Annotated in this window: 46 protein-coding genes (2 of these 46 running past the window's edge); 17 read left to right on the forward strand and 29 right to left on the reverse strand. The window is 71.6% G+C overall.

Annotated features, from left to right (window positions below):
• Positions 1-505, forward strand: partial view of a cation diffusion facilitator family transporter gene (locus ACIRVK_RS22220; protein ID WP_404249665.1) — the 3' portion only. 488 nt of this gene lie to the left of the window's left edge; only the last 505 of its 993 coding nucleotides appear in the window; its start codon lies beyond the left edge, outside the window; it ends in the stop codon at positions 503-505.
• A 90-nt stretch (positions 506-595) separates the two neighbouring features.
• Here ACIRVK_RS22220 and ACIRVK_RS22225 read toward each other — a convergent pair whose 3' ends face one another.
• Positions 596-1,048, reverse strand: coding sequence for a nitroreductase family deazaflavin-dependent oxidoreductase (locus tag ACIRVK_RS22225; RefSeq protein WP_404249560.1), 453 nt, complete (start codon positions 1,046-1,048; stop codon positions 596-598).
• Positions 1,049-1,223: 175 nt separating this feature from the next.
• A complete protein-coding gene (locus ACIRVK_RS22230; protein WP_404249562.1) occupies positions 1,224-1,856 on the reverse strand; it encodes a LysE family transporter in 633 nt (210 codons plus the stop codon).
• Positions 1,857-2,135: 279 nt separating this feature from the next.
• On the opposite strand from ACIRVK_RS22230, the gene ACIRVK_RS22235 reads away from it, so the two are divergent.
• Both ACIRVK_RS22235 and ACIRVK_RS22240 read left to right on the forward strand, forming a co-directional pair.
• Positions 2,136-3,335 carry a cytochrome P450 gene (locus tag ACIRVK_RS22235; protein WP_404249564.1) on the forward strand — a complete coding sequence of 400 codons (1,200 nt, stop codon included), beginning with the start codon at positions 2,136-2,138 and terminating at the stop codon, positions 3,333-3,335.
• Between the two features lie 13 nt (positions 3,336-3,348).
• Positions 3,349-3,555 (forward strand): ferredoxin, encoded by a 207-nt coding sequence (locus tag ACIRVK_RS22240; protein ID WP_404249566.1) that lies wholly within the window; start codon positions 3,349-3,351, stop codon positions 3,553-3,555.
• Positions 3,556-3,611: 56 nt separating this feature from the next.
• Here ACIRVK_RS22240 and ACIRVK_RS22245 read toward each other — a convergent pair whose 3' ends face one another.
• The 10 genes from ACIRVK_RS22245 to ACIRVK_RS22290 form a co-directional block, all read right to left on the reverse strand.
• A complete protein-coding gene (locus tag ACIRVK_RS22245) occupies positions 3,612-6,710 on the reverse strand; it encodes an alpha-N-acetylglucosaminidase TIM-barrel domain-containing protein (RefSeq protein WP_404249568.1) in 3,099 nt (1,032 codons plus the stop codon).
• A gap of 31 nt (positions 6,711-6,741) precedes the next feature.
• Positions 6,742-7,638, reverse strand: a complete 897-nt coding sequence (locus tag ACIRVK_RS22250; protein WP_404249570.1) for a beta-glucosidase — start codon at positions 7,636-7,638, stop codon at positions 6,742-6,744.
• Positions 7,635-8,573, reverse strand: a complete 939-nt coding sequence (locus ACIRVK_RS22255) for a hypothetical protein (RefSeq protein WP_404249572.1) — start codon at positions 8,571-8,573, stop codon at positions 7,635-7,637. Before ACIRVK_RS22255 ends, ACIRVK_RS22250 begins: the two co-directional genes overlap by 4 nt.
• A complete protein-coding gene (locus ACIRVK_RS22260) occupies positions 8,570-10,000 on the reverse strand; it encodes an alpha-L-fucosidase (protein ID WP_404249574.1) in 1,431 nt (476 codons plus the stop codon). Before ACIRVK_RS22260 ends, ACIRVK_RS22255 begins: the two co-directional genes overlap by 4 nt.
• Before the next feature lie 10 nt (positions 10,001-10,010).
• Complete coding sequence (locus ACIRVK_RS22265; RefSeq protein ID WP_404249576.1) at positions 10,011-12,155, reverse strand: GDSL-type esterase/lipase family protein; 2,145 nt, start codon at positions 12,153-12,155, stop codon at positions 10,011-10,013.
• 12 nt (positions 12,156-12,167) lie between these two features.
• Positions 12,168-15,878, reverse strand: a complete 3,711-nt coding sequence (locus ACIRVK_RS22270; protein WP_404249578.1) for a beta-galactosidase — start codon at positions 15,876-15,878, stop codon at positions 12,168-12,170.
• A complete protein-coding gene (locus ACIRVK_RS22275; RefSeq protein ID WP_404249580.1) occupies positions 15,875-19,504 on the reverse strand; it encodes a beta-galactosidase in 3,630 nt (1,209 codons plus the stop codon). Before ACIRVK_RS22275 ends, ACIRVK_RS22270 begins: the two co-directional genes overlap by 4 nt.
• Positions 19,501-21,366 carry a glycoside hydrolase domain-containing protein gene (locus ACIRVK_RS22280; protein WP_404249582.1) on the reverse strand — a complete coding sequence of 622 codons (1,866 nt, stop codon included), beginning with the start codon at positions 21,364-21,366 and terminating at the stop codon, positions 19,501-19,503. Before ACIRVK_RS22280 ends, ACIRVK_RS22275 begins: the two co-directional genes overlap by 4 nt.
• Before the next feature lie 70 nt (positions 21,367-21,436).
• Positions 21,437-24,466, reverse strand: coding sequence for a TIM-barrel domain-containing protein (locus tag ACIRVK_RS22285; RefSeq protein WP_404249584.1), 3,030 nt, complete (start codon positions 24,464-24,466; stop codon positions 21,437-21,439).
• Between the two features lie 358 nt (positions 24,467-24,824).
• On the reverse strand, positions 24,825-25,724 hold the full coding sequence (locus ACIRVK_RS22290; RefSeq protein ID WP_404249586.1) for an SIS domain-containing protein: 900 nt from the start codon (positions 25,722-25,724) through the stop codon (positions 24,825-24,827).
• 175 nt (positions 25,725-25,899) lie between these two features.
• Between ACIRVK_RS22290 and ACIRVK_RS22295 the strand changes: the two genes are divergently transcribed.
• The 3 genes from ACIRVK_RS22295 to ACIRVK_RS22305 are packed head-to-tail and all read left to right on the forward strand — an operon-like array spanning position 25,900 to position 29,032.
• On the forward strand, positions 25,900-27,180 hold the full coding sequence (locus ACIRVK_RS22295) for an extracellular solute-binding protein (RefSeq protein WP_404249588.1): 1,281 nt from the start codon (positions 25,900-25,902) through the stop codon (positions 27,178-27,180).
• Positions 27,181-27,185: 5 nt separating this feature from the next.
• Entirely contained in the window at positions 27,186-28,148 is a 963-nt protein-coding gene (locus ACIRVK_RS22300; protein ID WP_404249590.1) for a carbohydrate ABC transporter permease, read from the forward strand.
• 56 nt (positions 28,149-28,204) lie between these two features.
• Positions 28,205-29,032, forward strand: coding sequence for a carbohydrate ABC transporter permease (locus ACIRVK_RS22305; protein ID WP_404249592.1), 828 nt, complete (start codon positions 28,205-28,207; stop codon positions 29,030-29,032).
• 32 nt (positions 29,033-29,064) lie between these two features.
• Here the strand turns inward: ACIRVK_RS22305 and ACIRVK_RS22310 are convergent, their stop codons facing one another.
• Positions 29,065-29,853: a DeoR/GlpR family DNA-binding transcription regulator gene (locus ACIRVK_RS22310; RefSeq protein ID WP_404249594.1), complete on the reverse strand. Its 789-nt coding sequence runs from the start codon at positions 29,851-29,853 to the stop codon at positions 29,065-29,067.
• Between the two features lie 136 nt (positions 29,854-29,989).
• On the reverse strand, positions 29,990-30,562 hold the full coding sequence (locus ACIRVK_RS22315; RefSeq protein ID WP_404249667.1) for a TetR/AcrR family transcriptional regulator: 573 nt from the start codon (positions 30,560-30,562) through the stop codon (positions 29,990-29,992).
• Between the two features lie 149 nt (positions 30,563-30,711).
• On the opposite strand from ACIRVK_RS22315, the gene ACIRVK_RS22320 reads away from it, so the two are divergent.
• The 3 genes from ACIRVK_RS22320 (at position 30,712) to ACIRVK_RS22330 (ending at position 32,798) form a co-directional block, all read left to right on the forward strand.
• Complete coding sequence (locus ACIRVK_RS22320) at positions 30,712-31,173, forward strand: nuclear transport factor 2 family protein (protein ID WP_404249596.1); 462 nt, start codon at positions 30,712-30,714, stop codon at positions 31,171-31,173.
• Positions 31,174-31,182: 9 nt separating this feature from the next.
• The gene (locus ACIRVK_RS22325; RefSeq protein WP_404249598.1) at positions 31,183-31,716 is read left to right on the forward strand and encodes a flavoprotein; all 534 of its coding nucleotides are present in this window, start codon (positions 31,183-31,185) and stop codon (positions 31,714-31,716) included.
• A gap of 110 nt (positions 31,717-31,826) precedes the next feature.
• The gene (locus ACIRVK_RS22330) at positions 31,827-32,798 is read left to right on the forward strand and encodes an aldo/keto reductase (RefSeq protein ID WP_404249600.1); all 972 of its coding nucleotides are present in this window, start codon (positions 31,827-31,829) and stop codon (positions 32,796-32,798) included.
• A 30-nt stretch (positions 32,799-32,828) separates the two neighbouring features.
• On the opposite strand, the gene ACIRVK_RS22335 is transcribed toward ACIRVK_RS22330, so the two are convergent.
• Complete coding sequence (locus ACIRVK_RS22335) at positions 32,829-33,647, reverse strand: phytanoyl-CoA dioxygenase family protein (protein WP_404249602.1); 819 nt, start codon at positions 33,645-33,647, stop codon at positions 32,829-32,831.
• 69 nt (positions 33,648-33,716) lie between these two features.
• On the opposite strand from ACIRVK_RS22335, the gene ACIRVK_RS22340 reads away from it, so the two are divergent.
• Positions 33,717-34,616 (forward strand): helix-turn-helix domain-containing protein, encoded by a 900-nt coding sequence (locus tag ACIRVK_RS22340; RefSeq protein ID WP_404249604.1) that lies wholly within the window; start codon positions 33,717-33,719, stop codon positions 34,614-34,616.
• A 388-nt stretch (positions 34,617-35,004) separates the two neighbouring features.
• Positions 35,005-36,942, forward strand: a complete 1,938-nt coding sequence (locus ACIRVK_RS22345; protein WP_404249606.1) for a ricin-type beta-trefoil lectin domain protein — start codon at positions 35,005-35,007, stop codon at positions 36,940-36,942.
• Positions 36,943-36,960: 18 nt separating this feature from the next.
• Here ACIRVK_RS22345 and ACIRVK_RS22350 read toward each other — a convergent pair whose 3' ends face one another.
• Both ACIRVK_RS22350 and ACIRVK_RS22355 read right to left on the reverse strand, forming a co-directional pair.
• Positions 36,961-38,217: an arsenic transporter gene (locus ACIRVK_RS22350; RefSeq protein ID WP_404249669.1), complete on the reverse strand. Its 1,257-nt coding sequence runs from the start codon at positions 38,215-38,217 to the stop codon at positions 36,961-36,963.
• An 83-nt stretch (positions 38,218-38,300) separates the two neighbouring features.
• Positions 38,301-38,963: a DUF4232 domain-containing protein gene (locus ACIRVK_RS22355; RefSeq protein ID WP_404249608.1), complete on the reverse strand. Its 663-nt coding sequence runs from the start codon at positions 38,961-38,963 to the stop codon at positions 38,301-38,303.
• Between the two features lie 80 nt (positions 38,964-39,043).
• On the opposite strand from ACIRVK_RS22355, the gene ACIRVK_RS22360 reads away from it, so the two are divergent.
• A complete protein-coding gene (locus ACIRVK_RS22360; protein ID WP_404249610.1) occupies positions 39,044-39,313 on the forward strand; it encodes a hypothetical protein in 270 nt (89 codons plus the stop codon).
• 4 nt (positions 39,314-39,317) lie between these two features.
• On the opposite strand, the gene ACIRVK_RS22365 is transcribed toward ACIRVK_RS22360, so the two are convergent.
• A complete protein-coding gene (locus tag ACIRVK_RS22365) occupies positions 39,318-41,702 on the reverse strand; it encodes a SpoIIE family protein phosphatase (protein WP_404249612.1) in 2,385 nt (794 codons plus the stop codon).
• Between the two features lie 257 nt (positions 41,703-41,959).
• Here ACIRVK_RS22365 and ACIRVK_RS22370 point away from each other — a divergent pair, with 257 nt between their 5' ends.
• Positions 41,960-45,058, forward strand: coding sequence for a glycoside hydrolase family 2 TIM barrel-domain containing protein (locus ACIRVK_RS22370; RefSeq protein WP_404249614.1), 3,099 nt, complete (start codon positions 41,960-41,962; stop codon positions 45,056-45,058).
• Positions 45,059-45,104: 46 nt separating this feature from the next.
• On the opposite strand, the gene sigJ is transcribed toward ACIRVK_RS22370, so the two are convergent.
• Positions 45,105-46,013, reverse strand: a complete 909-nt coding sequence (gene sigJ, locus ACIRVK_RS22375) for an RNA polymerase sigma factor SigJ (protein ID WP_404249616.1) — start codon at positions 46,011-46,013, stop codon at positions 45,105-45,107.
• Positions 46,014-46,141: 128 nt separating this feature from the next.
• Positions 46,142-46,864 (reverse strand): 2OG-Fe(II) oxygenase, encoded by a 723-nt coding sequence (locus ACIRVK_RS22380; RefSeq protein ID WP_404249617.1) that lies wholly within the window; start codon positions 46,862-46,864, stop codon positions 46,142-46,144.
• Between the two features lie 147 nt (positions 46,865-47,011).
• On the opposite strand from ACIRVK_RS22380, the gene ACIRVK_RS22385 reads away from it, so the two are divergent.
• From ACIRVK_RS22385 to ACIRVK_RS22395, 3 genes are all read left to right on the forward strand, one after another.
• The gene (locus tag ACIRVK_RS22385) at positions 47,012-47,257 is read left to right on the forward strand and encodes a hypothetical protein (RefSeq protein WP_404249619.1); all 246 of its coding nucleotides are present in this window, start codon (positions 47,012-47,014) and stop codon (positions 47,255-47,257) included.
• 3 nt (positions 47,258-47,260) lie between these two features.
• The gene (locus ACIRVK_RS22390; RefSeq protein WP_404249621.1) at positions 47,261-47,635 is read left to right on the forward strand and encodes a toxin Doc; all 375 of its coding nucleotides are present in this window, start codon (positions 47,261-47,263) and stop codon (positions 47,633-47,635) included.
• A gap of 502 nt (positions 47,636-48,137) precedes the next feature.
• Positions 48,138-49,739, forward strand: coding sequence for an RICIN domain-containing protein (locus tag ACIRVK_RS22395; protein ID WP_404249623.1), 1,602 nt, complete (start codon positions 48,138-48,140; stop codon positions 49,737-49,739).
• Between the two features lie 21 nt (positions 49,740-49,760).
• Here the strand turns inward: ACIRVK_RS22395 and ACIRVK_RS22400 are convergent, their stop codons facing one another.
• Both ACIRVK_RS22400 and ACIRVK_RS22405 read right to left on the reverse strand, forming a co-directional pair.
• On the reverse strand, positions 49,761-50,930 hold the full coding sequence (locus ACIRVK_RS22400; protein WP_404249625.1) for a lactate 2-monooxygenase: 1,170 nt from the start codon (positions 50,928-50,930) through the stop codon (positions 49,761-49,763).
• A 96-nt stretch (positions 50,931-51,026) separates the two neighbouring features.
• Complete coding sequence (locus tag ACIRVK_RS22405) at positions 51,027-51,596, reverse strand: hypothetical protein (protein ID WP_404249627.1); 570 nt, start codon at positions 51,594-51,596, stop codon at positions 51,027-51,029.
• A 324-nt stretch (positions 51,597-51,920) separates the two neighbouring features.
• On the opposite strand from ACIRVK_RS22405, the gene ACIRVK_RS22410 reads away from it, so the two are divergent.
• Positions 51,921-52,352 carry a protease inhibitor gene (locus ACIRVK_RS22410; RefSeq protein WP_404249629.1) on the forward strand — a complete coding sequence of 144 codons (432 nt, stop codon included), beginning with the start codon at positions 51,921-51,923 and terminating at the stop codon, positions 52,350-52,352.
• 139 nt (positions 52,353-52,491) lie between these two features.
• Here ACIRVK_RS22410 and ACIRVK_RS22415 read toward each other — a convergent pair whose 3' ends face one another.
• The 7 genes from ACIRVK_RS22415 to ACIRVK_RS22445 form a co-directional block, all read right to left on the reverse strand.
• Complete coding sequence (locus tag ACIRVK_RS22415) at positions 52,492-52,869, reverse strand: STAS domain-containing protein (RefSeq protein ID WP_404249631.1); 378 nt, start codon at positions 52,867-52,869, stop codon at positions 52,492-52,494.
• 149 nt (positions 52,870-53,018) lie between these two features.
• Positions 53,019-53,216, reverse strand: a complete 198-nt coding sequence (locus ACIRVK_RS22420) for a CDGSH iron-sulfur domain-containing protein (protein WP_404249633.1) — start codon at positions 53,214-53,216, stop codon at positions 53,019-53,021.
• Positions 53,197-53,850, reverse strand: a complete 654-nt coding sequence (locus tag ACIRVK_RS22425; RefSeq protein WP_404249635.1) for a HemK2/MTQ2 family protein methyltransferase — start codon at positions 53,848-53,850, stop codon at positions 53,197-53,199. Before ACIRVK_RS22425 ends, ACIRVK_RS22420 begins: the two co-directional genes overlap by 20 nt.
• A gap of 21 nt (positions 53,851-53,871) precedes the next feature.
• The gene (locus ACIRVK_RS22430) at positions 53,872-54,885 is read right to left on the reverse strand and encodes an iron-containing redox enzyme family protein (RefSeq protein WP_404249637.1); all 1,014 of its coding nucleotides are present in this window, start codon (positions 54,883-54,885) and stop codon (positions 53,872-53,874) included.
• Between the two features lie 49 nt (positions 54,886-54,934).
• Positions 54,935-55,939, reverse strand: coding sequence for a Ppx/GppA family phosphatase (locus ACIRVK_RS22435; protein ID WP_404249639.1), 1,005 nt, complete (start codon positions 55,937-55,939; stop codon positions 54,935-54,937).
• Between the two features lie 36 nt (positions 55,940-55,975).
• On the reverse strand, positions 55,976-56,473 hold the full coding sequence (locus ACIRVK_RS22440; protein WP_404249640.1) for a methyltransferase family protein: 498 nt from the start codon (positions 56,471-56,473) through the stop codon (positions 55,976-55,978).
• Between the two features lie 55 nt (positions 56,474-56,528).
• A protein-coding gene (locus ACIRVK_RS22445; RefSeq protein WP_404249642.1) for an NHLP bacteriocin export ABC transporter permease/ATPase subunit crosses the window boundary here: on the reverse strand, positions 56,529-57,374 show its 3' portion. Its footprint extends 1,977 nt past the window's final position; only the last 846 of its 2,823 coding nucleotides appear in the window; the start codon falls outside the window, past its right edge; its stop codon occupies positions 56,529-56,531.

The raw sequence follows: 57,374 nt of genomic DNA on the forward strand, positions 1-57,374 counted from the left end.
CCTGCGCGACCCGGCGCTGCGCACGGTGGTCGCCGAGGACGGCACCGCGGTGCTCGGTGTGACGGTGGCCGCCGTCGGCATGGCGCTGCACATGGCCACCGGGCAGGTGGCCTGGGAGGCGTCGGCCTCGATGGTGATCGGCGTGCTGCTCGTGCTGGTCGCCTACCACCTCGGCCGCGAGGCACGCGACCAGCTGATCGGGGAGGCCGCCGACCCGGAGACGGCGGGCCGGATCCGGGAGGTGCTGGAGGCGCAGCCCGAGATCGACAGCGTGGAGGCGCTGTTCACGATGAAGACCGGCCTGGACAAGGCCCTGGTCGCCGCCCGCGTCGACCTGGTGCCCGGCCTGGACAGCGAACGGGTGGAGGAGGTCGCCGTCCGCATCAAGCGCTCGGTCGCCCACAGCGTGCCCGAGGCCGACCAGATCTTCCTCGACATCACCGACCGGCCGGCCGAGGAGGCACGAGAAAGCCCCGCCGCGACGGGGGAACGCGGCGGGGCCTGACCCACGCGTGCCCGGCACTCACCGGACCATGCGTGCTTTCTCGAAGATTTTTTCCCGGCCCGGTACTTCAGTCACCGGGCCGGGCCCATTTCACCCGTTCGACTCGTGCGGTTCGAGCACGAACACCGGGATCTCCCGGTCGGTGTTCTTCTGGTAGTCGGCGTACGGCGGATACGCCGCGACCGCGCGCTCCCACCACTCGGCCTTCTCCGCGCCGGTCACCTCGCGGGCCGTGTAGTCCTTGCGCACCGGTCCGTCCTGGAGCTCCACATGGGGGTCGCCCTTGATGTTGTGGTACCAGACGGGGTGTTCGGGCGCGCCGCCCTTGGAGGCGACCACGGCGTACCGCCCGTCGTGCTCGACACGCATCAGCGGCGTCTTGCGGATCTTGCCGCTCTTCGCGCCGCGGGTGGTCAGCACGATGACGGGCATCCCGGTGTCCATCAGGGTCGTCCCCTTCGTGCCACCGGAGCTCTCGTACAGCTCCACCTGATCGCGCACCCACTGCTCCGGACTCGGTACGTACTCGCCCTCGAGAGGCATGGCATCCGTCCCATCGTCGTGTCGTACGGCTGGCCGGCACCGGTGTTCGACACCGGTGCCCCCAGCATCCATCCATACCGTACGGCTGCACCGATCCCTACGATCACCCCGCGGATGGCCGGACACCGCCGGATCCGGCTGACCGTCAGGGGCATCCGGCGCTCGTATCACGCCATCAGGAGGGAGCCACCAGCATCCGCACGGCCAGCGTCATGATCACGGCACTCGACAGCAGCGCCGTCACCAGCCGCCCCCGCAGACCGGTGAGGGCACGGCCCAGCAGGGCACCGCCACCGGCGAGCAGTAACTGCCAGCTCGCCGACGCGGCGAAGGCGGCCAGGACGAACGCCCCCTGCTCGGGCCCCGACGCCGTGCCGGACGCCCGGGAACCGAGGACCAGCGCCACGAAGTAGACCACCGTGGCGGGGTTGAGCAGGGTGATCCCGAGCAGGCCCAGATACGCGCGGGCCGGGGTCGGCGCCTGCGGCGCTGGGCGGGTGGCGAGGCGGCGGCCGCGGTAGTGCCGTACGGCCGTCACCGCGCCCCGGACGGCGAGGGCGGCCAGCACCAGGGCCGAAGCCCGGCGCAGCGGTACCAGGGCCGGGCGCAGGGCGGACGCGAGGGCGGTACCGCCGAGGGTGGCCAGCAGGGCGTACAGGCCGTCTGCGGTGGCGATGCCGAGCGCGGCCGAGGCACCGGTGCGCAGGGACGTATGGGCGGTGAGGGAGACGAGGTAGGTCGCGACCGCGCCGACGGGCACGGCGATGCCGTAGCCCGCGAGCAGCCCCGCGACGAGCGCCCCGGTCATGACACGGAGAGCGTCGGCCTCCACAGCCGGCCGGGCTGCTGCTGATGGGACCGCACCGGAGCGGCGGTGGCGGGCAGCGGCAGGAAGGCGGTGGTGGTCGACATGGCCGGATTGTGGAACCCGCCGTTCACCGCTCACAACCGGTTTTCGAATCGTGAGCGATCATCCCCGGCCAGAATCGCCCCGCCACCGATCTGGCCGAACTTGCCGTCGTCTCATAGATGCCTGGGGCATCTAATGAAGATCTGCACGACGCACCCTTCGTCTGCGAGGTCTGCCATGACGGAAACGGAACCTGTGGCCTTTCCCCAGGACCGGACCTGTCCCTACCACCCGCCCACCGGCTACGACCCCCTGCGCACCGCCCGCCCGCTGACCCGGATCACCCTCTACGACGGCCGTCGGGCCTGGCTGGTGACCGGTCATGCGCTGGCCCGGGAGCTGCTCGCCGACCAGCGCCTGTCGGCCGACCGCAACCATCCCGGCTTTCCGGCCACCACCGAACGCCTCACGGCGGTCAGGAACCGGAGGGTCGCCCTGCTCGGCGTCGACGATCCCGAGCACCGCACCCAGCGCCGGATGATGGTGCCCAGCTTCACCCTCCGCCGCGCCGTCGAACTGCGGCCGCGGATCCAGCGGATCGTGGACGGACTGCTGGACGCGATGATCGAGAAGGGGCCGCCCGCCGAGCTGGTGAGCGCCTTCGCGCTGCCGGTGCCCTCGACGGTGATCTGCGAACTGCTCGGCGTCCCGTACGAGGACCACGACTTCTTCGAGGGACAGTCCCGTCGGCTGCTGCGTGGCCCGACCGTCGCCGACGTACAGGACGCCCGCGACCAACTGGACGCCTACTTCGGGGAGTTGATCGACCACAAGCTGAAACAGGCCGAGCCCGGCGACGGGGTGCTGGACGAACTCGTCCACGAGCGGCTGCGCGAGGGCGAGCTGGACCGCGAGGAGGTCATCGCGTTCGCGACCATCCTGCTGGTCGCCGGCCACGAGACGACCGCCAACATGATCTCCCTGGGCACCTTCACCCTGCTCCAGCACCCGGAGCGGCTGGCCGAGTTGCGCGCGGACCCGCAGCTGCTGCCGTCCGCGGTAGAGGAGCTGATGCGCATGCTGTCCATCGCGGACGGCCTGCTGCGCAGGGCCACCGAGGACATCGAAGCCGGCGGGACGGTCATCCGGGCCGGGGACGGAGTGGTCTTCTCGACCTCGGTCATCAACCGCGACGAGGACGTCTACCCCGCCCCCGACACCCTCGACTTCCACCGTCCCGCCCGCCACCACGTCGCGTTCGGCTTCGGCATCCACCAGTGCCTCGGCCAGAACCTGGCACGGGCCGAACTGGAGATCGCCCTGCGCTCCCTCTTCGACCGGCTGCCCGGCCTGCGCCTGGCCGCCCCGGCGGACGAGATCCCCTTCAAACCCGGCGACACCATCCAGGGGATGCTGGAACTCCCCGTGACCTGGTAAGAGGCTCGAGGTCATGCACACCGACACACGCATCGAGATCGACAAGGACGTCTGCATCGGCGCCGGCCAGTGCGCCCTGGCCGCCCCGAACGTCTTCACCCAGGACGACGACGGCTTCAGCGCGCTGCTGCCGGGCCGCGAGGACGGCGGCGGCGACCCGATGGTCCGGGAGGCGGCGCGCGCCTGCCCGGTGAGCGCCATCACCGTGTCCCTGAGCTGAGCGGGCCGCACCGGAGGACCGCACCGAGGGCGGTGCGGTCCTGCCGGGCCCCTCCGTCAGGTCACCGTGAACCCGTGGAACGTGGCCATGCCCCGTGCGCCGTTCCAGCCGTTGGCCGCCGTCATGAAGACCCCGACGTCCTGTGCGGCGGTCGCACCTGAGGGCGTGGCGGTGCCCACCGTCGTCCAGGTGACGCCGTCGGTGCTGGCCTCCCCGAGGTACGAGGTACCGGATCTGGTCAGCCGCAGCCGCACCGGCGCGCTGAAGGAGCCGGACAGCTGGATCGAGTCCAAACGGCCGTCGCCGTCGGCGTCCCAGCTCAGTGCGCAGCCATTGGACGGCGTGACCGCCAGGTTCACGTAGCCCGCGCTTCCCTGAGCCGCCAGCTCGTCGCGGACGACGAGGCCCGCCCGTGCCCAGCCCCCGGTCGCGTCCTGCGCGGTGACCGTGACCTCGGCTACGGTCCTGTCCCGGTAGGCGCCCGCCCGGTACACGGCCCCGAACTCGTTGGTGGCGCCCCACAGGTCCGCCCCGGCGCCCTCGATGGCGATCTCCTCGCCCGACTGGCCGAACACCGCGTCGTTGAAGGAGACCGTGCGGTACGGGTCCTTGACCCCGGTCGCGGCCAGCAGCCGCAGCGGCGCCACCGCCTTCCCGCCGCCCGCGTACGCCGCCCCGGCGACGACCTGGCCGATCAGCGCCGTCGGCGCACCCGCCAGGGTGACCTCGAAGCGGGCGGCGAACGTGGCGCCGGACGCCACCGAGGCCGTGCGCACCGGATCGAGCGGCTTCGCCGCCATGCCCCGGGGGACGGAGACGGAGAGGGCCACGTCGCGTGCCGCCGTGAACCCGTTCCGGTTGGTGAAGGTGACCGTCACCGTCGCGGGCGTGCCCTCGGCCACCGCCGCCCGGTCGGCCGCCGCGGTGAGGGCCGCCTGATGGGGAGTGGCCGCGAGCAGGTCGCGCACACGGCGGGCCAGCGCGTACGGGGAACCGTGGGGTTCGGTCGGATGCGTCTCGTGCGCGTGCGCCCAGCGGTCCTCCAGGGCGAACCAGTCGATCGTCGCCGGGTCCTTTCCTGCGGCGAGCGTGTCGAAGTACGTCTTCCAGCGGGTGCGGTACAGGCCGCCGACTAGCCCGGACCACTCCCGGTTCGCGTAGTCGTGCAGGCCCTGGTCGCTGCTGGCGCGTCCGCCCCAGGTGGTGAGGAGGGAGCGGACGTCGTACTCCAGACGGTCCTTCTCGGCCCGGTCGGCGCCCCAGGAGCGTGCGTCGGCGAGCCACCGCCCCAGCAGGTGCGGGCCGGAGGCCGCCAGCAGGTCGTCGAGGAGGTCCATCCAGCCCAGCCAGGTCCGGGTCAACCTGCCGAAGAGGGCTTTGTCCCCCACCTCGTGCGCGGCCTTGATCTGCGGCAGCAACACCCGGCTGCGGTTGGACAGGACCTGCCGGGCCACGTCGACGACGTCGTACCGATAGGCCGAGTTGTCTCTCAACTCAGGGCGCACGGCGAGGAGTTCGGTGAGCGCGGAGTCGAAGGCCGTGGTGTCGTAGCGATCCTTCTCCGGGCCCCAGGCGGCGGCCTTGTTCGCCGTCAGGCTCGGACGGGCGCCGAACAGGCCGTCGGGCGCCTCGCTCCAGGAGTCCGCGCGGGACATGCCGTACGCCGTGTCGCGGATCGTCCGCCAGGCCGCGGCCGCGTGCCGGTCAGGGCCGCCGTAGCGGGAGAGGGCGTACGCGCCGAACCAGCCGTCCAGGTCGATGCTGCCGGGCGTCCAGGCGAGGTCCGTCAACAGGGCCAGGGCGGGGGCGTTGTTGTCCGCCGCCTCCGGCATCGCCGCGACACCGGCGAGCGAACTGCCGTTCTTGTCACGCCACTTGGGGTACTGCGCCACCCAGTCCGGGGCGTTGGCGCCGATCGGGGTGTGCCCGCCGAAGTTCCAGATGCTGCCGAAGGCGTACGGGGTGCCGCCCCAGTCGCTCTCCCGGTCGGTGACGGTGGTGTAGCGGTCCGACAGCCCGTCCACGATCAGCATCCGGCTCTTGTCGACACCGTCGAGCAGCGCCTTGGAAGGGTTCGTCTGCCAGCCGAGGATCGCCCAGACCGCTCCGGGGTGTGCCTTCTGCAGCGCGGCCTCGACGGCCTTCGCGGCCTCGCCCACGGGCACCTCTCCGGGGTTTCCGCCTTCGTGCAGCAGGTCCATCTTGTACATGGTGCTGTCACCGAACCGCTCCGTCTGGGCGCCGTAGAAGGCGGCGGCCACCTCACGGAAGGCCGCGGTGCGCGGGTCGAGCCAGTCGGGGCGTTTGAAGGCGCCCCAGGTGCCCTGGGCCACCACCGCCGCGTCCCCGCCGTGCCGGGCGGGGAAGCCGTCCGGCACGGTGCCGTAGTAGCCCGGCAGGACAGGTGTCATGCCCAGCTCGCGGATTCGGCCGACGATCTTCCGGGCGAGCGCGGCGCGCCGCTCGACGAGCTGCCGGGAGACCGGCCCGCCGAAGCCCGACATGTTCTGCAGCAACCACCAGGGCTGGTGGGCGGGAGCGGGGATCCAGGAGCGCAGTTCAGGGTCGGAGTAGCCGAAACGGCGGAAGGTGTCGTAGTACACCGCGTCGGCACCGATGTAGATCAGGACCCGGTTGACTCCGTGCAGGGCCAGCACGTCCAGCTCGTGCTGCCAGGCGTCCCAGGTGCGGTAGGCGCCGGTGTAGCCCTCGTTGGTGTCGTTGAAGGCGAACCGGTGCGGCACGTTCGCCGTTCCCGTGATCTCCTCGGCGGGCGCGGGCAGGGTGCGCGGCAGGTTGAGCTGCTCGCCGGTCCAGGAGACGGAGCCGTGCGCGGTCCGCCGCAGGTAGGTGTGCAGGCCGGCGAGCAGCACCCCGGTACTCGTGCCCTCCACTGCGATGTGCCCGGCCCGGCCGGTGACCCGGAAGTGGTCGGGATCGCCGGCGAGGGCCCGCAGGGTGATCTGCCGGTGGTGGTCGGGAAGCAGCCGCTTCAGCGCCGCCGCGGCGGGAGCTGTGTCGAACAGGGCGCCGCCGGCCGCGTACGCGCCCTGCGGGCGGGCCAGCAGCGCGGCGCCTCCCACCGCCACCGCACCCGTGAGGACCCGTCTGCGGGTGACACCGGTGATGCGGAGATCGCCTCGGTTGTCGTGCATGAACATCCTTCCGGCAGAGCTCAGTTGACGCTCAGTTGACTCTCATGGCGAAGATGTGCAGGGCGGGGACGCCCGACTGCAGGCCGTCGCTGACCTTGGGCAGGACCAGGGAGCGCAGCTCCTTGCCGGCCGCCAGGTCGACACCGAAGGTGAACAGGCTGACGGGGCTGTCGTCCCGGCCGGCGGCGATGTGGCGGTAGGGCACCACCACCGCGGCGGCCGAGTTCGCCCCGTACCAGTCCTGGACGGCGACCGAGAAGGGCTGTTCGGTGCCGTCGGCGTAGACGACCTTGCCGTCGCCCTTGCCCACGCCCCAGGTACTGGTGCCCAGGAAGGACAGGCGGGAGCCGGAGCCGGACAGCAGCACGGTCTGGCCGGCGCTGACGACGTTGTCGAGGTTGCCGGGCGCGGTGTCCGGCCACGTGAAGCTCACACCGCCGTACGTGACTTCGGCGCCCGGCACGAGCCCCACCGACGCCAGCGCCTCGGCGGACAGGCTGGAGTGCGAGCCGTCGATGTCGGCGACGGTGAGGGCGTCGTCGGAGGCGATCGCCGCGTTGTCGAAGGCTCCGGACAGCGAGCGGTAGGGCAGCACGACGGAGGACGTCGCCCGCGTGCAGTCGGAGCCGTGGCGGTGCACGTCGAACAGGGCGTGCGCGGTGAAGGAGATCCGGCCCTCGGCGTCGTCGGCCAGCCGGGTCCGCCGGGTGCGGGTCACCGACCGCCCGGGCGCCAGGCTGCCCAGGCCGTCCCCCTCCCCGGTGTCGTTCACGGCGAGATAGAGCACGGTGCCGCGCAGCGTGATCCGGGTGGTGTTGGTGAGGGTGGCGGTCAGGGTCACCGCCTTGCCGGGCTCGGGGGAGGCCGGGGTGACGGTGAGCGAGACGGGCGGCGGGAGGAAGTCCTCCTCGGGGCGGTAGGCGGTCATGACTGCTCCACGGTGAAGTGGTCGAACACGGCCCGGACCGTCGTGCCGGGATGACTGAGGTTCACCGCGCTGGCCACCACGCCGGCGTCCAGGGCGCCGTTCGCGGACGGCACGGTCACGCTCGCGATCTCGTTCCAGGCGAGGCCGTTGGTGGTGGAGTACGCGGTGTAGGTGGTGCCGGAGCGGATCAGGCGCAGCCAGGCGGGGTGCGTGGACGCGCCGCCGCCGGCCCAGGTGTCGAGGCGTCCGTCGCCGTCGCTGTCGGTCATGAACTCCACGCCGTAGGACTGCGACATGGTGAGGACCGCGTAACCGCCCTTCTCCGGCGCGGTCAGGTCGTTGGCGACGGCGATGCCGTACTTGGCGCTGGGGTTGTCGCTCCCGGTGAGGCTGACTGTCTTGACCTGCACCACACTCGACGCGGAGGCGGCACCCGGCAGGCGGATGCCGCCCTTCTCGTCCCGGCCGCCGGACAGGTCGGCGCCGCCCGCCCAGATCACCAACTGGCTGCCGTACTGCCCGAACCGGGCGTCGTCGGTGGTGGCGAACGTCTTGTACGGGTCCCGCACGCTGTTCGGTACATAGGGCACGCTGACGGTCTTCGCGGACCGCGCGCAGTCGGAGCTGCGTCCGTCGACGTCGAAGAGGACGTGCGCGGTGAACGCGACGTCCCCGGCGACGTCGGTCGGCATCGAGGTGGGCCAGCTGCGGCTGATGCGCGCGCCGCGCCGCAGGTCACCGAGCGGGATGGTGTGCGCGGCGGTGGTCGCGCCCGGATCCACCAGGTACAGCACGGCACCGCGCAGCGGGAACGGGCAGTCGTTGACGAGGACCGCGGTCGCGGTGACGGCGTCACCGACGGCCGGCTCGGCCGGTTCGGTGGTGACGGTCAGGGTCGGACCGAGGGTGTCCGTACGGGTGCTCTCGCCGTTCATCGCCGCTCCCAGTCGACGGTGAAGGTGTTGGCGATCTCGCTGGGCAGCGTCTGCGGGACTGCGATGTGGACCTTGCCGTCGGAACGAGTCCATTTCAGCGGCCCGTTGTGGCCGAGCAGCCGGATCCGCGAGGTCGCGGAGTGAGGGATGTCCGCGGGCAGGGAGAGCGTGCCGCGGGGAGCGCCGAGGACGATGATGTTGAACTTGCCCGGGCTGACCGTGTACCGGATGCCGAGCGGGCTGCCCTCCTCCTCGGCCCGCAGCCAGGGCGTCGAGCCGTACACCGCGGGCCCGTTGACCTTCAGCCAGGCGCCGATGTCGCGCAGCCGCCGCTGCATCACGTCGGGAATGGTGCCGTCCGGCTTGGGGCCGATGTTGAGCAGCAGGTTGCCGTTCTTGCTGGTGACGTCGGCGAGCAGGTGGACGAGGAACTCGGAGGTCTTGTAGTCCTCCTCGATCTCGAACTTGTTGTACCCCCAGGAGTAGCCCATCGTGATGCAGCACTCCCACTTCTGGGCGTCCATCGTGGGGTTGGTGCGCTGCTCGTAGGTGGCGTAGTCGAAGTGCGTGTCGAAGCGGTCGTTGACCACCACCCCCTTGGGGCGGCCGCGGTTCTTCGCCCTGTTGTAGTAGTGGGCGAGGGGCTCCTCACTGCGCCACGGCGGGTTCCCGGCCGGCCGGAACCACTGGCCGTCCGCCCACAGCAGGTCCGGGTCGTAACGGTCGATGATCTCGTACAGCTGCTTGAGTTCGTAGTCGCCGATGTAGTCGTCGACGGGCTTGTAGCCGGTCATCGGGACCGTCGCACCGGTGTAGGCGTTCTTCATCGGCCGTCCGAGCGCCGGGTTGAAGAACTCGCCGAGCGAGTAGTAGAGGCCGGGGCGCACCGTGCCGCGTCTGCGGGCGGCCGCCACCAGCTCGCCGGCCAGGTCCCGCTTCGGCCCGTACTTCCCCGCGTGACGGTCCGTCACCTTGCTCGGCCACAGGGCGAAACCGTCGTGGTGCTTGCTGGTCAGCGCGAAGTACTCGGCACCCGCCTGCTCGAACAGCCGCACCCAGGCGTCCGGGTCGTAGTGCTCGGCCCGGAACTGCGGGATGAAGTCGTCGTAGAGGAAGTCCTGGCCGTAGGTGTCGCGGTGGTACTTCCAGGTGGGGTCGGTGTCGAAGCTCTGGTACCACAGGTACCACTCGGCGGCCATCTGCCGGGCGGAGCCGGCCGGGACCGAGTAGACACCCCAGTGGACGAAGATGCCGAACTTGGCGTCCTTGTACCAGCGCGGTACGGGGTGGGTGTCGAGGGACGCCTTCGTGGGCCGGTAGTCGGGGATGCCGGCGCCGATCGCGCGGGCGGCGCCGGGCGGGGCGAGGAGGACTGCTGAGCCGAGGGCGGTGGCCGTGGTGAGGAAGCGTCTGCGGCTGACGTTCACAGGGGACCTCTCAGTGGGTGGTCGAGAAGGAGTCGAAGACGGCGGTGGTGGTCTGGCCGGGGTGGTCGAGATTGACGGCGCTCGCGACCATCCCGGCGTCGAGGCCGCCGGCGGCCGCGGACGGCACGGTCGCGGTCCCGATCCGCTGCCAGGTGGTGCCGTCGGCACTGGCGTACGCGGTGTAGGCGGTGCCGTCGCGGGTGAGCCTGAGCCAGGCGGGGTGGTACGAGGAGCCGCCGCCCGCCCAGGTGTCGAGCTTCCCGTCGCCGTCGCTGTCGGTCATGAACTCCACGCCGTAGCTCCTGGACATGGTCAGCACCGCGTAGCCGCCCTTGTCCGGCGCGGTCAGGTCGTTGGCGACGGCGATCCCGGCCTTGGCGGACGGTCCGCTGCCGGTCTGCTCGACGAGGCGGGCGGTGACGCTGCCCGACCCGGGCACGGCGTCCGGCACATGGATGGCGGCCTTCTCGTCCTTCCAGCCCGCCAGGTCCTGACCGCCCGCCCAGATCGCGAACCGGCCGCCGTTCTGGGCGTACTGGGCGGCGTCGGCGGTGGCGAACGTCCGGTACGGAGGCTTGACCGCGGACGGCACGGGGACGACGTCGGCGGTCACCGTGTCGGTGTCGCGCCGCGTCCGGCCCTCCTGCCGGAAGGAGGTGGCCACCCCGATGGTGTACGGCCCCCATCGCGTGTCGGCGCACGGGGTGACGCGCCAGGTGACGGTCGAACTCCCGCCGGGAACAAGGGAACGGGCCCTCGTCGGCCCCTCCGCCGCGGCGGTCCAGCCGTGCGGCAGACGCAGCCCGGTGGTGACCCGGGTGACCGCCTTGGGGCCGGAGTTGGTGACGGTCGCGGTGATCTCCGTGGCGTGGCCGGCCGGCAGACTCGGACGGTACGGGCCGAACCGGACGCGGGCCGAGGGACAGTCGTGGGCCACCCGGAGGCCGGTGAGGTCGACCGCGTCGGCGAAGGCCTTCATCCCGCTGTCGTTGGGGTGCAGATGGTCACCGGAGTCGAACGCGGCGGCGTACCGGGTCGGGTCGCCCGGATCGCGTACCGCCTTGTCGAAGTCGGCGTAGCCGTCGAACACACCGCCGTCGCGGACGAACGCGTTGACCTTCTGCCGGTCGGCCTCCTTGGCCTCGGTCCAGTGGTCGCCCCAGCCCCGGTACGGAACGACGGTCGCGCCGATGACCAGCAGCCCGCGGGTGTGCGCCCGTCGGGCGATCTCCTTCATCCCGTCGATCACCTGGTCGCCGGTGGCGCCGCCCCAGCTGAGGTCGTTGACGCCCTCGAAGAGGATCACCGTCCGGGCGCCCGGCTGCGACAGCACATCGCGCTCCAGCCGGTCCAGTGCCGATGGATTGCCGTCGGTGCCCGCCGTGATGCGGTTGCCGCTGATGCCCTCGTTCAGCACCCCGGCCGTGGAGGTGCAGGCCGACAGCCGAGCCGCCAGGTAGTCCGGCCAGCGCCGGTTCGCGTCCGAGGTGGAGGCGGCTCCGTCGGTGATGGAGTCACCGAGCGCGACCACGGAGCCCCGCGCCGTGCCGCCCCGCACGTCGACGCCGGTGAGGAACGGGAAGGTGGAATCGGTCCTGGTGAACGCGGTCCCGGCGGCGTCCCCTGCGTGGTCGCCGCCGCCGTCGGGCGTCCAGTAGACGGTCTGGAGCCCCATCCAGTGCTGGCTGACGTGGGTGAGCCTGCCGGGGAAGTAAAGGCTGACCACCAGGTCGCTGCGGGCGGCGACGGGTATCCGCACTCCGTCGCTCGCCGCCTGCCCGTGGGCCGGGATCGTCACGAACTCCTTCCCGCCGAACGTCAGGTCGCGCGGACCGGACACCGACGAGCCGTTCGCCCGCCGCCCCACGGTCGCGTGCCCGATCGTCACCGGCTGGTCGGTGAACTCGTTGGTCAACCGGATCCGCACGCTCGTCCCGCCCGCGCTGACGTGCACCGGGATCCGCACGGTCACCTCCGAGGCGCCCGGGTCGTACGAGGCGTGCTGCGCGGTCGCCCACGTCCCCGTCCAGGCCGGCGGCCGGGGCGCCGCCGCTGCGGAAGGCGCCGGTAACAGGGCCGCCAGCGTGGCACCCGCGGCCGCGGCAAGCGCAGCGAATCTTCGGTGCCCGAGCGGGTGTTCAAGCGGTCCGAGCATGGGTCCTCCCCTTCATCCGGCGGTGCCGGCGCAGGTCACCTTGGCGTCGGCCCAGTCCGCGTGGTCGAGGGCGTTGCCGTCCCCGGCGTCCGAGACGACGAGTTCGAGCCGCCGGGCCCCGCTGACGTCCACGTCGATCGACTTGGTGGGCGTGGATCGGTCGACGGTTCCGCTCTCGTAGACGGTCACTCCGTCGGCGACGACGCTGTAGGCGACCGTGGCCGGACCGTCCGACCGGCCGTACGTCTCCTGGTCCAGGCCCAGCGCGGCGGTGAACCTCGTGCAGGTGCCGCCGAGCCACACCTGGACCGAGCCGGCCGCGTGCATGCCCAGTCCCTTGGCGTAGGTGACGTCGTGCAGCCGGAGCGGCAGCCCGTCGCCCTGTGCGTTCTCGCCGTTGGACTCGTCCCGTTCGACCGGTCCCCAGCCGTTGCTCGACGACTGGAAGGGCAGATCGCTGATGTAGTGCTCGCCTGCGGTGAGCGGTGGCGGCTGGGCCGCGAGCGTCTTTTCTCCGGTGACCGAGCCGGTCGCCTGGCCGCGGGTGAAGCGTGCCGTGGCGCGCAGGACGGTGACGGTGCCGGTCTTCTGGCCGTCGGGCACGGTGACCGTCCAGGTCGCGGCTGCGGACCGGCCGGGCTTCACGGTGCCCAGTCCGACCGGGGAGGACGGACTCGCTCTCCAGCCGTCGGGGAGGCCGAGCGACAACGACGCGCCGCGCAGCGTACGGCCGTCGCGCGGTACGGAGACCGCGGCCGTGACCCGGTAGCGGCCGCCGGGTTCGACGGCGTCCGGGGCGTCGGCCCTTACCCGGGCCGGGACTGTCGGATCGGCGTACCGGCCCCTGTCGTACGCGGGCGACGCCACTTCGGCGACCCGCAGGGAAGAGGCGACGTTGCCCAGGGTCGTCAGACTCACCTTGCCGAGGCCCCCGCTCTGCGCGTCCTCGCTCCAGGAGGCGATGGCGATGGTGTTCCTGCCGTCGGTGCGCAGGATGCCGTTGGGGATGGGGAAGGTGTGCTGCGGTCCGGTGTCGTTGACGTACTGGCCCATCAGCCAGCCGTTGACGTAGATCAGCGCGCGGTAGTTCCGCCGCGGATCGTCGGTGATGGTGACGCCGACGGAGACGTCCTGGCCCTTGGGCAGGCGGGGGTCGAAGGTGGTGCGGTACCAGGCGAGCCCGGGGGCGGTGTCGGTGGCCGGCAGCGTGGTGCGGCTCCAGGAGCGGTCCGGGAAGCCGGGCAAGGTCCAGCCCGAACGCTCCCCGTACAGGCCGCCGTTGTTCATCTGCCCGCGTACGGTGTCGACGGGCCGCTCACCGCCCCTGGCACCCTGGATGCGCCAGGTGATCTGCGCGTCGGAGCCGGAGAGGTACGCCTCGGTCAGTCCGCGCGGCTGCTTGTGGTCGTCGCTGTTCCAGGTGAAGTCCTCGTTGTGGCCCATCGTGCCGACGAGGACGGAGACCACGTTGTCCGCTCCCTTCTTCAACAGGCCGTCGGGGAGGGCGAAGGTGTGGCGGCCGGTCTGGCTGGTCCCGGCGAACCGTCCGTTGATCCACACCGAGTAGGCGCCGACCGCCTTCGAGGAGCTGTCCGGGTTGGTGGCGAGAGCGGTGAGGGAGAGGGACTTCTCGGTGCCGGTGGCCGTGAAGTGGCCGCGGTACCAGACGTAGCCGTAGTGGTAGCCGTACTCGTCCTGGTAGAGGACGGGCAGCGTGCCCGGTGCGGTCGGGTTGTCGGTTCTCGGTTTGTCGGCGTAGGTCCACGCGGAGTCGTCGAAGCCCGGGGCGGACTCGGGGTTCTCGGTGGTCGTCCTCCACCCGGTCAGTTCGGGCAGGGTGACCGTCCGGGGGCCGGGGATCCTGCCGAGCAGACTGCCGGAGGGGGTACGTGCGGTGGTCACGGCGGTGCCGTTCCAGGTGACCGTGCGGACGCCGGGGGCCGTGAACACCTCCAGCGGGCCGGCCTTCGCCGCGTCGCCCGTGAGGGCGAGGGTGGAGCCATGGACGGCGGACGTGCGGACCAGTTCCGCTCCCCGTACCAGAGTCGTGCCGTCGGGGCGCCAGAAACCGGCCGCCTCCGCGTCGGTGCCGATGAGCAGGAGCAGGTCGGGGCGGCCACCTCCGTGGACGAGGACCCGGGTCAGGCCCTGGTGGCCGTAGTCCAGCCGGAGGTCGCCGCGCCGGGCGTCCCAGGTGCTCCGGGCGGCGCCGTCGAGCACGGTGACGTCCGGCTTCGAGGCGTATCGGAGAACTGTCTGTCCGGGATCGCCCTCGCCGCCGTACAGGACGGCCACGTCCCTGCCGCCGGCCTTCGTGCTGGTCATCAGCTCGCTGGTGGAGTACACGAGCCGTTGGCGGCCGAGGTCGTAGCCGGCGACGAGGATCTTGCCGGTCTGCCCGTTCAGCCGCACGCTCACCGGATAGGTGCCGTCCGGGGTCTTCCAGTCGAAGGTCGTGCTCGCGTCGGAGCCGGCCATGGGATCGGCGTGGCGGACGTACAGGAACTGCGTCCTGGTGCCGGGGTTGGCGCGCGCCTCGACATGGACGGCGTCGTCGGACGGTGTGGGTGCGTCCGCCGGTTCGGTGGCCGTGAGCGGGGCGGTGGTCGTGTAGAAGAGGCCCTGCCGCTTCAGCTCGTCGTAGTCGGCGCCGGTCTGCCGTGCCTCCGTGATCGGTGCGCCGTAGTCGTACGACGTGTAGACCTGTCGCGGGTCGGCGAGCCAGCCCCAGTTGGTGCCGCCGTAGGTCATGTACAGGTTCTGGACCGTGGTGCCCTGCATGATCTCGTGCTTGTCGACGATCTTCTCGTAGGCGGGGCCCATCTTCTGGCGGCACTCGTCGTAGCCGGTGTCGCCCCAGGTCTGGAACCAGCCGGTGCCCGCCTCGAAGACGGCGAGGGGCTTGGTCTCGTCCTGGCGCTTGAGCGTGGGCAGCCACCACTGGCCCTTGCAGAAGGAGTTGTACTGGTCCAGTTCGCCGACGAAGTCGAGCCCGTCGCCGCCCGCGTACTGCGCGTTCGGCTCGTTGCCGACGAGCGGGACGGTGATGCCGTCGGAGCGCGCCTGCTTGCTCAGGTCGACGATGTAGGGCCGGCCGTCGGGGTCGTAGAGCTCGTTCTCCACCTGGTAGAGCAGGACGGGTCCGGTGCCGTCGCTGACCTGGTGGCGGGCGAGGACGCGGTCGATGTGCCGCAGCCATTCGTGTGCCGCGGCCAGGTAGTCGGGGGCCGTGGAGCGGGCGCGGCCCTTCTGCGTCATCAGCCAGCCCGGGAAACCGCCGCCGTCCGTCTCGGCGTTGATGTACGGACCGGGACGCGCGATGACGTACAGGCCCGCCTCCTGGGCCATGTCCAGCAGCTTGTCGACGTCACGGACACCGGAGAAGTCGTACCGCCCCGGCGCGGGGGAGTGGTAGGCCCAGTCGAAGTAGATCGAGACCGCGTTCATTCCGCTGGCCTTGATCTTCTGCAGGACGTCACGCCACAGGCCGGGGCTGGGCAGCCGCCAGTAGTGGAACTCCCCGGACCAGAGCAGGACGCGTCTGCCGTCGACGGTGACGGAGTAGCGGTCGTAGGTGACGGCGTGGGCGGAGGGTCGGGCGCTCGTCGCCAGGTGCGTGGGCCGGGCCGCCGCGCGGGCCGGGACCGTGGACACGAGCGAGGTCAGCAGCAGGGTGGACGCGAGGCCGGCCAGAGCGGCGCGCCAGCGCTGGGCGAGGCTCATCCGTTGCCTCCCGTGCAGGTGAGGTGGGCGGCGGCCCAGTCGGCGTGGTCCGTGGAGTTGTCCCCGCCGCTGTCCACCGTCAGGTCCAGCCAGCGGGCGCCGGTGACGTCCACGTCGACCGGCGTACCGGGGTCGGAGCCGCGGAGGACCGGGGTCGTGAAGAGGTCGCGCCCGTCCGCGCTGACCTTGAAGGAGACGCTGCCGCCGTCCCCGACCTCGTCGTCCACGCCGACGGTGGCCGTGAACCGGGTGCAGACGCCGCCGAGATGGACGCGGACCTGGCTGTCGGCGTGCACTCCGAGGCCCTTGGCGTAGGTGGTGCCGCCGATGGTCAGGGTGTGTCCGTCACCGGCCGCGTTCTCGCCGTTGGAGGTGTCCCGCTCGACCGGACCCCAGCCGTTGACGGCCCGCACGAACGGCAGATCGCTCACGTACACGTTCCCGGCGGGTGCGGGCGGCGGTACCTGGACGGCCCGATCACCGGTGGTCTGCGAGGTGCGCCCGCCCTGCCGAGAGGAGGCCGTCGCCGACAGCAGGGCGTACGGCACCGTGCCGGTGGGCGGAGTGACGGTGTACGCGGTGGTCACCGTGGAGCCGGGGGCGACCCGGGCGAAGTGCGCGGGGCCGTCGGCCTTGGCCGTCCAGCCGTCGGGGGCCCTCAGCGACAGGTCCACGTCGTGTGCCGTCTTCTCGGCCACGTGGAAGGAGACGGTCGCCCGGCCCGCCTCACCTGCGCTCAGGAAGGGCTCGGCGGCCACGGTCACCTGCGCACCGGCCGGCCGGTGCGCGTACGTCCGCGCGTCGTACGCCGGTGCCCGCACGGTCCCGATGGGGATGCCCCCGGCGCTCGCGCCGAGGTCGACGAGGCGTGCGGATCCCGGTCCGGAGCCGTCGTGCGTGGACCAGACCGCGAGGGCGATGGAATTCCTGCCGTGCTCGTCGAGCAGGCCGCTCGGGATGACGAAACGGGACTGCGGACCGGTGTCGGCGAGATGGCGGCCGATGAGCCAGCCGTTCACGAAGATCTGGCAGCGGTAGTCCTTGCCGCCCGTCCCGTCGGCGAGTTCGAGGGCGAGGGGCGTGTCCTGGCCGCGGGGCAGGTCGAGCCGGGCCGTGGTGCGGTACCAGCGCACGCCCGGGCCGGACTTCGCGGACTGCGATGCGAGGTTGGTACGGGTCCAGGATCCGTCGGGGAAGCCGGGCAGCGACCACCCCGAACGCTCGCCGTACAGGCCGCCGTTGTTGTATCCGCCGCGTGCCGTGTCGAGGGGGTGTTCGCCGCCCCGGGTGCCCTGGATCTTCCAGGTGATGGTGGAGTCGGCGCCGATGAGGTCGGCCAAGAGCAGTCCGCGCGGTTCCTTGGAGTAGTCGTGACCCCATTCCTCGTTGTCGCCGGCGTTCTCGACGAGGACGGAGAGCACGTTCTCGCCGTCCTTGGCCAGGGTCCCGTCGGGGACGTCGAAGGTGTGTCTGCCGTCGCCGGAATGGCCGAGGTAGCGGCCGTTCAGCCAGGCCGCGTAGAGGCCGTGCGGGCCGGTGTTCGCGTTCAGGGTCACCGCACTCGTGCGGCCCGTGGTGGGGAAGCGGCCCCGGTACCAGACGTCGCCCTGGTGGAAGCCGTACTCGTCCATGGCGAGGACAGGGGTGTACCCGGCGAGGTCCGGGTTGTCGGCGGTGAGATGGTCGGCGCTGGTCCAGGTCGAGTCGTCGAACCCCGGTGCGGACTCGGGGTTTTCGTCCTTGGTGCGCCAGTCGGTGAGAGCGGGGAGCTCGACCGGGCGGGGCGCGGAGGTGGCCGCGGTGCGGCGCCCGTTCCACATCACACGGGAGGCGTCGGCGATGACCTCGATCTTCGCGGCCTTGGTCGAGTCGCCCGTCAACTTCAGCGTGCCGTGGTCGACGTGGGCCGTACGGAGGAGGGACGGACCGCGCACCAGCACCGGCCCGGCGCCGGTGTCCTGCCGCCACCAGCGCGCCGTCTCCTGATCGTCCGCGACGAGGAGGACGAGGTCGCCCACACGCACTCGGATGAGGCCCTGGTGGGTGTAGTTCAGCCGCAGGTCACCGCGTCCGGCGTCCCAGGTGACATCCGCCTTGCCGGCCAGGACGGTGACCTTGGGCCGGGACCTGTACCGCAGGACGGTCTCTCCCGTCTCGCCCCTCCTCCCGTACAGCAGCGCCACGTCGTCGGCGCCGATCCGGGCGTGGGTCATGATCTCGGAGGTGGAGTAGACGAGCCGCTGCCGTTCCAGGTCGTAGCCGGCGACCAGGATCTTGGCGTCCCGGCCCGCGACCGTGACGGCGCCCTGCTGGGGGACGCGCGGGTAGTCGCCGTCGCGGCCGGACAGGGAGAAGGTGGTGGTGTCGGTGGTCTGCACGCGGGTGTCGGCGTGCCGGACGGTGAAGAACTGGGTGCCGTCGTCCGGGTTCACCCGCCGGTCGATCCGCAGGGCGTCGCCGCTCGGCACGGGTGCCTGGGCCCGGTCGGTGCGGGCCAACGGCTTCACCGCGCCCACGAAGTAACCGAGCCGCTTGAACTCCTGGTACTTGTCGGTGAGTTGACGTGACTCGGTGATCGGCGCGCCGTAGTCGTACGACGTGTAGACGGCGTTGGGATCGGCGAGCCAGCCCCAGTTGGTGCCGCCGTACGTCATGTAGAAGGACTGGCCGGTGACGCCCGCGGCCATGTTCGTCTTGGTGAACACGCGGGTGAAGTCCGTGCCGGTGAGCCGGCGGCAGGCGTCGTAGCCGGAGCCGCCCCAGGGGTCGAAGGCACCGCCCTGCGCCTCGGGGATGATCAGCGGGGACTGGGGCTTGAAGTCCTTGACGTAGGAATAGTCGGGCAGGTCCTTCCAGGCGTCGGGGGCCGAGCAGTCGAAGCCCTGCGGGTAGGCGTCGAAGCCGTAGATGTCCGGGGCGCCCTTGCCGCTGACCCAGTTCCGGTTCGGGCCGCCGTCGTTGACGAAGGTCGGGACGTCGATGCCGTCCTCACGCGCCCAGTCGATGAGGGTCTGCATGTAGTCGGCGGACAGGCCGCCGCCCTGGTACTCGTTCTCGACCTGGTACAGGATCACCGAGCCCGTGCCGTGGGTGAGTTGGTGACGGGCGATGATCGGGTCGATGCGGCTCATCCACTCCCGGGCGTCCTTCAGGTACGCCGCGTCGGCGGTGCGGTTCACGCCCGCGTGCGTCTTGCGCCAGGCCGGGAAGCCGCCGCCGGACACCTCGGCGTTGATGTACGGACCGGGACGCGCGATGACGTACAGGCCCGCGCGCTCGGCCTCGTCGAGGAGCCGCTCGACGTCGCGGACACCGGTGAAGTCGTACGAGCCGGGGGCGGTGGAGTGGTAGCCCCAGTCGAAGTACAGGGACACGGAGTTGAATCCGGCGGCCTTGATCTTCTGCAGCACGTCGCGCCAGGCGCCGGGGCTCGGCAGCCGGAAGTAGTGCAGCTCGGCGCCCCACAGGTACACCGGCTTCCCGTCGATCCGCACCGAGTACCGGTCGTAGGTGACGGTGTGCGCCGGCTTTGTGGCGGCCGGTGCGGCGGCCTGGACGGCGGGTGCGGCCAGGCAGCAGGCGGCCAGCAGTGCGGTGGTGACGAGGGCGAGCCAGGTTCTTCTCATGACGTCAGCGCCTTCACCACCGCGGCCCGCGCGGTCTCGACATCGGTGACGTCCTTCGTACGGCCGTCGAGGTTGCGCGTCGCCGTGCTGAGGGCCTGCGCCAGCGCGTCGCTGTCCGCGGTGCCGCCCTCCTTCTTGCGCAGCTCGCCGATCAGCTCGAAGTCCTCGATCCCTTCCTTCAGTTGCTCCCAGCGGATGCTGGACATCGGGCCGTTCCCGCCGGGGTAGACCAGGTACTCGTCGCCTTGCGTGAAGATGTACACGGGCTGGGTGAAGGGATCGGACGTCCAGCTGTTGTACGACCAGCGCAGGAAGCCGTCGAGGTGGCGCTGGGCGGCGATCCACGGCAGCATCCGTGCCTCGACGGCGGGGGAGTAGGACAGCGTGTTGGGGTGGGCCGGGGTCCCGTACACGTAGAAGGTCGTGACCTTGCCCTCGGCCCGGCGCTCCTCGGCCTTCTCGGCCGTCATCTGGTCGATGCCGTCCCAGCTGACGGACAGGTCGGAGGCGAGGTCGGCGGTGCCGGCCGAGCCGGCGACGGAGATGCGCCGGTCGAATTCCGGTGCGACCTCGTGGACGAAGTCCCTGACGACCGTCATGGACTGCACCGGCCGCTCGTCGAACGACAGGTACGTGCGGTCCAGCCAGCCCTTGCCCCGCAGATGCCTGACGAAGGCGGGCAGGAACGTGCCCCACGCCTCGCGCCAGCGGGTGCCGCCCAGGTCGACGTTCTCGTAGACGCTCTTCCCGGTCCGGGTGTCGGTGTAGGTGAGGTGCTCGCCGTCCTGGAACGCCAGCATGGAGAACGCCCCGATGTCCGGCCCGACGCCTGCCTTCAGCGCTGTGCGGACGTACCTGTCCCAGCGCGAGAAGCCGAAGGAGAACCGGCTGCCGTCCCACTTCCAGGCGACCATGCTGGAGTAGGGCGTGGCCGTCTGCGAGCGGCGGGTGCCCAGCGACCACTGGTGGTGCCAGGGGTTGTCGACGATGGTGGTGTTGACGACCTTCTGGCCGTGGCCCGCCAGGTCCTTGTCGTAGGCCTCGATCAGCTTCCAGTGCCGGTCCGACCACGGCTCGACGCCGCTGTTCAGCGCCATCGTCTCGGGCTGGGCCCACACGTCGAGGAAGAAGCTGGAGTCCTTCGCGTCCGGTACGGCGGCGTTCGCCACCTCGACGGAGAGCGGGTAGGTGACCTTGGTGCCGTCGTCGGCGGTCACCCTGACCGTGCCGGTGTAGGTGCCCGGGGCGGCGGTCTTCGGGATGTGGAAGGTGAACCAGAGCGGCTGCGCCGCGTAGGCGGGCACGTCGACCGAGGGGGCCTCCTGCAGCGCGTCGCCGACGAGGTCCGGGTTCCGGTCGCCGGAGACCTCGGTCGGGGAGCTGACCTGGTCGATGGTGGCCGACCAGTCCATCTCGGTCTTGGAACGCTGCACGGGCACGTACTTCACGAACCGGACCTGCGTCCCGGCGCCGGAGATCCTCGCCCCGCCGGGCCCGGTGAGGTCGCCGACGCTCGCCCGCACGCCGTGCAGGTCGTGCCCGGAGGCGATGGCCAGCTGGGCGGAGACCTGTTCGTTGCGGACGGCGGAGAGGGACAGGTTCCGGGTGTCCTTCCCCTGGATGGCGCTGGTCGGGTAGCGGGGGACGCGCACCTCGGCGGAGGAGGCGAAGGAGCCGGTGGGCACCCAGGTGATCGTGTCCCTGGTGCCCATGGCGTCGGCGACCTTGACGGTCAGCCAGGTGGTCGTGGCTCTCTCGTCGAGGTCCGTGCTGGATCTGCCGGTGCCGGCGATCGCCGTGGTTGTCGCGGCTATGACAATCCCGGCGACGAAGGCGGCGACGGCCGTGGGAACGCGTGACATGGTCCGGGCCCCTCTCAGGCTCGTACTGGACTGGCTCGAAGGCCGACGGGGTTCGGGAAGTGACGGGGATTCAGGGAGAGACGGAGAACGCCTTGAACACGGCTTCCGTGGTGGACCCGGGGTGGTTGGCGTTGACGGCGCTGGCGACCAGCCCCGCGTCCTCGCGCCCGGAGGCCGACGGCACCTGCGCCGTGCCGACCGTCGTCCAGGTCCGGCCGTCCTTGCTGGCGTACGCGGTGTACGTGGTGCCGTCGCGGACCAGCCGCAGGTGTGCCGGGTAGTACGTGGAGCCGCCGCCGGCCCAGGTGTCGAGGACGCCGTCGCCGTTGCTGTCGGTCATGAACTCCAGCCCGTAGCTCCTGGTCATGGCCAGCACCGCGTAGCCGCCCTTCGCCGGGTCGGTGAGGTCGTTCGCGATCGCCACCCCGGCCTTGGCCGCCGGGCTCTGGCCGCTCTGCGAGACCAGCTGCGTCTGGACGGTGGAGTGCTCGCCGGCCGCCCCGGACAGGTAGACGGCGCCCTTCTCGTCCTTCCACCCGGACAGGTCCTGGCCGCCCGCCCAGATGGCGAACTGGTCGCCGGCCTGCGCGTACTGGGCGTCGGTGGTCTGCGTCGTGCGGTAGGGATCGTGGACGGTGCCGGGAGCCGCTTCCACCGTGGCCCGCACGGTGTCGCCGACGGTGACGGTCCTCCCGGCGGTGGTCCTGTAGGTCACCGTGCCCGTGAGGTCGTGGGCACCCCATGCGGCGTCGGCGGCCGGGGTGACCGTCCAGGTGGTGGGGCAGGTGGCGCCGGGTGCCAGGGAGCGCGCGGTCGTGGTGCCGGTGGGCCGGGCGGTCCAGCCGTCGGGCACGGTCAGGGCGGTGCGGACGGAAGTGATCGCCGACCGGCCCCAGTTGGTGGCCGTGGTGGTGACCTCGAAGGGCTTGCCTGAGCCGGTGGTGGGCGCGTCCGGACCGATCAGGACGGACCCGGCCGGGACGTCGTCGCGCTTCAGGGCCCGGATCGCCTTCGGGGCGCCCTTGGCGCCGAGCTTCACGAACGTGGGCGTCACCCCGAGCGGTGCCGCATACCCCTTGAGGGTCACGGGGCCGTGGATGACGGTGCCCTGGTTGACGTCGAACCAGGCGCCGGACGGCAGGTGCACCGTGCGGGTGGCACCGGAGCCGAGCTTCGGTGCGGCCAGGACCGCGGGGCCCAGCATCCACTCGTCCGCGACCGTGTAACTCGCCTGGTCCTTCGGGAAGTCGAAGAACAGCGGCCGCATGATCGGGTCGCCGGTCCTCAGCGTGGCCTGCACCTGGTCCCAGATGTAGGGGGCCAGCCGCTCGTGCGCCTTGACGGCCGCTCGGTACAGGTCGATGGTCTGCCGGTCGTACGTCACCTTCTGGCCGGTGGTGACGTCATTGGTCTCCACCGGCGAGGTGGAGGCGTACATCAGTGGCATCAGGGACGCCGACTGGGCCCACCGGATCAGGACGTCCTTGGTGGGGGCGGCCTGGCCGCCGGAACCTCCGATCATGTCGGACTCGACGAAGGGGTAGCCGATCGTGGAGATGGCCAGGTTCTGGCTGACCGATGCCTTCAGGGAGTCCCAGCCGGTGCCCTTGTCGACCTGGCGGGTGACGAAGCCGGCCCGGTGGGCTGTGGAGTTCCAGTGGACCCGGATGCCCGCGCCCTGCAGGTCGTAGGCGTCGGCCAGCTGGGTGCCGAGCTTCTGGTAGTCGGTGGCCTGGTGGCCGGCGCGTGGCGCGCACTTCTCGTCGAAGAAGCGGGTGTCGAACTTCAGCCCGTCGACGCGGTACTTGTCCATGAGGGTCTTGAGGTTGCCCTCGTACCACGCCTTTGCGGCGGGGTTGGCCAGGTCGATGATCCCGGCCTGGCCGTTCCACCAGGTCACCTGACAGGGCTTGCTGGTGTCCTTGGCGTCCATCAGCAGATAGCCGTGGTCGGCCGCGTACTGGTAGTTGGCGGAGTCGAGGTTGATCCAGAGGGTGACCCAGAGGCCGAAGTCGAACCCCATGGCGTGGATCTTGTCGGACAGGCCCCTGGGATCGGGGAAGGTCTTGGCGTCCCAGGTGAGGTTGCCGTAGTTCGACTCCCACTTGTCGTCGAGCTGGATGGTGTGCCCGTCCAGGCCGTTGTCGTGCAACTCGGTGGCGTAGGCGAGGAGTTTGCGCTGGTCGACCTTGGTGTAGAACTGCGCCCAGGAGTTCCACAGCGGTTTGGCGTACTGCTCGTACGTGGCGTCGCTCTTGGCCGGTTTGCCGACGATGCCGATGTAGTCGCGGTAGACCGCGAGCGGCGTCGACTCGACGAAGACGGTGGCCTTGTAGGTGCCGGCCGCGTCGACGGTGAAGCGGCCGAGGCCGTCCTTCACGCCGTTGATCGAGACGTCCATGGTGTCGCCGGTGTCGACGCGCAGCCCGGTCGAGGCCGAGGTGTACCAGAACGGATCGATCATGTTGTACGAAGCGGGGCCGAAGCCGGTGTGCTCCACCTGACCGCTGTCCAGCGGCCAGGGCTGGTCGACGCCCGGTCCGCCCTGCGGTGTCTGTGCCTCGCCGTGGCCGTACCATTGGCCGGACGAGGACAGGTCGTAGACGAGACCGAGTTGCTTCGGGCCGCCGCCGTGGACGTCCCAGTCGAGCTGGTAGCGGTCGGCGCGGGGCGTGATCCTGGCCTCCACCGTGGCGCCGGCGAGCGTGCTGGCGGCGGTGACCGTCAGGACGCCGTCCTTCCACGTCCAGCCGGTGACGCCGGTGGCGTGCTGCCAGGTGCCGTCGGCCGCGGTGAAGCGCAGGGCGCCGGTCTTTCCGGCGGCGGTGGCGAGCACCGTCTTTCCGGCTCGGCGGGTGGTCAGGGCGAGTTCGTCGGTGGCCACGTCGAGGGTGTAGCCGGGGGCGTCGGCGGAATTCGGCACGGAGACCGTGACGGCGTGCGCGGTGCGGGTGACCTTCGGGCCGCCGGTGGCCGCGGTGGCGGGGTGGGCGGAGGCCGTGGCGGCGGCGGTGGATCCGGCGACGGGCGCCACCAGCAGGGCGGCGGTCAGGACCGCGGCGCTCAAGAGGGCGCCGGGGCTGCTGAGTCTGGCGGGCACTCGTGTCCTCCTGTCGGACAGGACGGGGGCTCGGAAGCGGCGGTGCGGGGTGCGGGTCGGCGTGCGGAGTGCACGGCCACGACGAAGCGCGGTGCCGGGCAGGATGTGCGATCTGCTTGATGCTGCGTGCTGATGCAAGATTCCAAGCGATTTCGCACATGCTCTTGCTGTAACCGCCACCTGTCAACATGTCGGGCACCCGGCCTCCCGAACGCCCCGGGGGCCGTCGACGTCCGGCTGTCGCCCCTGGTGGCGGTCGGTTCCGGGGTCCACGGTGAGGCCTCGGCGGACCCCGGAAACCGGTTGTAACGGAGGGGTAAATTCTGCGAAGTGGCCCCGATCCGCCCGGGGTTGCTGGTCAGGCCAGGATCACGGAACGCGTCAGATGGCGCGGATTGTCCGGGTCCAGCCCACGGGCCGAGGCGAGGGCGGCGGCCAGCCGGTGCACCACGACGAGGTCGGCCAGGGGGTCCCGGCCGAGCGCCACCAACTGCCCGCCGGTGCGGGCGATCTCGTCGGCGAGATTGGGCGGCAGGGCCGCCGGGTCCCCGAACCACCACGCCACCCGGCCCGGCCCGGTGACGCTGATCGGGCCGTGCCGGTACTCCATCACGGGATACGCCTCCGTCCAGGCGCACGCCGCCTCGCGCATCTTCAGCGCCGCCTCCTGGGCGATCCCGTAGGCCCAGCCCTGCCCCAGGAAGGTGAACTGCTCGGCCGCGAGGGCCGCCGCCGGCAGCGCTTGGGTCAGCGCGGAGTGGCCCTGCTGCGGCAGATGCCCGAGGTCCTCGCCCAACTGGGCGCGCAGCAGCACGAGTTCCGTGCTGGCGAACCGGGTCTGGACGACCGACGCCTCGTCGGCGAAGTCCAACGGGACGACGGCGTCGGCCAGTTCCGTCACCGGTGACCGCGGCACGGCGGTCACCGCTGTGGTGCGGGTGTGTCCGCGCAGCCGGCGCAGCAGCTCGAGCACCTCGGTCGTGGTGCCGGACCGGGTGAGCGCGAGCACCCGGTCGTAGGCGCGCCCGGTCGGCATCTCGGAGGCGGGAAAGGCGTCGGTCTCGCCGTGGCCGGCCGACTCCCGCAGTGCCGCGTAGGCCTGGGCGATGAACCAGGACGTCCCGCAGCCGACGACGGCCACCCGCTCGCCGGACCGGGGCAGCGAGGCGCAGACGGTGCCCCCGGGATGCCGGGTCAGCGCCACGGCCTGCCGCCAGCAGTCGGGCTGGGTGGCGATCTCGATCTCGGTCTGACTCATCGGGAGGTCTCCCCTCTCGGGCGCACGGCGTCACCGATGCGTGATGCGACGGCACTTGACAGCGTGCGCGGTTCATTGAGCATCATGTCGTTCGATGATTGATAGCACCGCCAATCGAGCATAAACAAGCAAGCGAGCGCGCAATCAGGCGAGCACGCGCTTGACGAAGCACGCCATGCGTGCGGAGAGGTACTCCGTGAAACGGCACCTCGCAGGCCTCGCCGGGGGACTGACCCTGGCCCTGGCCCTCACCGGATGCGGCAAGGGCAGCTCCTCCGACAGCGGCGGATCCGACGGCAGGACGATCCGGTTCGTCGCGGCGAAGTACGACGACGACACCCAGGCCTACTGGACGGCACTGATCAAGGACTTCGAGGCCGCGAACCCCGGCTACCGGGTGAATCTCGAAGTCGTCGACTGGGAGCAGATGGACTCCAAGGTCAAGACCTACGTCCAGACCAGGCAGACACCCGACATCCTCAACTACAACAAGTTCTCCGACTTCGCCCGCGACGGCCTGGTCTACAAGGCACAGGACGTCGTCGCCCCTGGCGTACTGAACGACTTCCTCCCGCTGTTCCGGCAGCAGGCGCAATACAAGGGAGTCCAGTACGGCCTGCCTCTGCTCTCCAGCGCACGCCTGTTCTTCTACAACAAGGACATCTTCGCCAAGGCGGGCATCGCCCGGCCGCCGGCCACCTGGGCCGAGGTCGAGGCCGACGCCAAGAAGATCAAGCAGGCCGGCTCCATCGGCCTCGGGCTGCCGCTGGGAGCCGAGGAGGCCCAGGCCGAGTTCCAGATCTGGGCCATGAACAACGGCGGCGGCTGGACCGACAGTTCGGGCAAGTGGGCGATCGACCAGCAGGCCAACGTCGACACGCTCACCTATCTGCGCAGACTGACGAAGGAGAAGCTGACCCAGCCCAACCCGGAGGCCACCAACCGCAAGGACGTCTTCAACGAGTTCGCGCAGGGCAAGATCGGCATGCTCAACGGTGCGGTCTTCCTGCGCAAGGGCTTCATCGACCCGGTCGACGGGAAACTGAACTACGGTGTCGCGCCCCTGCCGAGCAAGGACGGCAGCACCCACAAGACGCTCGGCGTGCAGGACTACCTCGTCGCGTTCAAGAAGAGCGGCGGGTCGAACAAGGCGACGGTGAAGAAGTTCCTCGACTTCGTCTACCAGAAGGAGAACGCCGCCAGGTTCGTCTCCACCGAGGGGTTCCTGTCGGTCACCAAGTCGGCCGGTGAGGCGCTCAGTTCCGGCAGCGCGAACGCCGCCTACTACAAGCCCTTCGTCGACGCCCTCGCGAGCGCGGAGTTCGCCCCGACCGACAACCCCGCCTGGGCCGCGGTCGACGGCGCCGTGAAACAGCGCATCGGCACGGCGGTGGCGGGCGGTGACCCGGCGCAGGTCCTGGGCGAGATCCAGAAGACCGCGCAGAAGGGCGAGTGACGTCGGTGGCCGTACAGGACGTCACCCCGCGCGCCGCCGGGACCGGCCGCCCGGTCCCGGCGGCCCCGCCGCCCCCGTCGCGCCGCGGGCGCGGGTCTTGGCGCGCGCTGGAGCCGCTGTTGTGGCTCGGACCCGCGGTCCTCCTCATCCTGACCATGGTCGTCTGGCCGGTCTTCGAGATGGCCCGCACGTCGCTCACGCGGGTGAGCTCCACCGGACTGTCCGAGGGGTTCGCCGGCCTGCGCAACTACACGGACCTGTTCGCCGAGGACGACCTGCCCGGAGTGCTGCTGCGCACCCTCGTGTGGGTCGTCGGCGTCGTCACCGTCACCATCGTCGTCTCCCTCGGCCTGTCCCAGCTGCTGAACTCCCGTTTCCCCGGGCGCCGGTTGGTGCGCTGGGCGCTGATCGTGCCGTGGGCCTCGTCCGTGCTGATGACGGCGCTGATCTGGCGCTGGATGCTCAACGACTTCTACGGCGTCGTCAACCGGCTGCTGATGGACCTCGGCGTGCTGGACGCGCCCGTCAACTGGCTGGCCCATCCCGGGCAGGCCCTGGTGGCGATGATGGGCGTGGCGGTGTTCGTGTCGCTGCCGTTCACCTCGTTCGTCCTGCTGGCCGGTCTGCAGAGCATCCCCGCCGAGGTGTACGAGGCGGCACGGGTGGACGGCGCGGGCCCGGTCCGCGGCTACCTGGGCATCACTCTGCCGCTGCTGCGCCCCTCGCTGGTGGTCGCCGCGATCATCAACGTCATCAACGTGTTCAACTCCTTCCCCATCATCTGGGCCATGACGCGCGGCGGCCCCGGCTTCGCCACCGACACGACCACCACCTACCTGTACAAACTCGCCTTCGACAACCAGTCGGTGGGGGAGTCGGCCGCCATGGCCGTCGTCAATTTCGGGCTGGTCCTTGCTGTGGTGCTGGTCTATCTGCGCGTCGTGCGCCGACAGGAGGACACCGAGTGAGCAGGACCGCCGTCATGCCCCACCAGGCCGCGCCGCGCAGGAGACGGCCACGACCGATGAAGCTGCGCACCGTCCTGGTCACCGCCGTCGGATGGCTGGTGGCGCTGGTGTTTCTCGCGCCCTACGCGGAGATGCTGCTCACGGCGCTCAAACCGACCCCGGAACTGATGAAGTCCCCGCCGTCCTATCTGCCCTCCCGCTGGCAGTGGTCGAACTTCACCCACATCTGGTCACTCACCGACCCGCGGGTGGGGGACGCTCTGTTGTTCTCGCTGTACGTCGCCGGGGCGGCGACGCTGCTCGCCCTGGCCGTCGGGCTGCCCGCCGCGTACTACACCGCCCGGCACCGGTTCCGCGGGCGCGGCGCCTTCCTGCTGCTCGTGCTCGTCACCCAGATGTTCGCGCCCACCGCGCTGCTGGTCGGCATCTACCGGGAGATGGTCAGCCTCGACCTGACCGACACCGCCGAGGGCCTGATCCTGGTGAACGCGGCGTTCAACCTGCCGTTCTGCGTATGGATCCTCAACGCCTACTTCGCGAGCATCCCCCGGGAACTGGAGGAGGCGGCCTGGCTCGACGGCACCGGGCGGTTCGGCGCGCTCACCCGTGTCGTGCTGCCGCTCGCGATGCCCGGTGTGGTGACCGCGCTCGTCTACACCTTCATCGGCGCCTGGAACGAGTACGTGGTGGCGCTCACCGTCACCTCGTCCGGCAACCGGATGACCCTGACCCGGGCGATTCCCGGCTTCGTCACCTCGTACCACGAGCAGTGGCAGTACCTCTTCGCCACCTCGCTCATCGCGATCGTGCCCGTGGTGGCGCTGTTCGTCTTCGTGGAGCGCTACCTCGTCGCCGGGCTGACCGCGGGCGGCGTCCGGGGATGAAGCCGGGACCCGCGCCGGCGCGGTCTGCGGTGTCAGGCGCGGATGACCTCGACACCGGCCGCGGTGAACGACTCGGTCAGCTGGTCCGAGGCGGCCTTGTCGGTCACCAGGACGTCGATGTCCTCCACCGGGCAGATGCGGGCGAAGGCCCTGCGGTTCAGCTTGGAGGCGTCGGCGACCGCGACGACCTGCTGCGCGCGCCGGGCCAGCGCCCGGTTGATGCTGGCCTCGCCCTCGTGGTGGGCGGTCGCCCCGTGGGCCACGTCGATGGCGTCGACCCCGATGAAGACCTGGTCCAGCGCGATCTCCGCGAGCAGTTCGGTGGCCAGCGGCCCGATCAGCTCGTAGGACGCCGGCCGGGCCACCCCGCCGGTCACCACGAGCTTCACATGGCGCCGTACGACCAACTCGTTCGCGATGTTCAGAGCGTTGGTCACCACGGTGACCGCCGTCTCCGCACCGCCGGAACTCAGGTCGGCGCGGGTGGCCAGTGCCCGCGCCACCTCGGTGGTGGTGGTGCCGCCGTTCAGTCCCACCACGGCGCCGGCCTTCACCAGCGCGGCGGCCGCGTGCGCGATCCGCTCCTTCTCCGGAGCGTTGCGTGCGGCCTTGTAGCGCAGCGGCAGGTCGTAGGCGATCGCGTTGATCACGGCCCCGCCGTGTGTGCGGGTGACCATCTGCTGGCGGGCCAGTTCGTCGAGGTCACGCCTGATGGTCGCGGCGGACACCTGCAACTCCTCGGCGGCCGGCTCGACTTCGATCCGCCCGTCGCGCGTCAGCATCTCCAGCAGCGCGCTCCACCGGGCCTGCGGTGCCGCCATGTCTCACAACTCCTGTCGGTGGGGTACGCCACGATGTGCGCACCACCATGAAACCACAGAGCATGATCGGGCGATTTGTGAACGTCAAACGAGCAAAAGACTGCACTGGCCGCCGGTTTTTCCTGCGCAGACCTGATCACTCGTCGCTCTGCGGGGAACGGTGGGCCCGCACCAGCAGACGTGCCGCCTCGCGGGCCTGACCGGCGGGCTCCGTGCTCCGTGTGATGCCCGCGGTGACCATGGCGCCCTCCGCCAGCAGGAACAGCTGCCCGCTCAGCGCGCCGGGCAGCCCCGCCTCGGCCACCAGCCCGGCGAGGTAGTCCCTGAACGCCTCCTTGTGTGCTCGTACTCGGGCGGCCACCCGCGGCGAGGTGGCGCCCAGCTCGCCGTGGGCATTGATCCACGCGCACCCGCGGAAACCGTCCTCGCCGAACCATCCCTCCAGCCAGTCGAACACGGCCAGTACCCGCTCCTCGGGATCCCGGTGCCGCGCCACGGACTGCGCGAGCCGCCCTCGCCACCGTGCGTCCCGCCGCTCGAGATACGCCTCGACCAGCTGTTCCTTCGCCGGGAAGAGCTGATAGAGCCGCTTGAGCGACACCCCCGACGCACCCCGGATGTCGTCCATGCCGACGGCCTGGATGCCCCGCCCGTAGAACAACTCCTCGGCGGCGTCCAGCGCCAGTTCCCGGGCGGCTGCGCTGTCCATGACGGCCATGCGGTCTACGACCTCTTCCTCTTCCGTGACGTTCCTTGACACGAGAACGAGCGTTCTCCTACGGTAGCAGCCAGTCGAGAGAACGCACGTTCTCCCTCCCTGTCTTTCTCTCTGCCCGCCCCTTCGCCGAGGAGTGACCCATGGCCGCCGACCGTCCGCCCCTGCCCCCGTTCACCCGCGAGACCGCCGCGCGGAAGGTGCAGGCCGCCGAGGACGCCTGGAACACCCGGGACCCGCACAAAGTCGCGCTCGCCTACTCGGAGGACTCGGTCTGGCGCAACCGCGACACGTTCGTCACCGGCCGCGCCGAGATCGTCGCCTTCCTGACCGCCAAGTGGGAGCGCGAGCTGGACTACGCCCTGCGCAAGGACCTCTGGTCCTTCGACGGCAACCGCATCGCCGTCCGTTTCCAGTACGAGTGCCACGACGCCGGCGGCCAGTGGTGGCGCTCCTACGGCAACGAACTCTGGGAGTTCGACGAGCACGGCCTGATGACCCGGCGCGAGGCCGGCATCAACGACGTGCCCATCGAGGAGAGGGAGCGCCGCATCCACGGGCCGCGGCCCGAGGCCGAGCGCGGGGAGAGCTTCCCGCTTCAGTAGGGTTCCCGGATGACCGAACAGGCCGGGAAACCCTTCCTCTACGTCGTCGTCTGCGCGGCCGGGATCGCCGCGGGCGTCAGCAGGCTGATCACCGCCGGGCAAGGGCGGGGCTGGGAGGTCGGCGTGATCGCCACGCCCGTCGCGATGAACGGCTTCTTCGACACCGCGGCCGTCCAGGCCCAGACCGGCCGCGCCATACGCTCCGCCTGGCGCACGCCCGGCGATCCGCGTCCCTTCCCGCCGCCGGACGCGATCGTGGTCGCGCCCGCCACCTTCAACACCGTCAACAAGTGGGCGGCGGGCCTGGCCGACACCCTCGCCGTGGCCACCCTCTGCGAGGCCCACGGTCTCGGCGTCCCCGTCGCCGTGCTCCCGTGCGTCGGCGACGCGCTGGCCGCCCACCCCGCCTACCAGGACAGCCTGGTACGGCTGCGCGGGATGGGCGTCCGCTTCGGCGCGCCGTACTCGGGCGAGGCGGGGGAGGACGGTACACGCCCCGGTTTCGGTTGGGAGCGGGCACTGGACCTGCTGGAGCGCGGCTGACGCCCGGGCACGTCCCGTCGTGCTCCTCTCGCCAACGCCTCGCTGACTTGGAGAGCACACGACGTCGTACGCTCCTTTTCGTACCCAACCCGAAGGCAGGAGCGGCAACGATGCAGTACGTGAAGCTCGGTTCGACGGGCCTGGACGTCTCGAGGATCTGTCTGGGCTGCATGACCTACGGCCTGCCCGACCGAGGCACACACGAGTGGACGCTCGACGAGGAGGCGTCCCGCCCGCTGATCCGGCAGGCGCTGGAGGCCGGGATCAACTTCTTCGACACGGCGAACGTCTACTCCGACGGCACCAGCGAGGAGATCGTCGGCAAGGCGCTGCGCGACTTCGCCAACCGCGACGAGATCGTCCTCGCGACCAAGGTGCACGGCCGGATGCGACCCGGTGCCAACGGCGCGGGCCTGTCCCGCAAGGCGATCCTGACCGAGATCGACCACAGCCTCAGCCGGCTCGGCACCGACTACGTCGACCTCTACCAGATCCACCGCTTCGACCCGCACACCCCGGTCGAGGAGACCATGGAAGCGCTGCACGACGTGGTCAAGGCGGGCAAGGTCCGGTACATCGGGGCCAGTTCGATGTTCGCCTGGCAGTTCTCCAAGATGCAGTACGTCGCCGAGCGGCACGGCTGGACCAAGTTCGTGTCCATGCAGAACCACTACAACCTCCTCTACCGCGAGGAGGAGCGCGAGATGCTGCCGCTCTGCGCCGACCAGGGCGTCGGTGTGCTGCCCTGGAGCCCGCTGGCCCGCGGGCGGCTCACCCGGGACTGGGGCACGGTCACCGAGCGCAGCGAGAACGACGACTTCGGCAGCCGCCTGTACCAGGAGGGCGACCGCACCATCGTCGAGGCCGTCACCCGCATCGCGAACGACCGGGGCGCCCCCCGCGCCCAGGTCGCCCTCGCCTGGCTGCTGCACCAGGACACGGTGGCCGCGCCCATCGTCGGCGCCGCCAAGCCGCACCACATCGAGGACGCGGTGGCCGCCGTCGAACTCGAGCTCAGCGGCAAGGAGATCGAGGAACTCCAGCAGCCGTACACCCCGCACCCGATCGTCGGGCACAGCTGACCGAGTGCTCAGCCAGTGCCTGCCGCGGCGCTAGTGAGGTCCCCGCGGTGCGAACTCCGTGCCGCAGGGGCCCGCTCCCTCGCTCTCGGCCAGCCGCACCCGCTCGCCGTTCATCGTCATCGTCCGGTAGTAGACACCGATGCGCTCGGCCGAACGCCCCACGTAGTGGCCGATGAAGGAGCGGCGGAACCGGTCCGGGGTGCGGTTGGGCCCGGAGCCGTGCACCACGCTGCCGTTGAAGAACAGGACGTCCCCCGGTGCCATGTCGACCGGCACTGCCGCGAGGCCCGGCGGCGGGGGAACGTACTCCCGGGCGAACGACGTCGCCGCGTCCGCCTCCTCCGGGCAGAACAGGTCCATGCGGTGCGTGCCGGGGACGACCTCGAGACCGCCGTTGTCCCGGTCGATCACGTCGCAGGCCACCCACGCCGCCACGCAGGTGCCCGGCTCCACCCGCAGGTAGAAGTTGTCCTGGTGCAGCGCCTGCCCCCGCGCCCCCGGCGGCTTGAAGTAGAACATGCTCTGCGCGGCCAGCACCTCCTCGCCCAGCAGGGCCTCCAGCACGGTGCGCAGCCGGGCGTCGAGCAGGACCTGCCGGGCCATTTCGTCGATCTCGTGCGGGTGCATCACCCTCGGGTACGCCGCCAGCGGATCGTCCGACTCCCGGGGCTCGAAGTGCCCCGGCACCGGGCCACCCGCGTGCAGCGCCGCGAACCGCGCGCACAGCAGGTCGATCTCCTCGCGCCCGAACAACCCGCGCACGACGGTGAACCCGTCCTCCTCGAACCGCCGCAGCCCGTCCCGCGTCAGGACGGCGGCTTGCTCGGTGCCGTTGTCCGTGACTGTCATCTGTACCCTCCTCGGTCAGGTGCCCCTGCTCCATCACGCTAGGCCGCCGCACCTGCCGGAAGGATGCCCATGACCGCTGACCGATTGCCCGGGACTGCTGCGCCGCCCCCGGGCCTCGTGGTGATCGGCAACTACCACCAGCCACAGGGGTACGCCGAGAACCGGCCGGGCGGTGCCCGGAGTTGGCTGTTCACCTGGACCACGGGCGGCCGGGGCCGGCTGCGCCAGGGCGGCGCCGAGGTGCGCGCCGGCACGGGGGACCTGGTGGTGCTCGGCCCGGGTGTGGCGCACCAGTACGGCGTCGAACCGGGCTGCACCGACTGGCGGTTCTGGTGGGTGCACTGCCAGGCCCGGCCTTCCTGGATCCCGTGGCTGCGCCCGTACGACACCGGGGACGGACTGTACGCCGTCCCCCCGGCCCCGCCCGGCCTGCACGGCCGCGTCGAGGCGGCCTTCCGCCGGATGCTCGCCGACGCCCGCTGGACCGGCACCGAACCGCCGCCCGCCGGCGCACCGTCCGACGAACAGGTCGCCGTGGCGTACGACACCGCGGCCCGTGAACTCGCCCTGAGCGCACTGGAGGAGATCGTCCTGCTCACGGCCGCCACCGCCCGGCCGGCCAGACCCGCCGCCGGTGTCGACGCCCGGGTGCGCCGGGCCCAGGCGCTGATCGACGCCGACCCGGGCTCCCCGCACACGGTCCGCTCGCTCGCCGCGAGTGTCGCCCTCTCGCCGTCCCGCTTCGCCCATCTGTTCACCCGGCAGCTCGGCCAGTCCCCGATGCGGGCGCTGCGCGAGGCGCGGCTGCGGCACGCGGCCCGGCTCCTGGAGGGCAGCGACCTGTCCGTCGAACGGGTCTCCGCCGCCTCCGGGTTCGCCAGCCCCTTCCACTTCAACCGCGTCTTCCACGCCCGCTACGGCGTGCCGCCCGGCGCGTACCGGGCGCGCGGACCAATGGTTGGCGCGTGAGCCGGCGTGCGCCGGCGCGGCAGGCGGCGCGCATGGTGGTGGAGGTCGCTCAATGGTTTTCCTGCGGCGTCCGGGCCCGGCGGCGCGAATTCTGCCGCCCAGGATTGACGATTCGTCAAAATCGCGTACCCGTCACGGCATGCAGAAAAACGTGAGATCCCTTGTTCCGGTTCGCTGACCTGTGCAAAGGTGTGCGTCGTCGGCGCACAGAAAATACACGTTTTCAGTGTGCGCGCGAGGCCTCACCGTTCGCCCCGAGCTTCAAAAGAGCTGTTTCCGGCAGGCGTTCGAGATGCCGAACCAGTACGAGTGGACCTCGTCACCTTGTCGGCGGGTCCCCATACCAATTGGTATGGACTTATGTGCATGCCCCGAGAGGAACGCAGCCGTGAAAGACGCCGGCCTGTCGAATTCCCCCACGTCTTCCCGCCGCTTCGAGGTGACGGACGAACAGCTGAGCGCCGAGCTCAAGAAGTGGACGGGAACGACGCCGGCACTGCAGCCGGTCGGTGAACTCCTGGACCGGCACTGGGAGGCGGGGTTCGCCTACGCCCGGCTGTGCACCGAGGACGCCCCGTCCGCGGGCATGCTCACGACCGCGGCGTTCACCCGGCTGTTCGGCGAGACCCTCCGGCAGAACGGCCCCACCTCCGCCTGGCGGCCCCGACTCCTCGTCACCGTGCGCCGTATCGCGGCGGAGTGGGACAACGACCCCCGGCGCGAGCACCTGCACCCCGAACTGCGCTCCACGGCCGACGGCGGGGACCGCGTCGCCGCCCGCCTGCTGCCCCCGCCCGGGCGGCGCCTGCTGTCCGGCGCGTTCCAGCGCCTGCCCCAGTCGGCGCGCTGCGTGCTGTGGCACGTGGAGGTGGAGGCCGAACCGCTGGAGATACCCGGTGGACTGCTCGGCCTGGACGCGGAGGACGCGCGCGTCGAACTGGGACGGGCCCGCGACCGGCTGCGCGAGGAGTGCCTCCAGGTCCACCGCGAGCTCGCCCCCGACCAGGAGTGCCGGCGCTACCTGCGGATGCTCGACGTGACCTACCGGCGCGGCGGCGTCGACGTCGACCCCGACCTCGCCGCCCACCTCGCCGGCTGCGGGCACTGCAGCGACACCGCCGACCAACTGGCCCAGTTCAACCACGGACTCGGCCTCGCGCTCGCCGAGGCGGTGCTCGGCTGGGGCGCCCAGGCCTACGTCGAGTCCCGGATCGCGGGCCCCCTCAAGGACAGCACCCCGCCCCCGGCGCCGCTGCGGGTCCCACGGACGGCGGGCGAGCCCTTCACCCTGCCGGGCGAGCCGTTCCTGCCGGCCGGCGAAGCCTTCATGCCGGCGCCCGGGTCCTACGCGGCCGTCGGCGCCCCTGCCGCCCCCACCGCTCCCGCGACCGGCACCGAGCCCCAGCCAGGCGGCCCGGCCGCCTCACCCCGCTCGGCGCACAAGGCCGCACGGCGCGCCGCGGCCCGCCGCCGCAACCTCACCGCCGCCGTCCTCACGGTCAGCGGACTGGTCGTCCTGCCGCTGGTCCTGTGGTCCGTCCTCGGCTCCGGCGACGCCCCCGCTCCGGCCGCCGGCGGCAAGACCTCCGAGACCCCCGCCCCCAGCAGGAGCACCGCGGCCGGAAACCCTTCCTGGATCACCGCCGGCGAGGCATCCCAGGGCAATGTGCAGGGGCGGCTGCACAACCTCGACTCCGGCCTGTGCATCGGGGTCGTCGGCAAGAAGGTGGTCAAGGGCGCCGAGACCGAGCTCGCCACCTGCTCCTCCACGAACGACCAGCAGTGGGCGTACGAGACCGACGGCAGGCTGCAGAGCGTCGCCGACCCCGAGCTCTGCCTCGACTCCCACCTCGCCTACTCGGTGCAGCTCGCCCCGTGCACCGGCACCTCGGCGGCCGCCGCCAGGAACATCCGGTACGACTTCACCCTGCAGGGCACCCTGGTGCCCCGGTGGAACCAGGACCTGGCCCTCAGTCCCGCCGCCACCGACGGCTCGGGCGGGCTCGTGGTCAAGACCCGGGACAACGGCAAGGCGCAGCGCTGGGCGTTCGACACGTCCAAGGCCGACCTCCAGATGCAGGTCGTCAACTGGGACGCGGCCAGCAGACCCGTACCGTCGCCGACCGTCAAGAAGGCCGCCCCGAAGGCGTCGAGGACGCCCAGCGCCACACCGACGCCCACACCGAAGCCGAACACCACCCACCCGGCTCCGAAGGCCTCCCCGCCCGCGAACCCGTACTGCCACTACAACCCGTACTACTGCGGAGGGGGCGGCTACGGCCCGGGCTACGGCTACGGCCCAGGCGGCTACGGCGGCGGCCACTGACCCCCACGCCCAGCGCGCTCAGCCGCCCACGACCTGGAGCGACACCCACAGCGCCGCCACGGCCGACACCAGCGCGGCCGGGGTGGCGAGCAGGCCGAGCAGGGTGAACTCCCCGAGGCGCACGTCCTGCTCGTGCCGGTGCACGATACGCCGCCACAGCAGCGTCGCCAGCGACCCGGCGTACGTCAGGTTCGGCCCGATGTTCACCCCGAGCAGCACCGCCAGCACCGCACCGGGCCCCGCCGCGGCGGACAGCGGCAGCAGGACCAGCACGGCCGGCAGGTTGTTGATCAGGTTCGCCAGGACGGCCGCCAGCGCGGCGATCCCGAGCAGCGCGAGCAGCCCCGACCCGGCAGGCAGCACATGGCCGAGCGCGCCGGCGAGCCCGTTGTCCACCACCGCCCGCACCACGATCCCGAGCGCGAGGACGAACGCCAGGAACGCGGGCGACGACGCCTGCAGCACCGACAGCGGCGTGGCGCGCCGCCGTATCAGTGCGCGGCCTGCCAGGACCAGCGCGCCCGCGGTCGCCACCCACGCCGGCTCCACGCCGACCGCCGAGGCGACCACGAACCCGGCCAGCGTGCAGCCCACCGTGATCAGCGCGAACAGCGGCAGCTCAGGCGTTTCGCCGGGCTCGGGGGAGTGGGCCGAGGTGGTCAGGTCGTCGCGGAAGAAACGCCGGAACACCAGGTACTCGGCGCCGATCGCCAGCAGCCACGGCAGGGCCATCAGTGCCGCGAACCGGGTGAAGCTCAGCCCGCTCGTCTCGAACGCCAGCAGGTTGGTCAGGTTGGAGACCGGCAGCAGCAGCGAGGCCGTGTTGGACAGATGGGCGCAGGCGTACAGATGAGGCCGGGCGCGCATGCCCGCCCGGGCGGCGGTGGCGAACACCACCGGCGTCAGCAGCACCACCGTGGCGTCCAGACTGAGGACGGCGGTGATCACCGAGGCCAGCACGAACACCGCGGTCAGCAGCCGCCCCGGCGACCCCGCCGCCGAGCGCGCCATCCACGCCCCGCACGCCTGGAACAGGCCCTCGACGTCACAGAAGTGGGCCAGCACCAGCACCGCCGCGAGAAAGCCGACGACCGGTCCCAGCCGGGCGGCCTCCTCGCGGGCGTGGTCCAGCGAGATGGCCCCGGTGGCGATCACGATCCCCGCGGCCGGAACGGCCAGGACGGCCTCGGGCAGTCCCTTCGGGCGCACCACGGCGAAGCCGAGGACGGCGGCGAGCAGGACGACGGACAGGGTCTCGGCGAGCGGGGTGTTCAGGGCGGGATCCTTCGGGACGGCGCGACGCGGGGAAGATCCATGAAATCAGGCCGCGGTAAGAAGCCCCTCCCGACCCCGAACTCTCACGCGCCGGTGCCGGGCGCGAACACCATCAGGTGCACCGAGGACGCGTTACCGGAGACCGGCACCGGGCCGCCGGTCCACGCCACCTTCAGGGAGTTCCGCTCGTTCGGCGGGGTCACCAGCAGCGCCGCCGGGGTGACCGCATGCGCGCCGCTCACCTCGGGATTGGAGAACGTCATGCCGGCCCAGGCGCTCCTGCCCGGCGCCAGGGTCACCGTCGTGGGCGTCCCCGACTCACGCTGCGGGTCGGGGCCCTGCTGCCGGCCCGACGCGTCGACGAACGCGGCACCCGGATAGCCGCGGACCGTGCAGGTGCGCGAGGACGTGTTGGTCAGCACGATCGGGAAGTTCTCCTGGCCCGCGCCGGGATTGTTCCGACCGACGCTCGCCCGCAGCTCGGAGGTGTGGCAGCGGCTCCCCGTGGCCGCGGACACGCCCTGCGTCGTCGTCGCCGAGACGGTGACGGTGGTCTCGCCCGGCGTGCCGCCCGACGCGGACGCGGAGCCCGCGGCGGACCCGTTCGGCGCGTCGGTCGTGCCGCTCAGCGTCTGGGGGGAACTCGCCGTGCCGCCGCCGTTTCCGCAGGCGCTCACCGCGCCCAGCAGCGCGACCGCGCTCGCGAGCAGGGCCGCTCGGCGGATGGAGGGGGACTTGTTCGCCATGTTCCTCAACACTCCCGGAGTTCAGCCGCACCCGCCATGGCGGGTGCGTACGGCGCTCTGTGCCCCGTCATGTATGTCCGATGCACGCGGGTACGAAAAAGTTCGCGTGCGTTCGGGTCGCCAGACCGTGCCGATCCGCTCCACGGAGTGCATACGACTATCATGCCTGGTCGTGGACCGATCCTGAGCCGCACCTTCTCGCCCCCACCGCGGAACTCGCCCGTCTGGCCGCGGAGCTGGAGGCCCTGGACCGGCTGGAGCGCGAACCCCCCCAGCCGGTCGAGCCGTTGGTGTACCGCGACCTGTGCCGGCTGCGGTACGCCGAGGCCGCCGAGCGGGCCGGATCCTGAGTGCTCACTCCTCGTCGAGCAGGCCGATCTCCGCCCAGATGGTCTTGCCCTCGGTGGTGTGCCGGCTGCCCCAGCGCTGGGTGAGCTGGGCGACCAGCAGCAGACCCCGGCCGCCCTCGTCCCACGTCTTCGCGCGGCGCAGGTGCGGGGCGGTGTGGCTGGTGTCGGACACCTCGCAGATCAGCGTGGTCGCGTCGTGGATCAGCCGCAGCCGGATCGGGTGGGCGCCGTAGCGGATCGCGTTGGTGACCAGCTCGCTCACCACCAGCTCGGCGGTGAACGCCGCCTCCTGCAGCTCCCAGGTGTCCAGCTGCTCCACGACCTGCTTGCGGATCGGGGCGACCAGCGCCGGGTCGGCGGGGATGTGCCAGGTCGCCACCTGGGAGGCGGGCAGACCCCTCGTACGGGCCAGCAGCAGGGCCACGTCGTCCGGTGCGCCGCCCGGCGGCAGCAGGGCGTGCAGGACCCGGTCGCAGGTCTCGTCCAGCGAGTCCGAGTACGTCCCCAGTGCCTCGCACAGCAGTTCGTGGCTGGCGTCCACGTCCCGTTCGCGGGTCTCGATCAGACCGTCGGTGAAGAACGACAGCACGCTGCCCTCGCGCAGCTCCAGCTCCGCGCACTCGAACGGCAGCCCGCCGAGACCCAGGGGCGGCCCGGCCGGCAGCTCCACCGCTTCCGGCTCGCCACCGGGCGGGACCACGACCGGCGGCGGATGCCCGGCGCGGGCCAGCGTGCAGCGCCGTGACACGGGGTCGTAGACGGCGTACAGACAGGTGGCCCCGACCTCGCCGGTGCTGCCGTCGCCGCCGGCCTCCACGGACAGCCGCACCACCAGGTCGTCGAGGTGCGTGAGCAGTTCGTCGGGCGCCAGGTCTATGTCCGCGAGCGTGCGGACGGCGGTGCGCAGCCGGCCCATGGTGGCGGAGGCCTGGATGCCGTGGCCCACGACGTCCCCGACGACCATGGCCACCCGCATCCCCGACAGCGGGATCACGTCGAACCAGTCGCCGCCCACCCCGGCGCGCGCGGCCGGCAGGTAGCGCGAGGCGGCGTCCACGGCGGCGGTGCGCGGCAGCGAGCGGGGCAGCAGGCTGCGCTGCAGGGCGAGGGCGGTCTCGCGCTCGCGGGAGAAGCGGCGGGCGTTGTCGATGCAGACGGCGGCCCGCGTGGTGATCTCCTCCGCCAGCAGCACGTCGTCGGCGGTGAACGGGTCCGGCCGCCGGAAGCGGGTGAGGACCGCGACGCCCAGGGTCAGTCCGCGGGCCTGGACCGGCACGGACATCGTGGAGTGGATGCCGTACTCCCTGACCTGGTCGGCCCGTGCCTTGTGCCAGCTGAGCCACTGGTCGAGGTCCCCGGCGGACACCGAGGCGACGATCGTGCGGCCCGCCACCAGCGAGTCCGCCTGGGGCGAGCCGGCCGGATAGTGCTCCAGCTGGCCGGGTTTGAGGACCGCCTCGGGCGTACCGGGGTTGACCGAGCCGTGCGCGGCCCGACGCAGGGCGATCGGGGCGCTGAGCCGGGGCGGGGGCTCACCGCCGTGCTCCTGGAGGTCCAGCAGGTCGACGCTGACCAGGTCGGCCAGCGCGGGCACGAAGACGTCCGCCAACTCCTGTGCCGTCCGGGTGACGTCGAGCGTGGTGCCGATGCGCACGCTTGCCTCGTTGACCAGTTGCAGCCGCTCCCGGGCGAGGTAGTTGCCGGTGAAGTCGTGCGCCGCCAGGCACACGCCCCGCACCTGCCCGTCGGCGTCCCGGACCGGAGCCATCCGGGCGAGCCAGGCGTGCGCCGTCCGTTCGCCGCCGGTGCGCATGTACGTCTGGATGTCGGCCGATTGGCCGGAGGCGAGCACCCGCACCATGTCGGCCTCGAGCTGTTCGCTCTCCGGTCTGCCGCCGATCTCGGACAGCCGCAGCCCCTGGATGCGCTCCTCGGGCAGGCCGATGACCTCGGCCATGGCGTCGTTGATCCGGCGCAGCCGCAGCCGCTCGTCGTAGACGGCCACGGCACAGGGTGACTGGACGAGCGCGGCGGTGGCGAGCGGGTCGTCCGCGGAGGGCGGGCCGCCGCCCTCCAGCGGGCTGAAGACGTGCCAGCGGCCGGGGCGGCCGTCCTCCGGCGAGCGGTGGTGTGCGACCACCCAGCGGGACACCTCGCGTCCGTCCCGGTGGCGCAGGGTGAGGGTGCCGTGCCAGCGAAGTCCGTCGGGCGGCAACGGGGCGTCCGTGTCCCCGTCGGCCAGCAGGCGGCGCGCCGGCCGGCCCACGACGTCGCCGGCCGGCCAGCCCAGCAGTCGTTCGGCGCCCGCGTTCCAGGAGACCAGCGTGCCGGAGTCGTCGACGACGACCCGCGCCGTCGCGGCCTCGTCGAACGGATACTCCGGGTTCATCGTCGCCACTCCATCGCGAACACTCACAGTGAACCGCCGGGTCACTTGAGTTCCAGCCTAGTCCGTCGGGGTGTGCCGCGGACGGGAACCCCCAGAGGGCGCGCGGCACGGCGGTCAAGGGGGAAATCCGGCCGTTGTGGCCCCTGAGGCAGAACGATGTTCCCGCACCCTTGACGGCCGTAAGTGGCACACCGTCAGAATCTGTTTGTTCACGATCAGTTGTGAGTACTTCTGGGCCCTGATGAGGGAGAGCCGCCATGACGGTCACTCGCAGATCCGTTCTGATCGCCTCGGCCGCCGCGCCCGCGGCCGGAGCGCTCCTGGCCACCCCGGCCGCCCGGGCCGCGGAGGCCGCCGGGGGCGCGGTCGGCCGTCACACGGTCGCCCTGCGCGACGGCTGGCGCTTCGCGCTGGTCAACCCCGGCGGCATCACCGACCCGACGGGCGCCTTTGCGAACGCCGCCGACCCCGGCTACGACGACTCGGCCTGGCGCGAGGTGGCCGTCCCGCACGACTGGAGCATCGAGCAGACCCCCACCACCGAGAACGGCACCACCAGCGGTACCGGCTTCTTCCCCGGCGGCCTCGGCTGGTACCGCCTCGCCTTCACCCTGCCGCCCGCCTTCACCGGCCGGCGGATCTCGGTTGAGTTCGACGGTGTCTACATGGACTCCTACGTCTACTGCAACGGAACCCAGATCGGCCACCACCCCTACGGGTACACCGGCTTCGCGTTCGACCTGACCGACGTCGCGCACACCGACGGCAGAACGGAGAACGTGCTCGCGGTCAAGGTGCAGAACCAGCTGCCCAGCAGCCGCTGGTACTCGGGGAGCGGCATCTACCGCGACGCCCGCCTGGTCGTCACCGAACCGGTGCACGTGGCGCGCTGGGGCACCTACGTCACCACACCGGACGTCACCGCCGAGCGGGCCGTCGTCAGAGTGCGGACCTCGGTGGTGAACGAGTCCGGTGCCGCGAGCCAGGTCGAGGTCCGGTCCGTCGTGAAGGACCCGGGGGGCCGTACGGTGGCCCGCGCGGCCACCACCGTCGCCGTCACCGGCACGGCGGACGAGACCCACGAACTCACCGTCGCGAAGCCCGGGCTGTGGGACATCGCGACCCCGGAGCACCGCCACACCCTGGAGACCGAACTGCGGGTCGACGGCCGGACGGTCGACACGTACCGCACCACCTTCGGCATCCGCAGCTACCGCTTCGACCCCGACGAGGGCTTCTCCCTCAACGGCACCCACACCAAGATCAAGGGCGTCGACCTCCACCACGACCAGGGCGCCCTCGGTTCCGCGATCAGCCTCGACGCGGTGCGCCGGCAGCTGACCATCATGAAGTCGATGGGCGTCAACGCCTTCCGCACGTCCCACAACCCGCCCTCGCCGCAGATCGTCCAGGTCTGCGAGGAACTGGGCATCGTGATGATGGTCGAGGCCTTCGACTGCTGGAGGACCGGCAAGACGAAGTACGACTACGGCCGCTTCTTCGACGAGTGGTGCGAGAAGGACGCCACCGAGATGGTCCTCGCGCACCGCAACTCACCGGCCGTGGTGCTGTGGTCCATCGGCAACGAGATCCCCGACTCCACCTCCACGGCGGGCCTCGCCATGGCGGACCGGATCATCGGCGCCATCAAGGCGGCCGACGACACGCGGCCGCTCGTCATCGGCTCGAACAAGTACCACGGTGTGCCGGCCACCGGCTCCCCGGCCGACCTGATGCTCGCCAAGCTGGACGGCCTGGGCCTCAACTACAACACCGCCAAGTCGGTGGACGCCCTGCACGCCAAGTACCCGAAGCTGTTCCTGTTCGAGTCGGAGTCCTCCTCGGAGACCTCCACCCGCGGCACCTACCAGGAGCCCGAGCACCTGAACACCGGGGAGAACCACACGCCCGGGAAGCGGGAGGTCTCGTCCTACGACAACAACCTCGCCTCCTGGACCATGAGCGGCGAGTACGGCCACAAGAAGGACCGGGACCGCAAGTGGTTCGCCGGGCAGTTCCTGTGGTCCGGCATCGACTACATCGGCGAGCCGACGCCGTACGACGTCTTCCCGGTGAAGGCCTCCTTCTTCGGCGCGGTCGACACGGCCGGCTTCCCCAAGGACATGTACCACCTGTTCCGGAGCCAGTGGACCGGCGAACCCATGGTCCACCTGCTGCCGATGAGCTGGAACCACGAGCAGGGCGACATCATCGAGGTGTGGGCCTACTCCAACGTGCAGTCCGTCGAACTCTTCCTCAACGGCAAGTCCCTGGGCACCCGCAGCTTCGACACCAAGACGACCACCGACGGCCGCACCTACCTGGAGACCACCGAGGCGACCGGCGACGACAAGACCTTCACCAGCGGCCCCTACCCGGGCAGTTACACCAGCCCCAACGGCAGCGCGGGCAAGCTCCACCTGACGTGGAAAGTGCCCTACGTTCCCGGCGAGTTGAAGGCGGTGGCACGGCAGAACGGCAGGACGGTGGCCACTGACGTGCTGCGTACGGCGGGCGAGCCGCATGCCGTACGGCTCACCGCCGACCGCGAGGCGCTCGCGGCGGACGGGCGTTCACTCGTGTTCGTGACCGCGGACGTCGTCGACGCGCACGGAGTGGTGGTGCCGGACGCAGGTCACCTGATCACCTTCGACGTGAAGGGCGGCTCGCTGGCCGGGGTGGACAACGGCCGTGAGGAGAGTGCCGAGCGTTACCAGGCCACCACGCGCACGGCCTTCCACGGCAAGGCTCTCGCGATCGTGCGCTCCGGGACCAGGCCCGGCGGCCTGAAGGTGACGGCCCGCGCGGAGGGGCTCAGGACGGGTACGGCGACCGTGCGGACCACACCGGCCCGCTCGGTGGCGGCCACAGCGCCCACGGCATTCCGGCCCGAGCACCCGGCAGCCACCGGATATCCCCTCGCCGACGCCAGTTACTCCGGCCGCTCGGACACCCTGCCCGCCGCGATGCTCGACGGCGACCCCGCCACCGGGTGGTCCAACGCCTTCGTCAAGTCGGCCACCGCCCTGCTGCCCGCCTTCAGCGGCGCCCGTCCGCAGGACTGGGTCTCCGTGGACTTCGGACGCCGCCGGTCCTTCGACCGCCTCGAGGTCTCCTTCACCGTCGACGCCACCCACAGCCTGCCCGCGTCCGTCCAGGTGGCCGCCTGGAACGGCCGCGCGTACGTACCGGTCACGGGCCTCGCGGTCGACTGGGCGACCTCCTCGGACGCGCCGACCGTCGTCACCTTCGACGCGATCAGCGGCTCCCGGCTGCGGCTGACGCTGACCAGCGCCCACCCCGGCCAGGCCGTGGGGGCGGTGCGGATCAGCAAGCTGGAGGTGCCGGCCGGCTGAGTGGGCCCCGACGGTCCGTTGACGGGGCGGGGTGTCAGGGCACGACTCACTCCGCCTCCTCGTCCCTGCGTACATGGGTGAGCTTGTCGGGGTTTGTGACGATGTACACGTCGCTGACCCGGTCGCCCTCGGGCGTGAGGTCCATGACCATGACGGCGTACGGAGACTCCCCCTGGAACAGCACCGCGGCCTCGTCCCCGTTGACCCGGCGGTAGCGCAGGTCGAGATCCCGGGGGCCGCGCTCCCCGCTCGCGAAGGAGGCGATGAGACGGACCGCCTTGTCCCGCCCCCGCACCGGCTTGAGAACCGCGGGCCTGCGCCGGCCGCCCCCGTCCGTCCACACCGTGACGTCCGGCGCGAGGATCTCCAGCAGCTCGGCGATGTCCCCGCCGAGCGCGGCCCGAACGAACCGCTCGGTCGCCTCCCGCCGTACCCGCGGGTGCGCCCGGTACAGCGGCCGGCGGGCGTGCACATGGCCTCGCGCACGGTGTGCGAGCTGTCGTACGGCGGCCGGGGTGCGGTCGAGGATCTCCGCGATCTCGGTGTGGGGGTACCCGAACACCTCGGCCAGCACGAACACCGCGCGTTCCAGAGGTGTCAGCGACTCCAGGACGACCAGCATCGCCAGCGACACGGACTCCGTGCGCAGCGCCGGACCGTCGGCGCCGTCGCCGTCCGCGACCAGGGGCTCGGGCAGCCAGGGGCCGACGTAGGTCTCCCGGCGGCGGCTGACGGCGGCCCGGCGTTGCAGGGCGTGGTTGACGGCGATGCGGACCAGGTAGGCGCGTGGGTGGGCGATGCCCTCGGCGCCCCGGCCGGCCCACGACAGCCACGTCTCCTGCAGCACGTCCTCGGTGTCGGCGACGCTGCCGAGCATGTTGTAGACCAGGCCGAACAGCAGCTCGCGATGGCCGATGAAGACATCGGTCGCCTCGTCTCCAGAACGGTCGGACATAGGTGGGCCTCCCCGTCGGTGCACTCACCACTCCGACCCGGACGAGGGCCCGAATGTGACAGCGGGCCGGGCATCTGTGACGCAGGTCACAGCGAGTGTCGTTGGGTGTGAGTCCCACAGGTCGGCGTTTAGGACGCGTCGTGGAAGACGAGGCCCAGGGTGTGCCGGTGGCCGGAGCGCACGGTGCTCACCCCGTGCCGCATCGCGCCGGCCGACCAGCCCCGCCGGGTGCGCACCGGGCGGTCCCGGGTGGTGAAGACCAGCCCGTGGCCCTGCCGCAGGGCGGTCGCGGTGCCCCGGGACTGGGCCCTGGGCCGCTGCTCGATCATCAGGAACTCCCCGCCCGTGTAGTCGGTGCCGTACGCGTCGAGTCCGAAGACCACCTGGAGCGGGAAGACCAGCTCGCCGAAGACGTCCCGGTGCAGCGCGTTCCAGTCGCCCTCTCCGTAGTGCAGCAGGATCTGCGCCGACCGGTCCTGCCCGGCCGTGTGACACCTCCGCAGCCACTCCTCCAGCGAGTCGGGCCAGGGCGCCGGGCGGCCGAGCCGGGCCGCCCAGTCCCGGGCGACGGGCAGCAGCCGCGGGTACAGCGCGGCGCGCAGGGCGGCCACCGGGGCCGGCAGGTCGTGGGTGAAGTAGCGGTACTCGCCGGAGCCGAACCGGTGCCTCGCCAGGTCGACCGTGGTCCGGAACAGCTCCGGCTTCTCGTGCAACGCGGTCAGCTCCCGGCACTCCGCCGGCGTCAGCAGCCGCCCGGTCGGCGCGCTGCCGTGCACGTCCAGCTCGGCGGCGAGCCCCGCCCAGTCGGTCTCGGCGACCCGCTTGCGTGCCTCGGCCTCGGTGAACGTCATGCATCCAGTCTGCCGCGCAGCACCTGCCGCGACCGGCGGGAATCGGACGCGGTCCTCGGGGTCCGCGACCGTCCCGGAGGTACCGTCCCAGAGATGCTGTGAGCAGCGAGTATTTACGCGTAAGTACCCCGGAGGTACCGTGAAGGCATGCCAGCCCTGAATGTGGAGTTCAGCGATCGTGAACTCGAGGACCTGCGGCAGATCGCCAAGGAACGCGGTACGTCCATGAAGGCACTCGTGCGCGAGGCCGCCGCGGCCGACATAGCCCGGCACCGGGCACTGCAGGAAGGGGCGGAGGCGTTCCGCCGCTTCTTCGCGTCCCACGCCGACGAATTCGCGGCCGCCTTCCCCGACGACGAACCAGCCGGCGCGCACGAGGGGCGGGTCGCCTGACCGATGGCCGTCATCCATATCGACGTGCCCTGGCTGCTCCAGCGCCACGAAGAGGTCCTGCCGGACCAGCCCACCGTCAACGACTTCTCCGCGCTGGTCGCCGCCGTCGCCCGGCACCGCGTCGACCCGCCCCGCCTCGGCGTGGACTCCGACCCGGCCTGGCGGGCCGCCGCCCTCCTGCACACCCTCGCGCTGCTCAGGCCGCTGCCCTCGGCCAACGCCCGCTTCGCCTGTTCGACCGCCGTGGCGTACATGTTCGTCAGCGGCGTCGGCATCGACCCGCCCTACGGCGCCCTCGTCGACCTCGCCCGCGACCTGATCGACGGCAAGACCGACGTCTACGGAGCGGCGGACCGGCTGCGCTCCTGGCAGATCTGACCTCCCTGCGGCGCCGGCCGCCGGGCAGCTTTCGGGGCCGCCGACCCAGGGCGGGAGGAACAGGGTCGGCGGCCCGTTCGGCGCAGGAGTGCCGCCGTCCTGCGCGGGGCCTTTCGAGAAGGGCCGCCACCAGTGCACTACGGGGTGGTGCGCGCGGGGAGCGTGCGCGGCGCTCCGGCGCGTGCGCCTGTTTCACACGGGGCGCAGGGAATGAGGAAAGCTCTGGCGGGGGAAGGGGAGTTGCAGCCGCCTCTGGCCAGGTTTCAAAGATGCTCATGTTGCTCAAGTGCCTTGTTGGTCATCAGTGTGGTGTGCAAGGGTTGACCATCCGTGCGGGGGGAGGGCCGGGACGCGTTCGCCTGTGAAATGGGGAGCCGGGTGGACGGCCGTACCGGAATTCACGCTCCTCGCGCCAGCCGTCAAGAGGTGTGCAGCAACAGGGGGCCTTTCGGCGGCCACAACTCGTGTGTGTGACCCGTGCGCGTGGGAAGGAATCCGCTCAGTGCCCACCCCCCACCCCCCTCGTCCGCCCTATCCGCCCGCCGGCGGGGTTCCCGGTGAATCCGACGGGAACGTCGCCGCCCGGCTCCGCGGCCGCCCAGACGGTGAGGTCGCCCAGTCCGTCGCGCTGCTCATGACACGGCACTGGCAGGCGGCCCGCGACTACGCGGCCATCTGTCTCGCCTCCCAGGCCGAGCCCGTCTCCATGGTGACCTCGGCCGCCTTCCACCAGGTACTGGACCGGCTGGCCCTGGGCGAGTCGGCCGTCGCCCTGCGTCCCCGGCTCCTGGTGGCCGTCCGCGACACCGTCCGGGTGTGGTCGTCGGGGGACCGGATATCCGCGGTGCTGCCGGAGTTACTGAAACCCGCGGGGGCGCGCGGCATGCGCAACGCGAAGTCCATGACCCCCGAGAATCGCAAACTCGCCGAACGCTCATTCCTGGCGCTTCCGGGACTCGCCCGGTGTCTGCTCTGGCACACCGAGGTGGAGGCGGAGTCGATATCCGTTCCCGCCGGTCTGCTGGGCATGGACAGCGACACCGCGTCGGCCGCGCTCGAACAGGCGCGTGAAAAATTCCGTGAGGGTTGTGTACATGCCCATCGGGAACTCGCGCCGAGCAAGGATTGCCGCTTCTACAACCGCCTCCTCGATGTTCCGATTCGCCGGGGCGGGGCCCTGCTGCCCGATGTGCAGCAGCATCTGACCGAGTGCCGCTATTGTCGTTTCGCCGCCGAACAACTGAGTCATTTCGAGGGCGGGTTGGGCGTTCTGCTGGCCGAGTCGGTGCTCGGCTGGGGCGCCCGCCGCTATCTCGAGTCCCGTCCGGGACGGGCGGGCCAAAGCGAGCGGCCCCGCGGCCCGCGTGGCTCCGCCCGGCACGGCGGCGGCCGCCCGCGCATCCTGCCCCGCATCCCGCTGCCCGGCCGCGGTGCCCCGGGCGTGCTGCGGAACTCGCGTGCGCTGCTGACCGGGGTGGGCGTGGCCTCCGCCGGGCTGATCGCCACCGTCGTGGTCGCCGGCCTGTGGTCCCATGACGACGGCGTCGACCCGGCCGCCTCCACCAGCGCGAGCGCCGGCTCGGCACCCGGCACGGGTTCCCGGTCCTCGCCCGGCACCGCCCAACTGCCGAGCTTCCCCGGGGTGTCGAGGCTGCGCAACGCCGCCGCCGGCCTGTGCCTCGACATCAAGGGCGCGGCGAAGGCCGGCGCCGGGACGGACCTCGCGGCGTGCTCGAGTGCGCCGACCCAGCGGTGGTCGTACGGCAGTGACGGGTTGCTGCGCAGCGCTGCGGCGCCCGCGTTGTGCCTCGACTCGCATGTGGACGCCGGTGTCGTGGTTCTCGGCGCGTGCAGGAGCGGTGGTGACGTGCGCTACGACCTCACGGTGCAGGGGGAGTTGCTGCCCCGGTGGGACGAACAGCTCGCGCTGGCCACGACCACGCAGGCGCCGGGGGCCGACATCGTCGTCAAGGTCCGCGACGGCTCAGACGCCCAGCGGTGGCTGACCGATCCGACGACCACGGCGAGCCCGGGCTCGCTCTCGGTCACCGGACCGCAGCTGCCGGCGGTACGGCCGGCCGAGCTGTCGCAGGAGCGGGCGTAGCACCCCGTTGCTCAGCAGTGGTCACACGGGCGCCTCGACGAGGTCGGCGGCGGAGAGGCCGGCGGGCGTGGCGTGTCCGGACAGGGCGAGGGTCAGGTCGAACTCGGCGAGCAGGCAGCGGATGACGTGCTCCACGCCCGCCTGACCGTCCAGGCCCAGCCCGTAGACGTACGGCCGTCCGAGCAGGACGGCCTGTGCACCGAGCGCGAGCGCCTTGAAGACGTCGTCGCCGGTGCGGACGCCGCTGTCGAACAGCACGGTGAGCCGGTCGCCGACCGCCTCGGCCACCCGGGGCAGCGCGTCGGCGGCGGCCACGGAGCCGGCCACCTGGCGGCCGCCGTGGTTGGAGACCACCACACCGTCCAGGCCGGCGTCGGCGGCCAGCCGGGCGTCGTCCGGGTGCAGGATGCCCTTGAGGACGATCGGGCCGTCCCAGTTCTCCCGCAGGAACGCCAGATCCGGCCAGCTCTTCGCGGGGTCCGCGAACAAGCCGACGAAGTGCAGTACGGCCGCGTTGGGATCCTCGGCCACCGGCTTGGCCAGGCCCGCCTGGAAGGCCGGGTCGGAGAAGTAGTTGGCGGTGCCCACGCCGTGCAGGAACGGCAGATAGGCCTGGTCGAGGTCGCGCGGACGCCAGGCCAGCATCGGCGTGTCGAGCGTGACGACCAGCGCCGTGAACCCGGCCGCCTTCGCCCGGTTCAGGAAACTGCGGGCGACCTCGACGTCCTTCGGCCAGTACAGCTGGAACCAGCGCTCGGCGTCCCCCATGGCCTCGGCCACCTGCTCCATCGGCGTGCTGGACGCCGAGGACAGGATGTACGGCACGCCCTGCGCGGCGGCGGCGCGGGCGGCCGCCGGCTCGGCGTCCGGGTGCATGATCGACAGCACGCCGACCGGCGCCAGGGCCAGCGGCGCGGGCAGGGCACGGCCCAAAACCTGAACCGACAGGTCACGCTCGCTCACGTCCCGCAGCATCCGCGGCACGATCCGGCGGCGCTCCAGTGCCGCCCGGTTCGCGCGTGCCGTACTGCCGTCGCCGGCGCTGCCCGCCACATAGCCGACGGGTCCCGGGCCGAGCCGCCGCTCGGTCAGCTCCTCGAGGCGGGTCAGGTCGGTGGGCAGCCGCGGTACCGTGCCCGACAACCCGCTGAGGTAGATCTCGTACTGGAAGTCCGCCCAGTGCTTCGCCATGGGAAGGTCCCGTCTCCCGTCGCTGAGAACGCGGTGCACCCCGACGATACTGGCGAGTAGACGCAGGTCCGTGCGTGGGACCCGCGCAGCGCCCCGTCACACCTCACCGGTCGGCGCGTCCGCCGGTTCCGCGTCTTCTGCGTCTTCTGCGTCGGGACCCTGCGCCCGTACCCGCTGGACGTGCTCCAGGGACTCCCGCAGTTCGGTGAGCCAGTCGTCGGTGTGCCGCTGGACGAGCCGTACGCACCAGGCGAGGGCGTCGCTGCGGCTGCGGGCGACCCCGCCCGCGATGAGGGTGTCGAGGACCTGGCGCTCGGGCTGCCGCAGCCTGGTCATCACCGGCGCGGCGACGTGGGTGAACAGTGCGCGCTCGTCCCCGCACACCACACCCCAGCTGACCTTGCGGCGGAACCGGTGCTCGGCCTCGCGGGCCACCTCGATCCGGGCCTCCCGGGTCCGCTCGCGGAACTCCTGGATCCGGCCCTGGGTCGCCGCCTCCCGCTCGGTGGCCGAGGCGTCCTCGGCCAGCCGGGGCTCCGGGATGCGACCGATGACGGTGATCTCCTCGCGGTCGACCGTGACCTCGGCCAGCTCCTCGAAGACGTCGTCGGGAAGGCGGCCGGTGAGCCAGCCGCGCAGTTTCTCCTGCTGCTCTGTCGTAATCATGTAATCACCATTACTCGCTCGCTTCCTGAATACAAGGGGAGATCCAGGAGTCAGCCGAGAGCTCAATCGGAATGTTTCAGGCCGATTAACAAGGTGGTCGAAACCGGCCACTGGACTGCTTCGGGCGATCAAGAACCGCGCAGTTCCGGGGTTCGGCTGGTCGGATGACGTGACTTCACGCCACTGATTCAACACGCAAGGTTACTGAAACGCGTGGGGTCGAGGTGAGTTTCCGCGACGGAGTCGGCAGACTCGCGCTCGCCGGTCCGGCACCGACCAGTGGCGGCCCGGCCCACCCTCGAATCCAGCGGAAGGATGCACACAATGCGGAACACCGCGCGCTGGGCGGCGACCCTCGCCCTGACGGCCACCGCCGTCTGCGGCCCCCTGACCGGAGCCGCCCTCGCCGCCCCGGCCACCGCCCCCGCCTCGCTCTACGCCCCCTCGGCCCTGGTGCTGACCATCGCCCACGGCGAGAGCGCCGCCACCGCGACACCGCAACGCGCGGTCACCCTGAACTGCGCCCCCACGCCCTCCGGCACCCATCCGGCCCCCGCCCTGGCGTGCGCCGAACTGCGCGCCGCGGGCGGCCTCGACGCCCTGGCGCCCGGGGACGACGTGCTGTGCACCAAGCAGTACGACCCGGTCGTCGTCACGGCCGACGGCGTCTGGCAGGGCGAGCGGGTCTCCTACGAGCACACCTTCGCCAACCAGTGCGTGAAGGACGCCTACGGCACCGGCGTCTTCGCGTTCTGAGGGACCGGGATCGCGCGGACCCCGGGCACGCGTGACGAGGCCTGCGGATGGGGAGTGCGAGCCTCCCGTCGCGGGGTACCCAGCGATCTCGTACCGGAGGTCGGCAGGGCGGAGTGGGGCCGCCCGCCGACCTCCGGGATCACCGCCGCCCCTCCCCGGGCATCCCGGGGAGGGGCGGAAAGCGTTTCAGCAGGCCCGTGCCGGTCAGCAGCCGGCGGATGCGCGGTGCGTCGCAGACCAGGCGCAGCCGGCCGCCCCGCTCGCCGGCCCGGGTCTCGGCCCGGCACAGCACGCGCAGGCCGGAGCAGTCGAAGAAGTCGACGTACCGCAGGTCGACCAGCACGTCTGGCAGGGGGTCGGCGGTCGCCGCGTGGAGGTGTTCCGCGACGAACCCGGCGGTGGCCAGGTCGATCTCGCCGGTGACCTCGACCACGGTGAACCGGCCCACCCTCCGCGTGCGGGCATACGGGTTCGCCGCCGGCGTCTCGCAGGCGTGGTCGTCCGCATCCGGGGTCATGGCCGCTCCACCGTGGCAAGGGGCGCATTCGGTCTCGGTAGTTACCCCGGCGGACCGCCGAGCATCCCTGTGGCGCGACGCGCAAGATCTGTTTCACTCGACCTGGTGAATGCAGTCGCTTTCGCTTGACAATTGGTCAGCCTGAACCATCAAGTGCGTTCACGGTGGCTGGTGTCGCACCACGGGAAGCGGCGGCTGCGGCGGCAGGTGCACAGCGCGACCTGGAAACGGTCGGACGAGACCGTGCGGCCGTCCTCCAGTTCCACCTCGACGGGACCCTCCACGAGCAGCGGGCCCCGGCGCTGGACCTTGATGCGGCGCGGGCTGTCAGCGGGGGAGTTCGGCACGGACGATCACCAGCTCTTCCTTCTCGTCGTCGGCGGCCAGCAGACCGCGCTCCCGCAGCCACCCCTCCCGGCCCCGCAGCACCGGGCCGAGGGCGATCCGACGCCGCCCGGTCACGGACGCCTTGAGTCCCGCGGCACGCAGGTGGTCGAGGGTCCGGTCGGGGCCGCTGAGCGCGGAGTGGACCATCAGCAGCACCCCGCCGGGACGCAGCAGGCCCGGCGCCTCGCGGCAGATCCGGTCGAGCACCAGCCGGCCGTCCCCGCCCGCGTCCCACGCCCGGGCCGCACCGCGCGGCCGAGCACCGTCGGTCGGTGCCGGCACATAGGGCGGGTTGGACAGGATCAGGTCGAAGGACTGACCGCGCACCGGCGTGAACAGGTTCCCGCGCCGGATCCGCAGCGGCAAGCCTGCCAGCAGGGCGTTCACGCGTGCGGTGCACACCGCCCGCCACGACACGTCCACCGCGGTCACCCGGGTGCCGCGGCGCGCGGCCGCCAGCGCCAGCGCACCCGTCCCGGTGCCCACGTCGAGCACGGCCGCACCGGGCTGCAGCGGTTCCTCGGACAGGGCGCCGACGAGGAGATCGGTGTCTTCCTGCGGGGCGTACACACCCGGCGGTACCAGTGGATTCACCTGACTCAGGTACCCCGGCCTTCACGAAATAAGGGAGATTTCCCCAAGATCGGGCGTCCGCAGCGAGGACCTGCCCGCCCGCCAGTCGCCGAGCAGCCGGGCGGCGAACCGGTCCTCGACGTATCCGGTGGCGTCGATGCCGAACGCGACGTACGGCGCCAGATGGGGCTCCTCGGCCAGCAGTCCGCCGATGACGTCGTGCCGGACGACCTGTTCGTGGACGGCGTCGGCCTCCACGTGCTCGTCGTAGAAGTGCTCGGCGGCGGCACCGGCGCCGGTGCGCCGCATCGCCTCGGCCAGTCGCCGGGAGCCGGGCGAGGAGGTGATCTCGACGGCGGCGAAGTGGCCCACCAGCGCTCCCCGCAGGGCCCGGTGCAGACCGAACAGGGACATCAGGTTGACCGTGACCAGCATCTCGGCGCTCGCCGCGTCGAGATACCTGCCGTACGTCGTGTCCAGTCCGAGGTCCGTCATCAGGTCGGCGAACAGCCGGGCGTGCACCCTGTCGGCGCGTCCCCCGCCGAACTCGTCGAACTCCACCGCGGCCATGCCCGCCTTGGCGCGCCCCACCAGCCTGGGCAGCGCCCACGCGTGCGGGTCGGCCTCCTTGAGGTGGTACAGCGACCGCTGCGCCGCGTACTCCCGCAGCTGCCACAACTCGCCCTCGGCGGACAGGAAATGGCTGACCCCCTCACCCTGCACGGGCTCGACGAGCAGCTCGGCGAGCGCGTCCTCGACGCTGTCGTGGACAGGGGTGTCCGCGCGCAGCGCGCTGAGGAACCGATGCTCCAGAGCCGCCCGGACCCGCAGCAGCTCGGGGTCCCACTCGTGCTCCGACGGCACGCCCGCGAACCCGCGGTAGTGCAGCTCGTAGCAGAGGTACAACGCAAGCTGCAGGTCGCTCCCGTAGGCCCCGGCCGCCGCGACCACCTCCGGCCGCGGCAGCGGACCGGCACCCATCAGATACTCCTTCACCGCGGCCGAGACCGGTCCCCGGGGAGTGGGCAGAACCGGCTCTTCGTCGTCGTGCCTCATGGGAGCCGAGTACCCGGTCGGGGACGTGCACAACGCGCTGAATGGGCGTTCAGCTCGTGGCACTGGCGATGCGCAGGGGTACGGGATTCGGGGGCGGGGCCTCGTTGAGGCGGTTGATCTCCGCCCACCACGAGGGTCCGTCCTCGATGTGGCGCAGCAGCACGCCCTCCCGGATGGCCCACGGACACACGCTGACCGTCTTGAGACCGGTCAGCTTCATCGCCGTGTGCCCCACCACGGCGCCGGCGAGGCTCTGCGCGGCGCGCGGTGCGGAGATCCCGGGCAAGCGGGCGCGTTCCGCGGCGGGCAGCGCCGCCAGCCGCTCGATCGCCGCGCGCAGGTCCGCGCGGTGCAACTGGCGCTCCATGAACGGCCCGTGCCGCCCCGGCGCCGCCCCGCACAGCCGCCCCAGCTGCTGGAACGTACGGGAGGTGGCCACGGCGGTGCGCGGCCCCTCCCAGCGGATCCGCGCCGCCACGTCCCGCAGCTGATGGCGGACCTTGCGGCGCAGCCCCCGCAACTGTTCCGGCGTCGGCGGATCGGCCTCCTGGAGGAACTCGTGGGTCAGCCGGCCCGCGCCGAGCGGCAGCGAGGCCACGAAGTCCGGCAACCGGCCCCGCCCGAAGGCCACTTCGAGGGAACCGCCGCCGATGTCCAGCAGGGCGAGCGGTCCCGACCGCCACCCCATCCAGCGCCGGGCCCCGAGGAAGGTGAGCTCCGCCTCCACCTCACCGGGCAGGGTGCACAGCTCGACCCCGGTGCGCGAGCGGACGGCGCGCAGCACCTCGTGGCGGTTGGGGGCCGCGCGCACCACGGCGGTCGCGAAGGCCACCGGGCCGGCCGCGCCCCACCGGCCCGCGGTCCGGCTCGCCTCGCCGACCGCCGCGACCAGCCGCTCCACGTCCTCCTCGGGGATGTCGCTCCCCGGCCGCACGTGCTCCGACAGCCTCAGCCGCCACTTCGCGGTGTGCACCGGCAGCGGCACACCGCCCTCCGCATCCGCCACCACCAGCCGGACCGTGTTCGACCCCACGTCCACCACGCTGATTCGCATGGCCCGGTGGGTACCCACTTCTGGGCGAACCAACGCTCATCCGTCGCCGCGCCACGGTGTGAACCGAGGCAACCAGCCAGGTACCGCACGCCGGTAACGCTCGTAGTCGGCGCCGAACCGGCGCGTCAGCTCGGGCTCCTCGTACCATCGCACGAACGCCCACATGCCAACGCCCGCGCAGACCCCGTAGCCGAACAGGAGGGGCCGGGCGAGCAGCAGACCCTGGCCGCCGATCGCCGCGAGCACGGCCACGTACATCGGATTGCGCACGTACCGGTAGAGGCCGCCCACCACCAGCTGCCCGGGCGGCGCGAGCGGTGCCGGAGTGCCCAGGCCCTCGATGACGAACCGGACGAAGGCTCCGAGCAGCACGACCGCGCCCGCGGCGAGCGGGAGCAGACCGAGCACCCGCACCGGCAGCCACCAGCCGCCGGTCCGCCAGCCGGTCAGCCACCAGGGCAGCAGCACCACCACGGTGCCGGGCGCGAGGAACAGGAACACGAGACTTCCGAAGGCCGCCGCAGCTCTGCGCACAAGGGACACCATGCCAGCGCAAAGGGGCCGCCGTCTCCCTCGCAGCGGTCCGGCGTCATGCCATCTGGCGCCGGACCAGCTCGTGCAGCCGCCCGCCCGTGTCCGCGAGCAGCTGCGCGGGCGGGCCCTGCTGGGCGACCTTGCCGTCCTCCATGACGATGACGCGGTCGGCGTCCAGGACCGTCGACAGGCGGTGCGCGATGACGACCCGGGTGGCGTTGAGGGCCTTGGTGGACTCGATCACCGTGCGCTGGGTCTCGTTGTCGAGGGCGCTGGTCGCCTCGTCGAAGAACAGGATGCGCGGCCTGCGGATCAGCGCCTGGGCGATCATGAGGCGCTGACGCTGGCCGCCGGAGACGGCGCCGCTGCCCGAGACGATCGTGTGCAGCCCCATCGGCATCCGCTTGATGTCCTCGGCGAGCCCCGCCATCTCGGCCGCCGCCATCGCCTCCTCGGGTGTGTAGGGCTCGGTGCCGCAGATGACGTCCAGGATGGACCCGGTGAACGGCTGCGCGTGCTGGAGCACGACACCGCACTGGCGCCGTACCGCCGACTGGTCGAGGGCGGCGAGGTCCTGGCCGTCGTACAGGACACTGCCCGAGACGGGCTTGTCGAAGCCGATCAGCAGCCTCAGCAGCGTCGACTTGCCGCAGCCGCTGGGGCCGACGATCGCCACGAACTCGCCCGGGCGGATCTCGAACGACACGTCGTCGAGGACCAGTGGCCCGTCGTCCGTGTAGCGGAAGGAGAGCCGGCGTGCCTCGATCGACCCCGTCAGCGGTCCCGGCCGGGTGCTCGCCGTGCGTACCTCGGGTGTCGCCTCGAGGACCGGCCTGATCTCCTCGAACAACGGCAGCGCCGCCACCGCCGACACGAACGCGCCGGTCAGCTGGGTGACCGA

Source organism: Streptomyces sp. NPDC101152 (genome assembly GCF_044768275.1).
GTDB lineage: Bacteria > Actinomycetota > Actinomycetes > Streptomycetales > Streptomycetaceae > Streptomyces.

Excerpts from the sequence above, each read along its gene's own strand:
- ACIRVK_RS22290 (WP_404249586.1), bottom strand. The coding sequence starts at position 25,724 with ATGAGTCAGACCGAGATCGAGATCGCCACCCAGCCCGACTGCTGGCGG.
- ACIRVK_RS22370 (WP_404249614.1), top strand. The coding sequence starts at position 41,960 with ATGACGGTCACTCGCAGATCCGTTCTGATCGCCTCGGCCGCCGCGCCC.
- ACIRVK_RS22240 (WP_404249566.1), top strand. The coding sequence starts at position 3,349 with ATGCACACCGACACACGCATCGAGATCGACAAGGACGTCTGCATCGGC.
- ACIRVK_RS22320 (WP_404249596.1), top strand. The coding sequence starts at position 30,712 with ATGGCCGCCGACCGTCCGCCCCTGCCCCCGTTCACCCGCGAGACCGCC.
- ACIRVK_RS22410 (WP_404249629.1), top strand. The coding sequence starts at position 51,921 with ATGCGGAACACCGCGCGCTGGGCGGCGACCCTCGCCCTGACGGCCACC.
- sigJ (WP_404249616.1), bottom strand. The coding sequence starts at position 46,013 with ATGTCCGACCGTTCTGGAGACGAGGCGACCGATGTCTTCATCGGCCAT.
- ACIRVK_RS22225 (WP_404249560.1), bottom strand. The coding sequence starts at position 1,048 with ATGCCTCTCGAGGGCGAGTACGTACCGAGTCCGGAGCAGTGGGTGCGC.
- ACIRVK_RS22280 (WP_404249582.1), bottom strand. The coding sequence starts at position 21,366 with ATGTCACGCGTTCCCACGGCCGTCGCCGCCTTCGTCGCCGGGATTGTC.
- ACIRVK_RS22235 (WP_404249564.1), top strand. The coding sequence starts at position 2,136 with ATGACGGAAACGGAACCTGTGGCCTTTCCCCAGGACCGGACCTGTCCC.
- ACIRVK_RS22405 (WP_404249627.1), bottom strand. The coding sequence starts at position 51,596 with ATGATTACGACAGAGCAGCAGGAGAAACTGCGCGGCTGGCTCACCGGC.
- ACIRVK_RS22330 (WP_404249600.1), top strand. The coding sequence starts at position 31,827 with ATGCAGTACGTGAAGCTCGGTTCGACGGGCCTGGACGTCTCGAGGATC.
- ACIRVK_RS22310 (WP_404249594.1), bottom strand. The coding sequence starts at position 29,853 with ATGGCGGCACCGCAGGCCCGGTGGAGCGCGCTGCTGGAGATGCTGACG.
- ACIRVK_RS22270 (WP_404249578.1), bottom strand. The coding sequence starts at position 15,878 with ATGAGCCTCGCCCAGCGCTGGCGCGCCGCTCTGGCCGGCCTCGCGTCC.
- ACIRVK_RS22435 (WP_404249639.1), bottom strand. The coding sequence starts at position 55,939 with ATGCGAATCAGCGTGGTGGACGTGGGGTCGAACACGGTCCGGCTGGTG.
- ACIRVK_RS22335 (WP_404249602.1), bottom strand. The coding sequence starts at position 33,647 with ATGACAGTCACGGACAACGGCACCGAGCAAGCCGCCGTCCTGACGCGG.
- ACIRVK_RS22390 (WP_404249621.1), top strand. The coding sequence starts at position 47,261 with ATGGCCGTCATCCATATCGACGTGCCCTGGCTGCTCCAGCGCCACGAA.
- ACIRVK_RS22400 (WP_404249625.1), bottom strand. The coding sequence starts at position 50,930 with ATGGCGAAGCACTGGGCGGACTTCCAGTACGAGATCTACCTCAGCGGG.
- ACIRVK_RS22340 (WP_404249604.1), top strand. The coding sequence starts at position 33,717 with ATGACCGCTGACCGATTGCCCGGGACTGCTGCGCCGCCCCCGGGCCTC.
- ACIRVK_RS22295 (WP_404249588.1), top strand. The coding sequence starts at position 25,900 with ATGCGTGCGGAGAGGTACTCCGTGAAACGGCACCTCGCAGGCCTCGCC.
- ACIRVK_RS22230 (WP_404249562.1), bottom strand. The coding sequence starts at position 1,856 with ATGACCGGGGCGCTCGTCGCGGGGCTGCTCGCGGGCTACGGCATCGCC.
- ACIRVK_RS22245 (WP_404249568.1), bottom strand. The coding sequence starts at position 6,710 with ATGCACGACAACCGAGGCGATCTCCGCATCACCGGTGTCACCCGCAGA.
- ACIRVK_RS22325 (WP_404249598.1), top strand. The coding sequence starts at position 31,183 with ATGACCGAACAGGCCGGGAAACCCTTCCTCTACGTCGTCGTCTGCGCG.
- ACIRVK_RS22305 (WP_404249592.1), top strand. The coding sequence starts at position 28,205 with ATGAAGCTGCGCACCGTCCTGGTCACCGCCGTCGGATGGCTGGTGGCG.
- ACIRVK_RS22415 (WP_404249631.1), bottom strand. The coding sequence starts at position 52,869 with ATGACCCCGGATGCGGACGACCACGCCTGCGAGACGCCGGCGGCGAAC.
- ACIRVK_RS22380 (WP_404249617.1), bottom strand. The coding sequence starts at position 46,864 with ATGACGTTCACCGAGGCCGAGGCACGCAAGCGGGTCGCCGAGACCGAC.
- ACIRVK_RS22250 (WP_404249570.1), bottom strand. The coding sequence starts at position 7,638 with ATGACCGCCTACCGCCCCGAGGAGGACTTCCTCCCGCCGCCCGTCTCG.
- ACIRVK_RS22355 (WP_404249608.1), bottom strand. The coding sequence starts at position 38,963 with ATGGCGAACAAGTCCCCCTCCATCCGCCGAGCGGCCCTGCTCGCGAGC.
- ACIRVK_RS22360 (WP_404249610.1), top strand. The coding sequence starts at position 39,044 with ATGCACGCGGGTACGAAAAAGTTCGCGTGCGTTCGGGTCGCCAGACCG.
- ACIRVK_RS22365 (WP_404249612.1), bottom strand. The coding sequence starts at position 41,702 with ATGAACCCGGAGTATCCGTTCGACGAGGCCGCGACGGCGCGGGTCGTC.
- ACIRVK_RS22255 (WP_404249572.1), bottom strand. The coding sequence starts at position 8,573 with ATGAACGGCGAGAGCACCCGTACGGACACCCTCGGTCCGACCCTGACC.
- ACIRVK_RS22385 (WP_404249619.1), top strand. The coding sequence starts at position 47,012 with ATGCCAGCCCTGAATGTGGAGTTCAGCGATCGTGAACTCGAGGACCTG.
- ACIRVK_RS22265 (WP_404249576.1), bottom strand. The coding sequence starts at position 12,155 with ATGCTCGGACCGCTTGAACACCCGCTCGGGCACCGAAGATTCGCTGCG.
- ACIRVK_RS22430 (WP_404249637.1), bottom strand. The coding sequence starts at position 54,885 with ATGAGGCACGACGACGAAGAGCCGGTTCTGCCCACTCCCCGGGGACCG.
- ACIRVK_RS22315 (WP_404249667.1), bottom strand. The coding sequence starts at position 30,562 with ATGGACAGCGCAGCCGCCCGGGAACTGGCGCTGGACGCCGCCGAGGAG.
- ACIRVK_RS22275 (WP_404249580.1), bottom strand. The coding sequence starts at position 19,504 with ATGAGAAGAACCTGGCTCGCCCTCGTCACCACCGCACTGCTGGCCGCC.